This is a genomic window from Deefgea piscis (assembly GCF_019665785.1).
Classification (GTDB): domain Bacteria; phylum Pseudomonadota; class Gammaproteobacteria; order Burkholderiales; family Chitinibacteraceae; genus Deefgea.
In genome coordinates this window covers 2,361,939-2,419,609 of record NZ_CP081149.1, presented here as the reverse complement: position 1 = coordinate 2,419,609, position 57,671 = coordinate 2,361,939, and the positions used below count along the sequence as shown (strand labels likewise).

Here is a 57,671-nt window from a genome sequence, read left to right as displayed (position 1 = left end):
TGTGCAGTGTGAGGCACTGGCGCGTTGGCAGCATCCGCAGCGCGGTCTACTTGCTCCCGGCGCATTTATCGATCGGCTTGATCAAGAGGGTTATTTAACCTTGCTCACTAGGAGAGTGGTACAGGCCAGTTTTGATATGATGCAGCGCGCTAAGTTTTCGCCTGAGATGCGCTTGTCGATAAATTTATCGCGAACTCAACTAGAGGACGCCGAGTTGCTCGATTGGATTCATAGCCAACTATTGCTGCGGAGTTTGTCGCCGCAACAGGTGGTGCTTGAGATCACTGAAAATTCGGCGTTTGCCAATCTCGGGCAAACCATGACGACCTTGCTGCGTTTACGATTGCGCGGTTTTGGTTTAGCGATCGATGATTTTGGCGTTGGCCATACCACTATGGATATGATCAAAGATTTACCAATGACCGAGCTTAAATTTGATATGAGCTTGATTAAAAACATCCATCGCGAGCCGCGTTGCCAAAGTATTATTGATGGTATGGTGCGGATTGCCCAAGAGCTTAATTTACGCATGGTGGCCGAAGGCATTGATAATTTGGATGATTTAAATTATTTGCGCCAGCGCTACGCAGGAATTGATCTGCATTTGCAAGGCTTTTTATTTAGTAAACCCGTGCCATCTGAGCAGCTCGTTTTGCAAATGCACCAGGCCCCAGGTTTGCCAAGCTAAGTGGCGATATCGCGATGAATATAAAAAACGCAGCCATGGCTGCGTTTTTTATATGGCTAAGAATAAAACGCTACTGATTTAGTCTTTGTCTTGGCGCTGCAAGTCGCTCAGTGCGCCCGCTTGCCCGATTTTTGCGCTGAGCTCAGCGAGCTCTTGGTCAATATCGATGCCGTGTTGCTTTAGCCATTCTGGGTTGTAGTAAGAATGCGCGTAGCGATCACCGCTATCGCACAAGACGCTGACAATACTGCCTGCTTCGCCACGCGCTTGCATTTGGTGGGCCAGCGCTAACACGCCGATCCAGTTGCAACCCGTTGAGCCGCCAACACGGCGTCCCAGATAATTAGACAACCAATGCGTTGCCGCCAAGCTCATCCGGTCGGGCACTTTAAACATGGTGTCAATCACGTGCGGCATAAATGACGCTTCAACACGCGGGCGGCCAATGCCTTCGATTTTGGAGCCTTGCTGCAAGGTGTGGTCTTTGCGGCCACTGCAAAAAGCATCAAAAAACACTGAATTATCTGGGTCAACGCAGGCAATTTGCGTGGCATAACGGCGATAGCGCACAAAGCGGCCCAAGGTGGCGCTGGTGCCGCCAGTACCAGCGCTGGCCACGATCCAGCGTGGAATAGGGTGACGCTCTAAGCTCATCTGCGCAAAGATCGATTCGGCAATATTGTTATTGGCGCGCCAATCGGTGGCCCGCTCGGCATAAGTAAATTGGTCGAGAAAGTGGCCCTGCGTTTCATTAGCCAGGCGCTGCGATTCGGCAATCAATTGCGTTGGGTCGGCCACTAAATGGCAGCGGCCACCATAAAAAGTAATCGCCGCGATTTTTTCGGGGCTGGTGGTGGCCGGCATCACGGCAATAAACGGCAATTTTAACAAGCGAGCAAAATACGCTTCAGACACCGCAGTTGATCCGCTAGAGGCCTCGATCACCGTACTACCGGCGTGCAGCCAGCCATTGGTGAGCGCATACAAAAATAAAGAGCGCGCTAGGCGGTGTTTTAGGCTGCCGGTGGGATGGCTTGATTCGTCTTTGAGGTAGAAATCAATATCGGGGTAGGCGGCCAAATGAATCGGGATTAAATGGGTGTCGGCTGAGCGATTAAAATCAGCCTCAATGGTACGGATGGCTTGGTGTACCCAATCGCGATTGCTGGTCATGACGATCCTCAAAAAAACAAAAATAGTGCCGTCGATTGTATCGGCAGTTGTACATGCCAGCATCGGGGTATTTGCTTAGCGAGTTTGTTCTGGCGCAAGGATTGTGCGGCAAAGTTTGGGGTATTGAATCCTAGCCTTTATTTAACATAATCTTGGATTAAATACCCCTGTTTTGTGGCTGATATTTAGCTTACGTGCTAAGGGTTTGAAGTGCCTGCCGCACAATTGTTCACAGCAGAATTCATGAAGAATATGCTTTAGTCATAAATGCCCACCCTCAATAAGTATCGGTTAGCAATATTGACCAAGCCACAGCATGTAATCGAGAAAAAGTGACAATTGAGCGCTAAGCTGATGGATTAATTGCATAAGGAGCGACTCGTGAATGAGATATCTGCAATAGCAACAGTGGCGGCCATTTCTGCTGTGGGTATTTTAAGCCCGGGGCCGGATTTTATTGCGGTTTCCTATACGGCGGTGACTGGCAATCGAAAATTAGCGGCATTAGTGGCCGCTGGCGTCGTGCTAGGAAATGGCTTTTGGGCAGGTGCAGCGCTGCTTGGGGTGGGGCTATTATTTGAATTATTTCCGTCGATGTTCTTAGCAATCAAATTCGCTGGTGCTGTTTATCTGATGTGGCTGGGCTATAAGCTATTGAAAAATGCGCGCACGCCATTGCCAGAAGGGATTAGCACAGAGAACGTTCATTTGCTGGCCGCATTCACCAAAGGCCTATCCACCACGATGGCCAATCCTAAAGCGGCAATTTACTATGCGTCTGCATTATCTACGGCTGCTCCGTCTGGTGCTGGCTGGCCATTGTTATTTGGCATGCTACTTGCGGTTGTCGTTGTGGCGACCATTTGGTTTTCTATTGTCGTTTTTGTTCTTTCCAATAAAAGGTCGTCTTTGATTTTTAGAAAAACGAAGTTGTATTTCGAATCATTCTTTGGTGTGTTGTTGCTGTTTTTTGGTCTCAGGCAATTATTGAAATAGTGCTTAGATTGGGTTAAACGAAATACAGCCCAACGTTCACCGCGATTGTTGGGCTTCGTAAGCTCTGCACCAAGCTACAAACACCTTCCGCTGTGTTTCGGGGCGAGTCAGTCAAGCCCAATCGATATCAATCGATAAGAATCTACGCTTGCGCGCATTGTTCCTTGATGGTTTCACTTCACGCTCGGTGCGCTTGAGCGAGGTTTTAAGCCTCGTTCCGGCGGCGTGGTATCCGCGCCAAACCCAAAATTCCCGTTAAATTGGTAGCTCTTTTTGCTCAATCACGCCTTGGTTGACGTTGACGCTGATTTTTTCGTCGGCAAATTGCACGTTGAGCGTGTCACCGGCGCGTACTTCGCTGGCTTGGCGAATGAGGGTGCCATCGGTTCGGCTCACTAGCGCGTAGCCGCGTGCTAACACTGTTTGCGGATTCCACGGCTGGAGTTTGAGCGTGGCTTGCTCGATTTGCTGGCGCTGGGTTTGAATTTGCCCGTGCATGGCGCGCTGCAAGGCTTCGCGCAATTGCGCTAGGCGCAGTTGTTGGCGTTGCACGTTGGGTAATTGATGCTTAAGGCGCAGCGCCAAGCGGCTGAGCGCTTCTTGCCGCTCAATCAGTTGGCTGTGAAAGCGATGCGTAAATCGGCTGCGCAGTAATTGTAGTTGCGCTTGCTGGCGGGCGAGTTTTTGCCCCGGATGTTGTAGGCGGCGACCAAGCTGATCGACTTGCAGCATTTTATTGTGTAGCTCGCGCTCAAACGCTCTAACCAAGCGTTGCTGCTGGTGGTGTAATAAATTGAGGAGTTCTTGCCGGTTTCGGCTCACGAGTTCCGCCGCAGCAGTTGGGGTGGGGGCGCGTAAATCGGCTGCAAAATCGCTAATGGTAAAGTCGGTTTCATGGCCAACGCCGCTCACTACCGGCATATTGCACGCGGCGATGGCGCGCGCGACTACTTCTTCATTAAACGACCATAAGTCTTCTAAGCTGCCGCCGCCGCGACACACAATTAGTACGTCCACTTCGTCGCGCTGGCTGGCGGTGCGAATGGCATTGGCAATTTGCGGCGCAGCATCGAGCCCTTGCACTGGCGTTGGATATAAAATCACCGGCGTATTGGGTGTACGGCGCGCCAAGGTGCTCAGTACATCGCGTAGCGCTGCTGCCGACGGCGAGGTAACAATGCCGATGGCCTTGGGGTATTGCGGTAGTGGGCGTTTATTATCTTGATCAAACAAACCTTCGCTCGCGAGCTGCTTTTTAAGCGCTTCAAAGCGCTCAAACAATGCCCCCAAACCCGCCGGGCGCATCGCTTCGATGGTGAGCTGAAAATCACCGCGCGCTTCGTACAAAGTCACAATCGCCCGCGCTTCAACTTGCAAACCTTCGCGCGGCTGAAAATCGAGCAAACCCGCCCGATTACGAAACATCACGCAGCGCACCTGCGCGCCCGCATCTTTAAGGCTGAAATAGCAATGCCCTGAATCGTAACGCTTAAAATTAGAAATCTCGCCCACCACCCAAAGTTGCGGCAGACCAGTCTCTAAAAGCGTGCGTACTTTTCTATTCAGCTGCGTGACAGAAAATACAGCACTTTGTGCTATTGACAAATCAGTTTTCACGCGAATCCAGCCTTAATTAATCCACAAAATCGCCAATCTAAGCCATTTGGCATAATATTTTAAAGTTGTAGTTCATTTGTTGGTGCTAAGTTGTTGATTTGTATGTATTTATTGTTTTTGCCTAAAATCTAGGCAAACTAAACAAATCAAACCAAAACCACGCTTTTGGCCCCGTTTTTAGCACTTCCCCACAAAATTGTCCACAGAAACTGAGGATTAAAAATGGACTACATTCTGTCAATAAAGTGGGTTCTGAACCGAAACTTTCATCTGATCCTAACGGCGGTATCGGCATTTTTGCAACAGCAAGCAGGCGACATCATTCAATCTGGCGCAGCAGCCATGCTAAATTTTTAAGTCAAATAGACAGCTAACGCCTTGAGTCGTCAGGCATTGTATTTTGAGTTGGGGCTTGGTGTTTAGGGTTGGTGTCGATTTTGGCCACCCGCTGACGCGGGTTTGGCCAATTCATCGATTGAGTCGGGAGCAGTTAGCTGAAGTTGGGTTTGAATAATTTACTGTATACATGTTGTAAATGCGTGCGCATGGCTTGGCGGGCGGCGTTGGCATCGCGATTGACTAACGCTGCGGTGATGTTTTGATGGTCCAGTAGCATCACTTCCGAAACGTCATCCGCGCAAAGCGCTTCAAAGCGCGTAAATATTGCGCTGTAACGCTGATTCCATAAGTCTTTGAGGATTTTTTCTAAAATCGTATTGCCAGTGAGCTCGCCGATTAAGAAGTGAAACTTCATGTCTAAATCATGAAATTCACTGCTGTTTTTGGTGTTGTCTTGCATTTGCTGCATCACTTGCTGCAATGCGAGTAATTGCGCGTCACTGGCATTGATGGCGGCCAGCGCAGCGAGTTCACCTTCGATCAGCTCACGCGCTTTGAGTAATTCTTCAACACTGATTTCATCAATTTCATTCGGTTCGGCTTGGGCGGGTAGTAAATTTTTAACAAAAACGCCATTACCGGTTCGAATATCAACCCAGCCTAAGATCTCCAAAACGATTAAAGCTTCGCGTACTGATGAGCGACTCACGCCTAGTTGCTGAGATAAATCGCGCTCGGCGGGTAGCGCTTGCCCAGCGATGAACTTGCCTTCTTTTATTTGTTGAATCAATAGTTTAGAGATTTTTTGGTACAGTCGTTCTGCTTTAATAATAGGTAAAGGCATTTACTTCTCCGTCGCGCGAATGCTTTGGCTGCTCCTTGTGGAGTCGGCGCCACTGTATCGATAAAACAAGTGGGATCCACTAGAGGATATCCCTTACTTGCGGTGAATGTTCGAATCATTATAATCGATTTCATCAAGAATTGGTCTGACCACTAGGCCATCAGGCTATTTAAAGGAGTGCAGTAATGAAGATGACTTTTCGTTGGTACGGCGCAAGCGATCCGGTTTCTTTGGAATATATCCGTCAGATTCCTGGCATGGATGGCATTGTTTCTGCGGTGTACGACATTCCGGTCGGCGAAGTTTGGCCGGTGGAAAATATTCAAAAGCTAAAGCAAACCATCGAGTCGCACGGCCTTAAATTTGAAGTGATCGAAAGCGTGCCGGTGCACGAAGACATTAAATTGGGTAAGCCGAGTCGCGATCGTTTGATTGCCAATTACGCCCAAACATTACGCAATCTGGCGCAGTGCGGCTTAAAAGTTGTTTGCTACAACTTTATGCCGGTATTTGATTGGACTCGCACTACGCTCAGTATGCCTTTGCCCGATGGCTCAAATACGTTGGCGTTTAGCGTGGCCGAAGTCGCCCAGATCGATCCAGACCAAGGCATTTCTTTACCGGGTTGGGATAGCAGCTACACCCCAGCTGAGCTCAAAGCGCTGTTGGCTGAATACGCGCCGATTGATGAAGAAACTTTGTGGGCACATTTGAGCTACTTCTTGCACGGCATTATTCCTACCGCCAGCGAAGTGGGCATCAAAATGGCGATGCATCCGGATGATCCGCCGCGTCCGATTTTTGGCTTGCCGCGCATTATTAAAAACCGCGCTGACTTGCAACGTTTGTTGGCGATTATTGATACGCCAGCCAATGGTTTAACGCTGTGCTCAGGCTCTTTAGGTGCGGATTGCAATAACGATATTGTTGAATTAGTTCGCGAATTTGCCGGTCGTGGCCGAATTCATTTTGCGCATTTACGTAATGTTAAAGTCAATGCAGCAGGAGATTTTCACGAAACCAGTCACAAATCGAGCGATGGGTCTTTAGATATGGGGCAAATTGTTCGTGCTTATTATGAAGCGGGTTTTGAAAGTTATGTGCGTCCAGACCATGGCCGAATGATTTGGGGCGAAACCGGCAAACCGGGTTATGGCTTATATGATCGCGCCTTGGGTGCGGTGTATTTGAATGGTTTATGGGAAGGCATTGAGAAAGCCAAACAGGAGCAAGCACAATGAAATTGCCATTTGAAATTGACTTAAACAATAAAGTTGCGGTCGTGACCGGCGGCGCAGGGGTGTTATGCGCTGAATTGGCGGCGGCCTTGGCCAAAAATGGCGCAAAAATCGCCATTTTGGATTTGAACCTTGCCGCAGCAGAAGCCGCTGCGCAGCAAATGCGTGATTTGGGTGCGATGGCGATCGGCGTGGCGTGCAATGTGTTGCAGCGTGAATCGCTCGATGCTGCGGCAGCGCGGGTGTTGGCTGAGTTAGGCCCTTGTGACTTGTTGCTCAATGGCGCTGGTGGTAATCACCCGAAAGGCACCACCGGGCAAGAGTATTTGGATGTTGATCGTTTAGACGACCCAGAATTAACCAGCTTTTTTGATCTAGACCCCGCTGGCATTGAGTTCGTGTTTAACCTCAACTTTCTTGGTACTTTGCTGCCAACACAAGTGTTTGCGCGGCAAATGCTGGGCCGTACCGGCTGCAGCATTATCAATATTTCTTCGATGAGTGCATTTTGCCCATTGACCAAAATCCCAGCGTATAGCGCCGCCAAAGCCGCGGTGAGTAATTTTACGCAATGGCTAGCAGTGCATTTTAGCAAAGCCGGTATTCGGGTGAATGCTTTGGCGCCGGGCTTCTTTTTGACGCAGCAAAATCATAAATTATTGATTGATGAAAACAGCGGCGAATTCACCGCTCGCGCGCAAAAAATCATTCAGCAAACCCCGATGGGCCGTTTTGGTGAATCGCACGAATTGGTCGGCACTTTGCTCTGGCTCGCCAGCGAAGAAGCGTCTGGTTTTGTCAATGGCACGGTGATTGCCATTGATGGCGGCTTCTCGGCGTATTCAGGCGTTTAAATTTTTGCGATACATCATGGTGGTATTTAGATGCAGGCCAATTTAAATATGCCTCACATCTAAATACCCTGTGATTAAAGTTTGAAATTGTAAATATTATGGTTTTGTTGTGTGAGTAAGGTTTGAGATCATCGCTGTCAGTTTGGCGCAGAGCGCGCCTAGCACGATGTAGCAACGATTCGCGTTGCGCTTACTTGGCAATAAACCCATGCAAGGCATTGATCTGGAATACCGCGGGTCAGTGGCAAAAGGAAAGCATGATGAAATCATTTATGGATCAGGATTTTTTGCTCGACACTGGGGTTGCCCAGCAGCTTTATCACGACATCGCTGCCGATTTACCGATTATTGACTACCACTCGCACCTGCCACCCGATGAAATCGCCAACCGAAAGTCTTGGCGCAATATGACCGAACTTTGGCTCGGTGGTGATCATTATAAATGGCGCTTAATGCGTAGTGCTGGGATTGATGAATCGCTCATTACTGGTAACGCATCTGATGAAGCAAAATTCAACGCCTTTTGTTCCGCCTTGCCGCAAGCGATTGGCAATCCAATTTATCACTGGTCGCATTTAGAATTACGCCGAATTTTTGGTATTGATACCCTAATTAATGCCAAAAATGCCCCGCAACTCTGGACTGACATTAATCAAAAATTAGCCCAGATGGATAGCTGGTCGATGCTTAAACAAGCCAATGTTGAAATCGCTTGTACCACCGATGACCCCGCTGATGATTTGCTTGATCATCAACACATAGCCAATTCGTCGTTAAATACCCGCGTATTACCGGCATTTCGCCCTGATAAAGCCATGCGCATTAATGATGCTGGATTTATCGATTATTTGGCCAAATTGAGCCAATGCAGCGGTGTTGAGATTCAATCATTTAAGCAATTAATTTTGGCGCTAGCTAAGCGAATTGAGTTTTTCCATTTGCACGGCGCACGAATTAGCGATCATGCCGTCGATTTAGCTTTGCCGCATCAAATCATCAGTGATAGCGAATTAGAGGTGATTTTCCAGCAGCGTTTAGCTGGTCAGCTGCTATCACCCGCCGCGCAATCGCAATATCTATTTGCCATATTGGCGCAATTAGCCCCGCATTATGCCGCCCAGCAATGGACGATGTGTTTACACATTGGTGCGCAGCGCAATAATAACCAACGCCAGTTGATACGACTCGGTGCCGATACCGGTTATGACGCGATTTCTGGTATGGATGTTTCATTGGGTTTGGCGCATTTGCTCGATACGCTCGATGCGCAGCAATGCCTGCCTAAAACCATGCTGTTTTGTTTAAATCCCAATTTAAATGAAGTGCTATCGACTTTAATGGGCTGTTATCAAGATGGCTCGATTGCCGGCAAAGTGCAATTTGGCCCAGCTTGGTGGTTTAACGGCTTTGTTGCACAAATCAACTAGAGGGTAAGTCACCCCTAACCCCAGACGGATTTATCCCACTCTTACCGTCATTGGCGTACCCAGTTGCGTGAAGCGATTTAAGATCGCTGCACGCACTTGCAACTCAGCCACCTGACGATCAAAGTCCCGCGCCATCACTCGTTCACCCAATAGTTTGAAGCATTGCATTTTGGTTTCTACCAAGCTACGTCGATGATACCCAGACCATTTTTTCCAGATGGCCCTACCCAAGTATTTGGTCGCCCGTAAGATGTCATTCCGCGCTCTCGCTCCGGCCGTATTTTCTTTCCGAAATTGTGCATTTTTCCGTGTAGGAATAATCGCTGCCGCACCTCTTGCCGCAATGGCATTGTGGCATTCTTTGGTGTCGTAAGCGCCATCACCGTAAATCGCCGCAATCTGTTCAGACTCGGGAATCTGATTCATCAATTCCGGCAAAATGGGCGCATCACCTGTTTTGTTATCGGTGACCTCGATGGCACGAATTTCAAGGGTTTCGGCATCAATGCCGAGGTGAACTTTACGCCACTGCCTACGATATTCAGCGCCGTGTTTTTTGGTTTTCCATTCACCTTCACCGAGCATTTTGATGCCTGTGCTATCGACGAGTAAATGCAGTCCACCCTGACTTTGACGGGCCGGAATCGTGACTTTCAGCGTTTTTTGTCGACGAGAGATCGTGCTCGAATCAGGAACGTTCCAATCTAAGTTGGCGAGCCGAAGTAGGCTTTCAACCATGCCGGTTGCTTGGCGCAATGCGAGGCCAAACAGGCATTTGATGGTGAGGCAGAATTGAATGGCAGCATCGCTAAAAGTGGGGTTTCGTCCGCGCTTGCCAGTGGGCTCAGCAGCCCATTTCAGCGCTGGATCAAGCCAAATCATTAATGCGCCACGCGATTTCAAAGCTGCGTGATAGCTTGGCCAGTTGGTGGTTTTGTATTTGTGGGGTGCTGGTTTGCTCATATCGCTATTCTATATCGCTATTCTACCAGCAGCATTGCGCCGCTGATTTGTGCAACAAAGCCTGGTTTAACGATCATAAAGAAGGCAATTTGCAGCAATTTATTACCTTGGCTAATCACGGCGTATTTGGTGCATTTGTTGGCATGGTGACCGACTCGCGTAGTTTTGCTTCTTACCCACGACATGATTATTTCCGCCGCTTATTGTGCCGCCAAGTCGGCGCTTGGGTGGAATCTGGCGAATATCCACACGACGAAGAGGCATTAAGCCAAATTATTCGTGGTGTGTGTTATGACAATGCCAAAAAGTATTTCTCATTATAAAAAAAGCCAATCACCTGCGATAGATCACTAATAAAAATTAAATGCAGGGTTGATTGCTGGTTTAGGTTTTTAGTTATTTTGATAGTTGGAATGGTTTTCTTTAATTAAGGGTGTAATTCAATCATGAAAAAAACATTATTAAGTAAAATGATCGCCTCTGCTGTAATTTTGGGTTTTGTTTCTGCGCCAGCAATGTCGGCAGTGAGAATGAAATTAAGTCACAACCAAAGTGTGCAGCATCCAGTTCATGTCTCGATGAAGTATTTTGCCGATCGCGCCAAAGTCCTTTCTAACGGCGATGTGCAGATTCGGATTTATCCTGATGGCTCATTGGGCGATCAAAAAGATTCATTAGAGCAAGTACAAAATGGCGCGATTGCTTTAGCAAAATCCAATGCCTCTGAGCTAGAATCATTCCACAAACCATATAGTGTATTTAACTACCCCTATATTTTTAACGATAGCAACCACTTTTACAAAGTATTGTTTAGCCCGATTGGTAAAGATATTTTAGCGTCTTCAGCATCTAAAGGCTTTATCGGGATTGCTTATTACGATGGTGGCGCGCGTAGTTTTTATGCTAAAAAACCAATTAAATCACCCGCTGATTTAAAAGGCATGAAGATCCGCGTGCAGCCAAGTAAAACGGCGATTGAAATGCTGACCGTCATGGGCGCTAATCCAACGCCATTGTCATTTGGTGAGCTATATACCTCATTGCAACAAGGGGTGGTCGATGGTGCAGAAAATAACCCACCTTCATTTACCTTAAATCGCCATAGCGAAGTGGCTAAGTTTTTTAGTTTAGATGAACACACTATGGTGCCCGATGTCTTGGTGATGTCGACTAAAGTTTGGAATAAATTATCTAATTCAAATAAAAAAGCCATTTTGCAAGCGGCTGAAGAATCAACCAATAAAATGCGCACGCTATGGGCAGCCAGCGAAAAGCTTGAATTAGAAAAAGCCAAAAAAATGGGGGTGAGTATTGTTGCTGTGGATAAAAAACCATTCCAAGATGCAGTGAAACCGATTTTTGATAAGCTCAAAGTCAGTGACCCAACAACTTATGAGCAAGTTGAAAAAATTCGCGCCTTAGGTCGTTAATTTAATAGCGAAGTCAATAGGGGGTAAAGCACAAATACTTTAGAGCATTGATTAAGTATTTGTGCTTTTTTTTCGTCCATTGCTGAGTGTAATTAATTACATTTGGCGATCTAAAATTCTGATTATTTCTTTGTTTTATCGCAATTATTGCAATGCATAAATCGTTGATGATTGTGTGTCGAGAATTAATTATCTCTTGATAAATTTCTTTGTCATTAAGTCGTACAAAGGTTATCTAAAAACGTGCGCGTTACGATGAGCTCGATACAGAGACGGGTAATGCCAAGATAAGGTTGTACGACTGGTTGTAAATATATTTATAAGTGGTTAAGGATAATATTATGGAATTGATTAAACGCTGCTTGGATTTTGTTTTATCCAGATTGATTATTTTTCTGTTTTCAGTATTGCTCATTTGTATTGTTTGGCAAGTGTTGGCGCGTTGGATGGGGGTGAATAGTACTTTTACCGATGAAGGCGCCCGGTTTATTTTTATTTGGGTGGGTTTATTTGGTGCTTCTTTAGCGCATGGACAAAAACGACATTTAGCCATTGATTTATTAACCAGCCGTTTAACAGGGCGTCGCAAAATATGGTCTGATCGATTGATTCATTGTTTGGTGATTGTTTTTTCTGTGTCGGTGATGGTGATGGGCGGCTATATGGCCATGCTCAACACCCAAGGTCAGGTTTCTAGTGCAATGCATATCCCGATGTGGATTATCTATTTAGCGATTCCCCTCAATGGTTTAGCGATTACTTTTTATAGCTTGAATGATTTACTTCAAGCGATGAAAGCGCCACAGTTACAAGGAGCATAATCATGGATTGGTTTGCGCTGTCAGTTTTATTTGGTTTGTTTTTTGTTTTGATTTTCTTGGGTTTACCCGTTTCATTTGCAATTGGTTTATCGTCGATTGCCACTTTGGTGTTTGCAGCAGATATTCCGCTGACATCAAGTTTGATGACCATGGCGCAAAAAATGGCGTCGGGATTGGATAGCTTTGGTTTATTAGCGATTCCATTTTTTATTTTGGCGGGCAATATTATGAATCGTGGTGGTTTAGCGATTCGCTTGATTAATTTTGCCAAGGTGCTAGGTGGCCGTTTGCCTGGTCCTTTACTGCATTGCAATGTGTTGGCCAATATGATGTTTGGTGCATTGTCCGGTTCGGCCGTAGCGTCAGCCGCAGCAGTGGGTGGGGTGATGGCGCCACTACAAAAAAAAGAAGGTTATGATCCGGCGTTTTCAGCGGCGGTGAATATCGCTTCTGCGCCAGTGGGCTTGCTGATTCCGCCATCAAATACTTTTATTGTGTATTCCTTAGTCTCTGGTGGTACTTCGGTTGCGGCACTCTTTTTAGCGGGTTATTTGCCCGGCATGTTGTGGGGCGGCGCTTTGATGTTGATTGCCGGTTTGATCGCGAAAAAACGCGGTTATGTGGCAGAACAAAAACCAACTTTAAAAGACTTTGTTTTTTACGCTAAAGCTGCAATTCCTTCGTTAATGCTGATTATCATCATTATGGGTGGCATTTTGTCGGGTCTTTGTACGCCGACTGAAGCTTCAGCGATTGCCGTGGTGTATTGCTTGGCACTGACTTTTTTATACCGCGATTTAAGTCTTAAAGATTTGCCTAGCATTATTTTGGAATCAGCTTTAGTAACCTCGATCGTGATGCTATTGATTGGCGTATCAATGGGGATGAGCTATGCGATGGTATTTACTGATATTCCAGCGACGATTAGCGATGCTTTATTGGCGATCTCAGATAATCCAATCATCATTTTATTGATTATTAACTTGGTGTTTTTGGTAGTCGGCTTCTTTATGGATATGACGCCAGCGATTTTGATTTTCACGCCGATTTTTTATCCGATTGCCGTGGTTGAATTGGGCATGAATCCGATTCATTTCGGGGTAATGATGACCTTTAATCTGTGCTTAGGGATTTGCACGCCACCTGTGGGTAGTTCGCTATTTATTGGTTGTTCGGTGGCGAAAGTTTCGATTGAAAAAGTCATTAAGCCTTTATTGCCTTTATATGGCGCGATTGCGGTGGCGTTGTTATTGGTGGTTTTTGTGCCTGAAATTTCAATGTTTATTCCTAATTTGTTCGGTTACGAATAATTCAACGATAGGTCTACTTCGGTGTGCGGCTGGCCGCCGCCGGAGTGATTTAACATATAAAAGGCCTATAGATATACCCACCTTATTTTTATAGCAAGACACTGACGCTTGCTTGATTAACACAGCATGTTTGACGGCGATTGAAGTGCCGTTGATTTGAATGGAAGTGATCTCATCATGAATAAAACAGCACAAGGTATCGCTTTAATCGGCGAATGTATGATCGAACTTCGCCGCGAGCCCGCGCATTTAAACTATCGCTTTGGCGGTGATACGCTCAATACGGCGATTTATTTGGCGCGCCAGCTCGATGCGGCGTTTGAAGTGCGTTATGTAACGGCTTTAGGCGTGGATGGCTTTAGTCATGAAATGATTCAAGCTTGGCAAGGCGAGCAAATTTGTACCGATTGGGTGCTGCAAGATCAGTGCCGACTGCCCGGCATGTATTTGATTGAAACTGAAGACAATGGCGAGCGGCATTTTCATTACTGGCGCAGTGATTCGGCGGCTAAATATTGGTTGCAGCACCCGGCAGCGCCGATTGTGCTCGCTGATTTGGCGCAGTGCCGAATGATTTATTTATCAGGCATTAGTCTGGCGATTTTAAGCGTTGCTGATCGCGCTGTGTTGTTGGCTGAGCTGCAAAAAGCCAAGGCAGCGGGTAGCCAAATTGTATTTGATAATAACTATCGCCAGCGCTTGTGGGAAAGCCGTGAAGTGGCGCAAGCCAATTATCGCGCTATTTTGCAATTGGCCGATATTGCCTTGCTAACGCTAGACGATGAAGTAGCGCTGTATGGCGAAGAATCGGTAGCAGCGGTGATTGCGCGAGCTCAAGCGTGCGGCGTGACTGAGGTGGTGATTAAGCGCGGCGGTAGTGCGTGTATTGTCGCCACCGCAGATATGCAAATTGAAATCTCGGCTGAGCCCGTCACTAAAGTGGTGGATACCACGGCGGCGGGGGACTCATTTGCTGCTGGCTATTTGGCGGCACGTTTGCAAGGTATGGACTATCAAGCGGCAGCGATGCAGGCGCATCGTTTGGCAGGGATTGTGATTCAGCACCCGGGCGCGATTATTCCGCGTGAAAATATGCCGAGCGCGACGGTTGCGGCTTAAGGTTACGCCGCTTGCTGATGTCTTGTGTTCAGCAAGCCAACGATGTTGTAGATGATGTTGTAGGGTCGGCTTTAGCCGACGATTTAAGGTATGCGCTCGCTTGAACGCGGCCCCACAAAAATCGGCTAAAGCAAAGCCATAATCAAAAAAAGCCTTATCCCGATCAACTCGGGATAAGGCTTTGTTTTAAGCGTTTATCAGTGCTTAGCAGTGATTACAACGCTTTAGTGTGCGTCGACCCAGAAAAACTTAAGCGCAAATAAACCGGCCACAATCCACGAGCAAGGGTGGATTTCACGCCAGCGGCCAGTGCCGGTTTTCATCACGCAATAGGCAATAAAGCCCATTGCTACGCCCTCGGTAATCGAAAACGTAAACGGCATCATGACTGCCGCAATAAATGACGGCACGGCTTCGGTGAGGTCTTCCCAATTGACTTTGGCCAATTCAGAGCACATCAACACGCCGACAAAAATCATTGCGCCAGCGGCGGCATACGCAGGAACCATGGCTGCCAGTGGCGAGAAAAACACCGCCAGCAAAAATAACACCCCAACGACAATCGCCGTTAAACCGGTGCGGCCACCCACTGCCACGCCCGAAGTGCTCTCGATATACGCCGATGTGGCCGAAGTGCCGAGCACCGCGCCACTGATTGAGCTTAAGCTATCAACCACCATTGCCTGCTTCATGCGCGGGAAACGGCCTTGCTCATCAACCATATTGGCGCGGGTGGTTACGCCAATTAAAGTGCCCGATGAATCAAATAAATTAACCAGCAAGAATGAAAAAATCACCCCTGCCAAAGCAATGTCAAGCGAGCCCATTAAATCGAGCTGGCCCAGCACGGGCGACATACTTGGCGGCATTGCCACCACGCCTTTAAAGCTAACGTCGCCCAAAAAATAACCCAAGGCGGTCGTGACCGCAATCGAGATCAAAACGGCAGAATGAATGCCTTTTTGCGCAAAAATACAAATAATAAAAAAGCCCAGCGCGCCCAAGATACAAGGGATAGACGCTAAATTACCTACGGCGACCATCGTCGCTGGATTGGCGACCACGATGCCGGTGTTTTGTAAGCCAATCAAGGCAATCAACAAGCCAATCCCGGCGGTAATCCCGACGCGCAAGCTATGTGGAATGTTAACCACCAGCCAGTAACGAACGCGTAGCAGTGTTAGGATCAGCATACCCAGCGCGCCCCAAAAAATCGTGCCCATACCGATTTGCCACGAATAGCCCATGCCAGTGACGACCACAAAAGCAAAAAAGGCATTCAGCCCCATCGCTGGCGCAATGGCAATCGGTAGATTGGCAACGGCACCCATCAAAATACAGCTCAGACCGGTGACCACGCAGGTGGCTACAAAAACTGCCTGCGGATCCATGCCCGCGTTCGACAAGATTTGTGGGTTAACAAAAATGATGTACACCATCGTTAAAAAGGTGGTAACCCCAGCGATGAACTCGGTTTTGGCATCAGAGCCATGGCGCTGTAGTTTAAAAAAACGCTCGAGTAAACTCGTCGGCTCGGCGGTAGAGGGCGCTTGATTCATGGGGTTCTCAAAATAAAAACAAAAAATAAATAAGTCAGTTATCGACTATTTCTAGCGTCGTGCTCCATCCTACCGCACCGGCGATAAAGGTTTAAATTTGCGCGGAAACGATAGATTGCAGACGTGTTTAATGGACAATTTTAAAGCAATCTGGCACCAAAGGCTGTATTGAGCATTTACATCTTAGGGGCTTGCAATTTGTGAATGCATTTTTTTGGGCTTGTTTTGGGCCGATGCAACGTTGAATTACGCTGTTCTTTGTCTCGCGTCAGCCTGCTGCGTGGCAGCGAAAATCGCAAATATTGGACTTGGCCGCGCATTTCGTTGGCGCACAGTGTGAATCTTATTTAATTCTTCAGCGCTAACCCTTCCCCTTACACCGTATTCGGGCTAAAGTTACGCGGTTTTTGCCATTCGTCTAATCAAGGTTTTTATTATGCTCGCTATCATCGAGGCCGCAGGCTGGCCCATCTGGCTGATTATCGCTGCTTCTATTGCAACGGTGACCATTATTATTGAGCGTTTGCTGTCCTTACGTAAAACATTGGTGCTGCCGCAAGGTACTTTGGCCAAAGTGGTGCAAGAGTATCGTAGCCAAGGCGTTACGGCAGAAAGTTTGAATAAGTTGTCAGCGTCTAGCCCCTTGGGCAAGGTGTTGGCGGCGGGCTTGAAAAACGTCAAAAGCTCGCGCGAAATCATGAAAGAATCAATCGAAGAAACCGGTAGCGCCGTTGCCCATGACTTAAATCGCTATTTATCGACTTTAGGTACGCTGGCCGCGGTAACGCCGCTGTTGGGTTTGTTTGGTACCGTCATCGGGATGATCGAGATTTTTGGTTCGCAAGCCCCAAGTGGCGCCGGTAACCCAGCCGCTTTGGCGCACGGGATTTCGATTGCGCTGTATAACACCGCTTTCGGGATTATCGTTGCCGTGCCAGCGTTGATGTTTTATCGCTATTTTGCCAGTAAGGTCGATGACTTTATTGTTGAGATGGAGCAGCAGGCGATTAAGTTGGTTGAGATTGTCCACGGCGAACGCCACTAATAAAAAAACGGGCTGCGAAGCCCAAATACGGCGTTAAAAAGCGGCTCAAAATCCTCATTTACAAATGTAAACTCCGGTTTTTCGTCGCTTTTTGCCTTGTCTTTGGACTTCTCGCTCCGTTTTGAGCATTGCTAGCGTGAATCTGCATATTTATGTGCACCGGTTCCTGCGCTCTGGGCGCCCCACTTGAAACGGGCGCTCGCTACTTTAAAAAACGCTCTTTGCAGGCGGTATAAAACATGAAATTCAATAAAGGCCGTCGTGGCCGCATTGATCCGGAAATCAACTTTATTCCCTTGATCGACGTGTTGTTGGTGATTTTGATTTTCTTGATGGCAACAACCACGTATTCCAAGTTTGCCGAGCTGAAAATCAACCTGCCAACGGCCGACGCCGTGAAGCAAGAAGAACAACCGCAATCGATCCAAGTTGGCATTTCGGGTAATGGGCAATTAATGATTAATGGCCAACCCGCGCAATTTAATAGCCCCGACGATTTCGCGGTACAACTGCGCCGCGCCGCCGGCAGCAACGCCGAGCCGATGATCGTCATCAACGCCGACGCGCAAACCAGCCACCAAAACGTCGTCAACGTCATGGAAGCGGCAAGGGTCGCTGGCTACGGCAAGCTGACATTTGCCACGCAGACCAGCGGGCAGAAGTGATTGGATTGATCGTTAAAAACGGCGCTTAGGCGCCGTTTTTTGTGGGGAGATTAAATGCTTTAGCCCGTAGCGTGTGCAAATCTTGATTTGCGCACGCGGGATACAGCGTTTAAATCAGTGTTGAATTGGTGGCTTACACCTTTTTGGCTATCCATTCTTTATGGGTGATGTATTTGCTTGTGGGTACTTGACTGACAATGCTTGGCGGAAAATACATTGGTATTTTCTTGTGCTTGGAAATCAATCGACTCTGACCCCTTTGATTTCCCTTTGATTTCCAACCCAACAAAATGCAGTCTGACTGGAAAGAAGATAGGTGATCCGGCAAGCGTGATTTGCGTTTGAGTTATGAAAAAGTTACCGATGTCTTTACCAGCAATAAGCCACAAACGCTGATTCATCTGACGCTGGATAACGGCGAGCAAATCACTGCGACCGAAGGCCATCCGTTTAAAACCGTTGATGGCTGGCGCGATGCGGTGCTGCTGAAAAAAGGCGGCCAGTTATTACTGAAAGGCGGTGATGCCGACGCCGAGCGGTTAGCGACTATTGTTGAGATTAGCAGCGAACAAAAAACGCTGCCGGTGTTTAATTTGGAAGTAGCGAATGCGTATACCTTCTTCGTGGGTGAAGAGGGGGTACTGGTTCATAACTCCAAAGGCTGCAAGAAAAATTTCGGTTCTTATGAATTGCTCTTTGCCTCAGGAAAGAAGTATTTTGGTAAAGGCAGTTTTGAGCGAATGCAACAATCCGTTAAAGATAAATTAAAAAAATATGGTGATGAAGTTGTTGATTGGAGCCACAAACCGGCAAACTCTAATCGTCAGGCTCTTAAAGATGAGGCTAAAAATCTTCGAGATCATGGCGGCCCTGCTAATCCAAACAATTATAATAAAATAAACTCTCCGGGAGAGAAAATGGGTAAGCAAGATGGAGATTGGAAATGAAGGTAGAAAAAATAAATTTTTTTGATACACCATCCGGTAAATTTGCTAACTATAGCAGTGAGAATCATTGTGAAATTGTGAGACTTATTGAGGGCGGTGGTATTGTTGGTTTGTGCGTTAGATCTGAGAATAATTGGGTTTTTGACGGCTTGGATTTTTTGGCTGATTGTTCAAATTTGATGCATTTAATTATATATGCAACAGGAAAGTTGGTTGTAGATCCTATATATGAACTAAAAAATTTAAAGTCGTTGGTTTTTAATAATGTAAAGTGTAGTTTGGATTTCTCAAGGTTGGAAAAGTTAAGTGTTTTTTCAACCCATGATGGCTTGGTTAGTTGCGAAAATATCAAGCATCATCAGCTAGAAGAGCTGATCATATGGGGCTATCGGGGAAGATCGAATGATTTGAGTGATTTGCCACAATTTTCAAATATAAAAAAACTTACAATTATTCGTTCTAATGTATTTAATTTGAATGGATTGTCTAGTTTTGAATGGCTTATTTCAATTGAATTACATTTTATGAAAAATTTAGAAAGTATTTCACATTTAAACTTGCCTTTTTTACAATATCTAACCCTAGAGAACTGTAAAAAAATAGCTGACTATTCTCCTTTGTCAAATAATAAGGCTCTACTGGATTTGAAAATTCATGAGAGTGCCGCGATGGCTAATTTAGAGTTTGTCCGTGACTTGCCAAAATTACGTTCTTTTCGATTTATAAATACAAATGTCATCAATGGTGATTTATCCCCACTTATTGGGCTTGAGGATGTGTGCTTTACCCAGAAAAAACATTTTTCGTATAAATTATCTGATTTTTCTTGACGGCACACTGCTGGCCAACAATGTCGTGTGACATATGACTTTCACCGCACACGCCGCAATGGTTTCGTAGGGTCACAAAAACTGCTCGTATTGCAGAGTTTTGGTCGGAGCAAGGGTATTTCTTTGTGGCTTTTTAGATGTATGACTTGCAATGATATATCTTTTAATTTTTGGTTCTGAACTTGAAACTCAAGCAATTAGTGTAATGCGCATGGCTTTTGTCACTCTGCGATCATGGCACGAGTTGAGCCTGCGAAGCTCAATGCCATACACAGCATTAAGCCGAAAATATTTATTAGGTATTTCAATGTAGGCATTATTTAGTAATGTATACAAAGATATACCCTTGATGATTACGTTTGGACTTACTTTTTAAAAGACCTGAATCAACCACGGCACAATAAGTTAAAGCTTTAACAAAGGAAGCCACATGCAAACATGCCCCAAATGCCGCCATGTCCGGCTGGCGAACGAAACGGCGCCCGATTGGCAATGCCCTGCGTGCGGTGTGGCGTATGCCAAAGCCATGGTGTCAGCTCCGCGTGAAGTGGCGCGTCCGGTGTTGCGCTCTGAATCCGCGGCTTGGCCTTGGGCGCGGATGCTTGCGGTCTTGTTGCTTGCTGGTTTGGTGTGGGGTGGGGTGAATTGGTCAAAGGGCGCGGCTAGAGTCAAAACTGACTTGTCGAGCGAGCAGATCAGTCAGTTAGCGGCGAGCTTGAAGCCGAGCGATGTGGTGATGTACACGACGACCGAATGCACTTACTGCCATCAAGCTAAAGCGTGGCTAGATAGTCAGGGCTTTGCGTTTACCGAATGCAATATGAGTCTTGATGCGCGTTGCGAGCGTGAATTTACCAGCTACGGTGCGAGCGGAACGCCATTGCTCTTGGTGCGCGGCAAAATGATGAGCGATGGTTTTGATAGTGATGAGTTTCTGGCGCTGTTGCAGCGCGGTGCGGTTTAATCGGGATATGGTTTATGAATTTAGCGAATGGCTTGGCTGATGTGCGAGGGATTTCTATTTTGACTTTACAACGAGGTTCAACTCAACTTTGCGCTGCGGCATGGTGTGCTTTGCTGATTGCGCTCGCTCCAGTAAAGGCGCAATCAATCGAGTCTGACCCCTTTGGTTGCTGAATTGGCGGGTTACGCCTTCGGCTAACCCGCCCTACGTGGGTGATGTATTTGTTTGTGGCGCATGTTTGAAAAGGCTTGGCGGGCTATACGTCTGTTTTTTTTGTAATGTTCAGACTGTGTGTTGATGCTGGTTAAAGCATCGCGGCATTCCCTCTCCCTTGATGGGAGAGGGTTAGGGTGAGGGTGATACGATGGCGTGTAGCGCAACGTCCCCATCCCAGCTTTCCTCCGTCAAGGGGGCATCGCGTCACTCAAGGCGTGTAGCGTGGCTTGGGTTTTTAATCTGCGCTGATGCGTTGTTGTTTTTTCTGAATCCAATTGGCGGGTTACGTGGCTAACCCGCCCAACGATGATGTGTTTATGAAGATTGAATCTTTTCTCAACCGAATTTGGTATGGCCGCCTCACGATTTGGGCGGTTTTACTGTGGCCGCTCTCTGTGTTGTTTGCGCTACTCGCTAAGCTCAATGCGCTACTGTTTCAACTCAAGATCAAACCATCAACACGCTTACCGGTGCCGGTGGTGGTGGTGGGTAATATCACGGTTGGGGGTACAGGTAAAACGCCGTTGACGATTTATTTGGCGCAGCAGTTGACGCAACTAGGTTGGCAGGTCGGGATTATTTCTCGCGGCTATGCGCGCTCTGGCGATGATAAAAATACGCCGCTGGCGGTGACGGTTGATAGCGATCCGGCGGTGGTGGGCGATGAGCCGCTACTGTTGGCGCGGGCAAGCAAGGTGCCGGTGTTTGTGGCAAGGCAGCGCGCGAGCGCGGGGCTGGCGTTGTTGGCGGCGCATCCAGAGGTGAATGTATTGCTGTGTGATGATGGTTTGCAGCATTACGCTTTGGCGCGCGATATTGAGCTGTGTGTGATTGATGCTGCGCGCGGTTTAGGCAATGGTTTACGTTTGCCTGCTGGGCCGCTGCGCGAGCCGCGTGGGCGTTTGGGGCAAGTTTCGGTAGTGGTATTGAATGGTAGGCCAGATTTTGATTTGCTTAGCGAGCTATACCCACCGCAGTTTGTGATGCAATTGGCAGCGAGTGCTTGCTATCAATTACACCACCCCGAGATTAAGCGCCACGCGGCGGATTTTGACGGTGAATCGCTAACGGCGATGGTGGGAATGGGTAATCCAGCACGTTTTTTTGCGACGCTGCGCGGTTTGAACTACCAGTTTGTTGAACAAGCCATGCCCGATCATCATGCTTTTTGCGCGGCCGATTTGCCCGCTAGTGGCGCGATTATCGTTACGGAAAAGGACGCGGTGAAGCTCGCTGCCTTAAATTTAATGGCAGACGGTGATAGAATCTGGGTCTTGCCAGTGACCGCGCAGATTGAACCGAATCTGGCGCAATGGCTGCAAGCTACTTTATCTGCAATTACGGAGTATCAAAATGGACGCTAAGCTACTGGAAATTCTAGTGAGCCCAGTTTCAAAAGGCCCTTTGATTTACGATAAGGCCAAGCAAGAGTTGATCTCCAAAGCAGATCGTTTGGCATTCCCGATTAAAGACGGCATTCCGGTGATGCTGGTGAGCGAAGCGCGTGAACTTAGCCCAGAAGAGTTTGAATAATGAGCTTTGTGGCGATTATTCCGGCACGGCTCAATTCTACGCGCTTGCCCAATAAGCCTTTGGCCGATATTGGCGGCAAACCGATGGTGGTGCGGGTGGTTGAGCAAGCTTTGCGTTCCAATGCCTCTATGGTGGTGGTCGCTGCCGATGCAATGCCGATTCAAGACGCGGTGATGGCAGCGGGCTACGCCTCGTTGTTAACGCGCGATGATCATGCCTCAGGCACCGATCGCTTGGCCGAGGCGGTGGATCGTTTAGAATTGCCCGATGACGCCATTGTGGTCAATGTGCAAGGCGATGAGCCTTTGATTGATCCAGAGCTTATCAATGCCGTGGCCGCAGCGCTGATGGCTAATCCAAGCTGGGCGATGGCGACCGCCAGTCACCCGATTACCGATGCGGAAGAATTTTTTAATCCCAATGCGGTGAAAGTGGTTTGTGATGCACAGCAAAAAGCGCTGTATTTTAGCCGCGCGCCTATGCCATGGCATCGCGATGCTTTTGCTGCCGACAATGAATATGCCGATTGGGTATTGCCTGCTAATCTAGGCGCACAAAGACATATCGGCCTATACGCCTATAGAGCGGGCTTTTTGCGCCAGTACCGTGATTTAGCGGTGTCGCCACTAGAGCAAGTTGAGGCGCTAGAGCAATTGCGTGTGCTGTGGCATGGTTTTGCTATTGGGGTGCATATTGCCAGTAGCGCGCCAGCCGCGGGGGTCGATACGCCTGAAGATCTAGCGCGAGTGCGCGCAATTGTTGCCCAGCAGGGCTAATCAGCGAGGTTGATATGCAGATTGTGGCTATGTACGCGGCATTGTTGTGCCTGCTGTATCTGTATTTGACCTTTCGCGTGATTAAGCTGCGGCGAAAATTTGGCGCTGCGCTGGGGGATCAGCAGCAACCCGAGCTCAATCGGGCGATTCGGGCGCATGCTAATTTTGCCGAATACGTGCCGTTGTGTTTGCTGTTGTTGTTTTTACTCGAAATGCAAAATGCGGCGCATTTATTATTACAAGGCTTGGGTTTGGCTTTATTATTAGGCCGAATCTTGCATGCTTATGCGATTAGTCAGCTTAAAGAGCAGCTTAAATTTCGGGTTGCCGGAATGATGCTCACTTTGCTGACCATGCTGATAGCTGCGCTCGCTTTGTTATTTAATACCTTGTTTTAACTATAAGAAATATTCTATTTGCGTTGAGCATTACTGAGTATTCGTACTTTCAAACCACTAGGAAAACACCATGCGATTAATTCTTTTGGGCGCGCCAGGCGCTGGTAAAGGGACACAAGCGAACTTTATCCGCGAACAATTTGGCATTCCACAAATCTCGACTGGCGACATGCTGCGCGCTGCGGTTAAAGCAGGCACGCCCTTAGGGCTAGAAGCAAAAGCCATTATGGATGCCGGCGGTTTGGTGCGTGACGATATTATTATTGGTCTGGTTAAAGAGCGCATTGCGCAAGCCGATTGCGCCAATGGTTTCTTGTTTGATGGCTTTCCACGCACGATTCCACAAGCTGAAGCGATGATCGCTGCGGGTGTTGATATTGATTATGTGGTTGAAATCGACGTGCCAGACGCGAATATTGTTGACCGTATGGCTGGCCGCCGTGTGCACGTGGCATCTGGCCGCACTTTCCATATCAAATACAATCCACCGAAAGTGGAAGGTATTGATGATGAAACTGGTGAGCCTTTGGTGCAGCGTGATGACGATAAAGAAGACGTGGTCTTAAAGCGTTTGGGCGTTTATCACGAGCAAACTGAAGTTTTGGTTGATTTTTATGGCAAATTGGCTGCTTCTGGCCATGGCAATGCACCGAAATACATCAAAATCGATGGCACGCAAGCGGTTGATGTGGTGCGTGAGCAAACGCTCAAAGCATTGGGTGCATAAGCTGCGTTGATATTGCTGGCTTAAATGCAAAAAACCACTTCGTTATGAAGTGGTTTTTTATGCTTCGCAGGTTCAAATAGAAACTATCTTTGGATACTGCCCAATTTTTGGGTTGATGCCTGCAAGCGGGTCATACGCAATCAAAACGGGCGAGTAGCAGGGGGTTAATCGTACTGGCGTGGGGCAAACTGAACGGTGATATCTTTGCTGGCTTTGCGCGCCAAGCGACTATTTTTGCCCAGTAGTAATTTAAGTTGCCAGATTTTCTCGAGGCGCAATGCTTTGTTTGGCTTGAGGTGCATGGCGTTGAGTACTTGTTTACCTGCGTGCAAAGCGTCGGGCGACTGTCGGCATAAACGCTCGGCCATTTCAGTGGCAGCAATCAACGGAGTTTCATTGACTGCGCTAATTAAACCCAGCGCCTTGGCCTCGGTGCCACTCACAATGCGCCCAGTAAAGGTGAGTTCTTTGGCAACATCACTGGCGATTAATCCGCGCAGCGTTTGTGTAATGCCCATGTCGGGCACCAGCCCCCAGCGGCTCTCCATGATGGACAGCTGACAATCTGGTGCGGATATTCGAAAGTCAGCCGCTAAAGCCAGCTGCATGCCCGCGCCAAAACAATGGCCATGCAAAACGGCGATGACTGGAAATGGTAGCGTTTGCCAGATTAAGAAGGCTTTTTGAAAGATACTTTGTCCGGGTTTGATCAACTGCCAAAAAGCAAAGAGACGATTTTTAGATTGATTTAAATCGTTCAAATCGATACCAGCGCTAAAAGACTCCCCTTGCCCCATCAGGATAACGCAGCGAATTTGCTTGTTTTTCTTTAATTGTTTGGCTGTCTCGACTAAATCCATCAATAGCGAAAAAGACATTGCATTGCGTTTTTCTGGGCGATTGAGTGATACGTAGGCAATTGGGCCTTTGATCTCTAAGAGTAAATTAGGCATGCGATGACTCTTTGATAAGGGGCGCATTTGCGCCAGTTTGGCGGGTTGGTTTGGTCGGCGTGTTTGCGTATTTCTTTGCTCAAAGATTGTGCCAGACAATGCGAAGTAAGCAGTAAAAACAGTTGTTTGAAACGCATTGGCGTCATCATTTATGCGACGGTATGCTATTTAGGATGAAGTGGGCGCTCATTTTTCTATTGGCTGTAGGTGTTTTCATTTGCAGACTGAGTTAACGTTTTGCCCTGTGGCGTCGTATTTCGGGATTTAAAACTGAATTGATGCGGTTAAATGTGATGAATCAAATTCAGGAATGTTTGATTTAGGTCGTGAGTGCGGCTGAATGCAGGCCAAGGGAGAATCAGGAATTTATTCGGGATGAATCCAAAAAAATTGCATTGAATTTAATGCTTGCTTATTTGTTTGATATTGCCTGAGATTTTAAGCGAATAAATAATTTATTTATTCAGTAACTGGAAGGGCTTTGTAAACAACTGGCAGCGCCCAATAAAAAACGCCATTAATGGCGTTTTTTATTGGCTAGCAAGCATGGATGATTATTTGGTATGGCGTGATTTGCGATGCCGAGCGGCAAGTAGACCAACTAAACCTAGTCCCATTAGGGCATAGGTTTCTGGTTCAGGAACAGGCTGAGTGATACTTACTTCTGAGCCAAATCCTAGTTTATTCGTGCCGGTGTAGGTGCCATAGCGAGTTTGCCCATCAGAGAATGTTGCGCTCACCTTGGCCCCAACAAAACCTGCGCCATTAATCCCGTTGCAATCAATGCAGCTGAGTAAGTCGGTATCAACACCAAAAATAAATTTTTGTCCTGCAGCGAATGTATTGCCTAAAAAATTAAAAGTAACTTGTTGCTTGCCATCTAACGCTGCATCGGTGGGCTTGGTGGCTGAAACACCTCCGGTTGAAGTATTAATCACTAAGCCTGAATAGCTGTTTCCTGGGTTCGCTGCGGTGGTGTCAAAAAAGCCGCCAATCGGGGACAAGTCCCAAGTTAATGAAGTGATGTATTCGCCAGCGGTTGAAGTATTAAAAAATTGGAATGCATCAGTGGTACCAAATGTGGTACCGCTAATGATTTGCCCACTTGCGGAGATTTGCGCAAAAGACGATGTGCTTAGTAGGGCGGCAATAATTGCAAGTTTTTTAAGGTGTTTCATAACATGCTCCGTACGCAGTTTAAAGTGAGCAAAACTCAAATTAACCTTTGAGATAATGCATTAGCTCTAGTTTTAAATTGATGCGCGTTACAAAGCAAGAATGAGTGTTGATTTTATGGATAAGTGGTAATTAATTAATTCCTTATGTAAGGATTTTATTGTTTATTAATTAATTGTTGTTTGTTTACATGTTTTTATTTGTTTGTAATTTTTTCTCTATTAATTCAATTGATTTTATTGCTGCATCATTTCTAGCGCAGTCAATTAAGTCGCAATCATCCATGCTACGTAACCACGTGAGTTGACGTTTAGCCAGTTGGCGGGTGGCGGCAATGCCTTTTTCGCGGCAGGTGGCTAAATCGTATTCACCGTCTAAATGGCTCCAAGCTTGGCGGTAACCGACGCAGCGCATGGATGGCATATCGAGGCTAAGCGGGTATTTGGCGCGCAGCATTTGTACTTCGGCCAATAAACCGTCACTGAGCATTTGATCAAAACGCAGCGCAATCCGTTGATGAAGCACTGAGCGATCACTTGGCACGAGCGCAATTTTGAGTAAATCGTAAGGGAGTGTCTCTTTGGCTGGCTCAGCCAGTATGCTCGACATGGCTTTACCCGACAAAATGCAAACTTCTAAAGCGCGCTCGATTCTTTGCGTGTCATTGGGATCAAGCCGAGCTGCGGTGATGGGGTCCAGTGCGGCCAATCGTTGATGCATCGCTGCCCAACCTAGCGCTTGGGCGTCAAGATGGATTTGTGCGCGCAATTGGGCGTCTGCCGTGGGTAAATCATGAATGCCTTGTTGCAAGGTGTTGAAATACAGCATGGTGCCACCCACCAGTACCGGCACTTTGCCGCGCGCGGTAATGTCGTCCATCAAGGCGCGGGCGTCGAGCCTAAATTGCGCCGCTGAATAGACTTCGGTCGGGTCGATAATGTCAATTAAATGGTGTGGTGCTGCGGCGAGTTCAGCTTTGCTGGGTTTAGCGCTGCCAATATCCATGTCTTTAAACACTAAAGCCGAGTCGACCGAAATGAGTTCAACTGGCAGCCCGAGCTCGATAAGCCGCATGGCCGTCGCCGTTTTGCCGCTGGCCGTTGGCCCCATGATGAAAATAGCAGGAGGAAGTGGATTCATGATTGGGCCATGGCAAAAGTAGAAGGTTTAAGTTTGGAGTTGCTGCTTTGTGTCGTTGTTATGCAGCAGGCGGCACAAAATTCATTACTGCCCGCGCATAAACATCTTATCAAGATCGTTCATGGTGAGGCGAAACCAAGTTGGGCGGCCGTGATTGCATTGGCCAGATCGCTCGGTCACTTCCATTTCGCGCAGAAGCGCGTTCATTTCTGGCACAGTGAGCTGGCGATTGGCGCGCACGGCGCCGTGGCAGGCCATGGTGGCCAATAGCTCATTGCGACGGCCGGAGAGCACTTGCGAGACGCCCACTTGGCGAATATCGCGCAGCATGGCTTGGGCTAATTCAACGGGATTGCTGTTTTGCAATAACATCGGCACGGCGCGAACTGAGAGCTGCGTCGGCGAGGTAACGGAGATTTCTAGCCCTAAATCGGCCAGCTGTTCACCAAAATCTTCGACCGTGGCGATGTCAAATTTGTCGGCATTAAACACATGCGGAATGAGCAAAGGCTGCATCGGCATATTGGCTAAATCAAGCGCAGTTTTAAGTTTTTCATACACGACGCGTTCATGCGCGGCGTGCATATCAACGACGATCAGGCCTTCGTTGGTTTGACTTAAAATATAAACGCCATGCAATTGGCCGAGCGCAAAACCCAGTGGCGGCGCACCATTTTCCTCACTAGGCGGTAGATTGGTGCGGGGCGTTGCTAGCCATGGTGCAGGCTGATCAACGCTTGCGCCGCCGATCTTCGCGTGGCGCTCTGGCTCGGCTGTGCTGCTGATTATTGGCGCAACTGGCGCTGGATCAATCGGTGCGCGGTATGCGGGTGAAGCCTCAGCAACGGGGGCGCTAGGGCTATTTTGGCGCAAATCGGCAAACATCGTCTCGTAAACTTGCAGACCTTCACCGGCAGTTGGTGCGAGTGGAATCGACTGCTGGCGATACGCCATTTTGGCGTAATCTTGCGGTTTGTAGCTATTTTCTTGAGGTATTGCTACCGGGGCTTTTATTTCTCCAGTCTCGGTATCAATACCCTCGGGTAACTTGCCTGCTTTGGTTTGAGCGAGGGCTTTAGATAAGCTGGTCAGCAAAAAGCGATAGATCGCTTGGCTTTCGCGAAAGCGTACTTCGATTTTGGTGGGGTGGACGTTGACGTCCACGCCTTCTGGATCGAGCTCTAAAAACAGGCAAAATGACGCGTGTAAATTATGGTGTAGCACATCGCGATAGGCTTCTTTAAGTGCGTGCATCACCACTTTGTCGCGCACAAAGCGGCCATTCACAAAAAAGTATTGCGCTTCGCGGCTGGTTTTACCCAATGTGGGTGAACCGGTGATGCCATAGAGGCGCAAACTGCCAAAGCCTTCGTCAACCACAATCCCCGATTGCACAAATTCATCACCAATAATCGCAGCGGCACGTTTGGCTAAATCGCCAGCCAACCAGCGCTGCTGCGCTTTGCCGTTGTGCAGCAAGGTGATTTGAATTTGCGGGTTGGCCAGCGCCAAGCGTTCAACCATGCTTAGGCAGTGGGCGTATTCGGTGCTGTCCGATTTTAAGAATTTTTTCCGTGCCGGTACTTGCGTATATAGCTCATGTACTTCGATGGTGGTGCCGCAGGCTAAGGCTGCCGGTTCAGGTTCGAGTAAATGCCCATGATCGGCTTCAACCCGCCAAGCGTGGGCGGATAGTTGGTCGTTTTCAGTAAAGCGGCTGGTTAAACTCAGGCGTGATACCGAGGCAATCGAAGCCAAACCTTCACCGCGAAAACCTAAAGTGCCAACCTTGGCTAAGTCATCCATGCTGCTGATTTTGCTGGTGGCATGGCGATGCAAGGCAAGGGCGAGCTCGTCTTTGGCAATGCCGCAGCCATCGTCAATGACTTTAATCAGTTTGCTGCCGCCAGCTTGTAATTCAATTTGTAAGCTTTTGCTGCCGGCATCAATGCTGTTTTCTAATAATTCTTTCAATGCCGACGCAGGGCGCTCAACCACCTCACCAGCGGCGATTTGATTCACAAGATGATCGGAAAGTCTTTGGATGCGTGGCATGAATTTGAACTATGGTGGTAAAAGCGAAAGAGGCAGAAGTATACCAGCCAGCCTGACAAGGAATGTAGCTGATGCACAAAAAACCAAGCTGTGTGGTCATTGATGATGACGGAATTTTAAGAAATCTAATGGCCAGTTTAATGCGTAGCCTTGAATTTGAAGTCGTTGGTGAGGCGAGTCATGCGCAAGACGGATTTCGATTTTGCTTAGATCTACACCCTAAATTGGTATTGCTGGATATTAATCTACCCGAGTCAAACGGTATTGACTTGCTCGGGCAAATTTTAAAGCTCGAACCTGCGCCAAAAGTCATTATGGTGACCGCCGAGCCCACTGCGGAAAGAGTAAGAACATCACTCACCATGGGCGCGTCGGGTTTTTTGGTGAAGCCATTTACTGCCGCTAAATTGATCGCCGCTATCAATCATGCATTAGACATGCAATTGTGAATAGGCCTTTATGATTGTGCGATACGAGTTTTAGCTAGAGGTGGATTTTTAGCAAAATAGCGTTTAATGCCTTTGTGCAAAGCTTGGGCCATTTTGTCTTGATACGCATTAGAAATGAGTTTTTGTTCTTCTTCTGGGTTGGAAATAAATGCGGTTTCAACCAAAATCGATGGAATATCCGGCGCTTTAAGCACCGCAAAATTGGCTTGTTCAACGCTCGGCTTATGTAAGCGATTGATCGTGCCAATCTCACCAAGCATGGCTTTTCCCAGTTTCATACTGTCGTTAATCGTTGCGGTGGTGGTTAAATCCATTAAGGTGCGCGCCAAATACGGATTTTCAGTTTTGATTTTAATTCCACCAATTAAATCGGCATCATTTTGCGTTTGCGCCAACCAGCGTGCTTGACTGCTAGTCGCGCCACCTTCGGATAGCGCAAAAACCGATGAGCCATTGGCACCAGGGCGTACAAACGCATCGGCGTGAATCGAGACGAATAAATCGGCATTGACCGCACGCGCCTTTTTAACGCGAACACCTAGCGGAACAAAATAATCACCATCCCTTGTGAGAACAACGCGCACATTGGCTTCGTCTTCGAGGAGCGCTTTGAGTTTTTTGGCAATTTGCAATACGACGACTTTTTCATGCGTGCCAGACGGACCAACGGCACCCGGATCTTCTCCGCCGTGGCCTGGATCGAGCACCACTGTAATTAAACGATCCACTTTTAGCTTATTGCGATCGACCGTATTGTCATTGGCTTTGCTGGGCTCAACCGGTTTGGCGGCTTCGGCCACTTTGGGTTCAGCAGGCTTGGCCTGCATCGCGCTGGCCGCCGCGGCGCTTGGATTGTCGTTCAGTAAGGCCAGTAATGGATCGTTTTGCTCGGTCGGATAAAGATCAATTACCAAACGATGCTTGTATTCAGAGAACGGCGCGAGGGTAAACACTTGTGGGCTGACTTGGGTTTTTAAGTCTAAAACCAAGCGCACCGTGCCGGGTTTATTGCGCGCTGCGCGCAGCAATTTAATATACGGATCATCGCCGCCGACTTTGCCAGCCAAACTTTGCAGCTCATTATTTAAATCAATGCCGTGCAGGTCCACCACTAAGCGATCTGGGTCTTTAACCATAAATTGATTAAACGGCAGTGGCTCAGATGATTCAATCGTGACGCGGGTATACGCGGCCGAGGGCCAAACGCGAACCGCGACGACGCTGGCGTTGCCAGCAAGGCTGACTGGGCTCACCGATAAAATTAAGGTCGCGGCCGCGGCACGTAATACGTCGCGGCGATTTAAATTTAATTCGCAATTCATTGCGCTGATTGGACTGCTAAGGTCAAAGCGTTCTGGCATGTTTGGCCTAACTCACTGGTAGCGGACAATAAAATTTTTCGGCCTTCGCCTTCGGGTATTAATTGAATAATCCAATCGGGTGTTGGTAACTGCCCACTGGCTTTATCGGCCCATTCAATTAAACACACTGATTCGGCATTAAAGTAATCTCTAAAACCGGCGTCTTCCCATTCGCTTGGATCATTAAATCGATATAAATCAAAGTGATAAAAGTATAATTTAGAATCGGCTTTAAGTCCAAGCAAAGGGTAAGGCTCAACTAAGGTGTAAGTTGGGCTTTTAACTCGCCCCGTAAAGCCTGCGCCGCGTAAAATGCCGCGCGTTAATGTGGTTTTTCCTGCGCCCAAATTGCCTTCTAAAAACACCACCATGCCGGCGCGTAGCACCTGCGCAATTTGGCGGCCAAAATCCAGCGTAGCGGCTTCATCGTTTAAAAAAGCGCTGAACGCGGTATCATTTGCAATATGACTGAATTTATACATTTACCACTCAATGATCAGGTTATTGCGCAATCCATTAAAGATTGGGCGCACAAGCTTGGCTTTGCCGCTGCCGCTATTGCCAATATCGATTTAAGCCATGCCGAAGCGGGGTTAAACCAATGGTTAGCCGCAGGCTATCACGGCGAAATGGATTATATGGCAAGGCATGGCTTAAAGCGCGCCCGAGCCGCCGAATTAGTGCCGGGAACTTTATCGGTTATTACCGTTTTTATGCCGTATCTGTCTGGCGGCATTGACCCAAAAGACGTCTTGGCCGATACCAATAGGGCGTATATCTCACGTTATGCCCTAGGTCGTGATTATCACAAAGTTTTGCGTCATCGTCTGCAAGAATTGGCCGAAAAAATTACCGATTTAGTCGGCCCTTTGGGCTATCGGGTGTTTGTTGATTCAGCGCCCGTGCTTGAAGTGGAGTTAGCCAAACAAGCGGGCAATGGTTGGCGCGGCAAACATAGCTTATTAATCAATCGGCAATACGGTTCTTTCTTTTTTATTGGTGAAATATTTTTAGATGTGGCCTTGCCTGTCGATCCACCGCTGCCTAAAGAGCATTGTGGTCAATGCACCGCATGCATCGACGCCTGTCCAACGCAGGCCATTGTGGCGCCGTATATCGTTGATGCCCGGCGCTGTATTTCGTATTTAACCATCGAATTAAAAGGGGCGATTCCAATCGAGTTTCGCTCACAAATTGGTAATCGAGTGTATGGCTGCGATGATTGTCAATTGGTGTGTCCGTGGAATCGTTTTGCCAAAACCAGCCCTGAAACTGATTTTGTGATTCGTCATGGTTTAGATGATGTCAGTTTATTAACGTTGTTTTCATGGTCTGAAACCGACTTTCAACAAAAAATGGCCGGTAGCCCAATTTATCGAATTGGCTATTGGGCGTGGCTGAGAAACTTGGCGGTGGGTTTAGGTAATGCGAGCACCACGCCTGAGGTGATCACTGCTTTACAAGCTCGGCGTGATATTGATAATGAAATGGTGCGTGAGCATATCGAGTGGGCTTTACAGCAGCATGGGGTATTTGATTGAAATTTAATCAATATGCTGGATAGAGCTATATACCCTGATGAATATAGCCAAGTGCATTGTCAATAATTGGCAGTGCTTTGGCAATATCCAGTGGTTTGGTCAAATAGGCGTCAAATCCAAGCTGGATGGCTTGATGAATATCTTCGGCCAAAGCGTCGCCCGATAGAGCAATCACCGGAATATGCCGTGTGGTTTCATCCATTTTTAATTGCACCAGTAAACTAGCGCCCGTGGCATCGGGCAGGTGGCGATCGAGTAAGATTAAATCGGGAATTTGCTGCTGCGCCAGCAATAAACCTTCGGCGGCGGTGCTCGCTAGCACTAATACATAATGAGCACGCTGTTGCTCGAATATGCGGCTCATTAGTTTTTGTGACAATTGATCGTCTTCAATATATAAAATTTGCCGCTGCTTAGCCTCGGTAGAGCCGCTGTTGATGCTGCTCGGGGCGGCCACTGGGGTGACGGCAGGAAAGTCCACCCAAAATTCACTGCCCACATTGAGCGTGCTCTTGACGCCGACGGCGCCCTGCATGAGCTGAGCCAGTTTACGGGTAAAGGCAAGCCCAATGCCGGTGCCTTCAATTTCTTCTTGTTGCTCACCGACCCGAGAAAAAGCCATAAAGAGCTGAGCTTGATCACTCTCGCTAATGCCATAGCCGGTATCAGAAACCATTAAGCGCCAATTGGCCGATTGAGTTTGGCTGATACTGAGCGTGACCGAGCCCGCCGGTCGATTGTATTTGATGGCGTTAGAAGTGAAGTTTAATAAAATCTGCTTAATTCGCCGCGCATCGCCTTCCACCCAGCAGCCACTGAGGGGGAGATCAATAAAAAGGTGGATGTTTTTTTCTGAGGCTAAATTTTGCATTAATTCACAGCAATCGCGCACGATGGGCGCGAGGTCGACGGTTTCATGGCGTAAGGTGAGTTTTCCGGCTTCGATACTGGCTAAATCGAGTACTTCATTAATCATGTCGAGTAAATGTCGACCAGCATTAATAATGTAATTACCCAAGAGGCGTTGTGGGTTATCGGTGTCGATATAAATGAGTTGGGCAAAGCCCAAAATGGCGTTGAGCGGTGTTCTCAGCTCATGGCTCATATGTGATAAAAACTCTGATTTAGCATGACTGGCTGCCTGCGCTTTTTGGTGTGCAATACGTAGTGCCGCTTCGCTGGTTTTTATTGCGGTGCTGTCATGAACACTAAAAATTCGGCCTTCTGGTGCCTCCCCTAAGCGCTGGGCTTGGCTATTGAAGTCATAAAATCGACCATCGTGTAAGTGAGCCGCAAATTGCGACTCCAGATAGGGGTCGCTATAGAGTAGATCTAACCAATTTTGAAATTCTTCGGCATTTTTGAGTTGCGGTTTAATCCATTCAAATAAAGCTTCAGAATGGTGCGTATCAGACCATTGCCAGATTTGCATCATTGCCGCGTTGCAATGGCGTATGTGTCCGTCCAAATCGGTGACGACAATGCCATCGGCGGTGGATTCTAATGTGGCAAATAATAAAGAGGCCGTCAGTGCGCTTTCTCGTTCAAGCCGTTTACTTTGGCTGATGTCATAAAAAGAAATCACGCACAGCGTTTGATCTTCCCAAGTGGTACTGCGTACGCTTTTGCATACCGATAAAAAATAACCTTGTGCATGGCGATAGTCGGTTTCCAGTTGGCTGATGTGGGCATTACCGCCATTTTGAACGTCGGCCCAAAAAAAATGTTCTTGTAATCCGGTTTCAATCTCTAGGATCGAGCGACCGATTAAATCGTGTTGGGCATAACCTAGCAGCAAAGCGCTGGCTTGATTGGCTGAGACAATGCGTAAATCATTCGGCGTGACAGCTAAAATCGCTGTGGTGCAGGCATCGAGTAGATTTTGTGCAAGTAAGGTCATACTGATTCGCTGGCACTAAAAAAATAGTTCATGCGTTTACTTGGACTTAAGGCGCGAGCCGCATCAGCGCTCAGTTGATTGGCCTTGATGGATTTACTGATGTTGATGCCGTTTTCTTGCTCCAAATCTAAAATAATGGCGTTTTCGTTGCCCGACTCGTTGCCACAGACTAAAACCTGCGGCCGCAAAGGGCGCGAAGCATTGACTGAGACGACTAAGCCATAACACTCATTAGATAAAATAACTAAAGTGCCCGGTGGATAGACACCAAGGCACTTAATAAAGTGATTGAGTGGGCCGGGGTCAAATTTGGCTTTGTGCTGCGTAAACATCAAGGCCAGTCCTTCATGCGGCGTTAAAGACAGCGCGGGATTATTGCGATTGCAGTGATTGTCATAGGCATTGACCAAGGCCAGAATGCGCGCCAGTGGGTCAATTTGTGCTATTTGCAGGCGCTGTGGATAGCCCGAGCCATCACAGTATTCATGATGTTGGACAATCAGTTTTAATACGCCGGCGCTTAAACCAGCTCGATGCGCCATCTCCGCCCCCCATTTTGAGTGTTGCTCCATCAAGGCTTGCTCGGCACGGTTTAGGGCTTCGGTTTTCAGTAAGATACGATCAGGGATTTCGCTTTTTCCGATGTCATGAAATAAGGCCGCCAATCCCAAAGTGCGGATATCATCACGTGATAACTGCATGGCTCGGCCCAGCATCAGGGCTAAAACGGCCACATTTAAAGTATGAAAATAAGTTTCATCGCCCTGTGTATTGCCATTCATTAGGTGAATCGCAATATCATCATCTATCAGCAGTGAATCGAGCATTTGATTGACGAGTTGATCGGCGGCGGCAACGGTTTTTTGGCATCAATATGGATTTGACTATTAATACTTCTGACGGTCTTTGCCGCTTTGCCGAATGCTTTTTCGCAGGCATCTAGTTGCGCCTGTCGGTGTTCGTGTTGGGATTGGCGTTGGCGTTTTGCTGCCAATAGCGCCAGTACGGTCGGGTCGCTGACTTCGCTGTGGCTGGCGGTGGGTGTGGGCTCGGCAGTCGGTGTAATGGCTGGCGAGGTTGGCGCCAAGGGTTGAATATCACTTTTATTGGGAATGTAGCGAATTTTAGTTAAGCCGAGCTTTTTTAACGTCTCGATTTGATCAATCGATTTGATTTTAAAACTGCCAAAGCTAAATGGATGCGCCATCCAGTGCAAATCGAGTTGGATATAGACGCCCACCTGTAGCTGATCAGGGTGAACAAAATAATTGGACTCATTGGTCATGGCATACGCATCGGTTTCAAGCATGAACTTAATTATGGCTAATTTGCTGATAAAATCTGCCTTCTCTAGCAACTATATTCAGAATTTTGAAATTTTTAATAATTATTAAATTGTTTTTTGTAAATTTATCGTCAGTAATGGTTGCTGTGTTGTTGTCTCCCTGTATCGCTGAGCACCGGCTGAGCTGGTTTGCTTTGTTTTTTTGATCTGCCACTGGCAACAAAGCGTTAAAGCGCGGCTTAGCCGCAAAGGAAATTGTTGTGATTGAGCAGGGCGTGTTTCTTGGGTTAAACGCTGATTTTGGTCGCGATCAGGATTTGGATTCGCAATGGATGCCACTGGTGTCTATGGCCAATATTGCTTGCGGCGGACACGCCGGGAGTGTGGATTCAATACGGGCGGCAGTGCGTTTGGCGCAAGAGTACGGGGTTTGTATTGGCGCCGCGCCGAGCTACCCCGATCGCTTGCATTTAGGGCAGCGATCGCTATCGATGAATCCATCGCAATTGGTGTTTAGTATCACCGCCCAATTATGGGCCATGAAAGCGGTATGTATTGAGGTCGGGGTCGCGGTGACTTACGTTAAATTGCATGGCGCTTTATATCGCGACGCCGCTAAAACCCCAGTATTGGCCGATCAAATCGCGCAATTAATTTTTGAAATTGATCCTGATTTATCGGTGATGGCGCCGCTGGGGAGTGATTTATTACACGCCGCCGCAGCGCGTGGTTTGACGACAATTTCGGAAGGGTCGCTAGGGCATTGCGATGCAGGGCATGAGGCATCAGGTGTGGGACTCGATACCTCGCAAGCGCCAGACTGGACTGAGTCACAACAGCAAGCTTTGGCGCTGGCAGGGCAGGTTCAATCTTTGTCGGTGTTGGGTGATAATTACCTTGCATTGGCGCAAACGCTTGCGATTCGTCAGGTTTTATTGAATTCAGGCGTCCGTCTGTGTGCTGAGTCTGGTCAAAAGGGCGACTGATGCGTTAAGGTAAACGCAAATCAATCATTGATAGCGTGCTTCTATGTCTGTAACACAAGCTCATCCTAAAGGACTGTATCTGCTTTTCGCCACCGAAATGTGGGAACGGTTTTCGTATTATGGCAATCGTGCTTTATTGGCTTTATTCATGATTTCCGCACTGTCGTTTGATAAACATTTCACTTCTGCTTTGTACGGGCAATACACCGGTTTGGTGTTTTTAACTCCGTTGATTGGGGGTTATATTGCCGATCGTTACTGGGGTAATCAGCGATCCATCTTAGTCGGCGGCTTATTGATGGCCGCAGGGCAGTTCTCCTTGTTTTTTGCCAGCACGTTTTACACCAATTTAACCTTAGCGCTGCCGTTCTTTTATTCTGGTTTGGGTTTGATTTGTTTGGGTAATGGCTTTTTTAAACCCAATATTTCAACCATGGTCGGGCAGCTGTATGCGCCCAACGATGCGCGCAAAGACGCGGCGTACACCATTTTTTATATGGGGATTAACTTAGGCTCATTTTGTGCGCCATTAATTTGTGGCACTTTGGGTGATACGGGTAATCCGGCTGATTTTCGCTGGGGCTTTTTAGCAGCTGGTGTTGGGATGCTGCTGTCGTTGGTGATTTTCCAAGCATTTAAAAATAAATATTTATTGTCGCCCGAAGGGCAAATCTTGGGTTTACCGCCTAAGCAACTGTCAGCACTTGAGAAAAGCAAGGTTGATACCTCGTTAACCACGATTGATATTCAAAGAATGATCGTCATCGGTGTGTTGGCCTTTTTTGTGGTGTTTTTCTGGTCGGCATTTGAGCAAGCAGGCGTATCGCTCACCTTTTTTGCCCGTGAATCGACTGACCGGATGATTTATGGCTTTGAAGTGCCCGCATCGTGGTTTCAATCGTTAAATCCGGTGTTTGTGTTGATCTTTGCGCCGATTATGGCGCGCTTGTGGATGACACTCTCGGCCAAAGGCAAAGAGCCGTCGTCGCCGACCAAAATGGCGTGGGGCTTGATTTTATTGGGCTTGGGCTATGTAGTGATTGCCTTTGGTGTTGATGGTATTGATGCGGGCATGAAGGTATCGATCTTGTGGTTGGTGTCGATGTATTGGCTGCATACCATGGGTGAATTGTGTTTGTCGCCGATTGGCCTGTCTTTGGTGAATAAACTCGCGCCTGCACGATTTGCGTCTTTATTGATGGCGGTATGGTTTTTAGCCAATGCCGCCGCCAATTGGTTTGCCGGTATTTTGGCTGGGTTTTATCCCGAATCAGGCAAACCTTTTCCGTCTTTCTTGGGCTGGCAAGTGACTAATTTGCATGACTTCTTTATGCTATTTGTCGCTATGTCGTTCTTGGCGGGCGGTTTATTGCTATTGGCCAGCAAGCCATTGCAAAAAATGATGCACGGCATTCGTTAATTGCCGCGTGAGTCGATAAAAAGCCCAGTCATTGAGTGAGTATGCGCTAAAAAACTTTGACGCAGAGGCGCAGAGACGCTGAGAAAAGCTATCAGAGCTCAAGTTGCTCGTTAATAGGACGATTTAAATGATGCACGGCATTCGTTAGTGCGATTAAGCAGGGTGTGAGTTGGCAAAGAGTTCGGCAATAGCGGTGATGGCATGGGCTTAAAAAACTTTGGCGCAGAGACGCGGAGAAAAGCCAATCAGAGCTCAAATCGCTCGTTAATAGGACAATTTAAATTGCGATTTGCTGATGTTTTGCACTGGTTTACTCTGTGCCTCTGCGTCTCTGCGTTGGCTTTTCGATGCGGTACGCTGAAGTGAACCGCACACCGCCGCGGCGATATTTTTTGGTTTAACCGGCCGGCTCGATATGGCGATTGGCGGGTTCCAGACCGTCGGGGTGGCGTAGCGCACGCTCGATTCGGCGCGCTAAGGCCGGTAGATCAACACTGTGCGCGTTGGCCAGCGCTTGCGCGCGCTGCATGATGGCGCGTGAATTAGGTGGGAACTTGCCGCCGTTCATGGCTAAAACAATTCGGTTGGCACAACCATCGGCACCAATGGCAATGGCCGCACCGTCAAACACCGTGCGAATCCGTTGATAGTAGCTATCAAAGCGCGCGTCGCTGCCCCATAGATTCACCACCAAAACCCCTTGATCGGCCAAAGCTGTGCGGCAATCGTCAAAAAATTGCGCGGTAGCCAGGCTTTCTGGCATGCCGCTTTGGCTATAAGCGTCAACCAACAGCGCATCAAACGCCGATTGGCGTTTTAACCACGCCGCGCCGTCAACGCATTCAATCTTGAGGCGAGCACTGTCGTTGGGAATAGCAAAACGCTCGCGCAAGGCGATGACATCGGCGTCGATTTCAGCGACTTTAATCGTGCAATGCGGCAGGTAATGATGGCAGTATTTGGCGAGTGAGCCGCCGCCGAGACCAATCATGCCTATATGCTGGGTATGGGTTTGCAGAAGACTAAATGCAATCATTGAACGTGTATACCCCAGTATAAGGTCTTGCGGGGTTTGGCGTTTCATTCGGCTTTGCACGGTGGTGAGGTCAAACATCAATGAGACTTCATCACCTTCTTCATACACAAACGGTTTTCCGCTTAAGGTTTCGGCAAATAAATCGGCAAAAGATGGGCTGGGCTGCTTAGTCACTCTGGCTGGCACTATTGAAAATGAATTAGCCCGTCATCATCGCATGTTCAACAAATAAAGTAAGTAGTGATCTAGCGCATGAAAATATTACCGATGTAAGGCTACAATAAGAAATCGATTGATCTTCATAGGCCATACATCGTGATTGCTTTGATTGCCGCGCAAAAAGCGGGGTTGCTGGCACCCAAAAATTGGTTGAGCAATATCGTTGCTGGGGCGATTGTCGGGGTGGTGGCTTTGCCGCTGGGGATGGCGTTTGCCATAGCGTCTGGCGTCAAGCCCGAACAAGGGATTTATACCGCGATTGTTGCCGGTATTATTGTGGCCATTTGCGGCGGCAGCCGCGTGCAAATCGCTGGGCCAACGGGTGCGTTTATTGTTATTTTGTCCGGCATTACCGCGCAATACGGTGTGGCGGGCTTGCAAGTGGCCACCATGATGGCCGGCGTTATTTTGCTATTAATGGGTTTGGCCAAGCTCGGTGGCGTGATTAAATTTATTCCTGCACCGGTGATTGTGGGCTTTACCGCTGGGATCGGGGTGATTATTTGGGTCGGGCAGTGGGGCGCATTTTTTGGCCTACCTGCGGTGCAAGGCGAGCATTTTCATCAAAAATTCTGGCTCACTGTGCAGGCTTTGCCGCATTTGCATTGGGCGACCACCGGTTTGGCGGCGCTGAGTTTATTGGTATTAATTGCTGCGCCTAAATGGCGTTGGACACAAAAAATCCCCGGCCCATTGCTGGCGATGGTGCTGGCGACGGGCTTGCAGTCGCAATTTCATTTTGCGGGTGTGGCGACCATCGGCTCGGCGTTTGGCGGTATTCCGCAAGGTTTGCCTGAGTTTTCGCTGCCGCAAGTGAGTACTGGTCAATTGATCAATTTGATTGGCCCGGCGTTTACCATTGCGATGTTGGGGGCGATTGAATCTTTGCTGTCTGCGGTGGTCGCTGATGGCATGACGGGCACGCGGCATGATTCAAATCAAGAGTTGGTCGGCCAAGGTCTGGCTAATTTAGTCACGCCGCTGTTGGGTGGTTTTGCCGCCACTGGTGCGATTGCGCGTACGGCAACTAACATTCGCAATGGCGGCAATAGCCCCTTAGCAGGCATTGTGCATGGCATCACCTTGTTGGTGATTATTTTGTTTTTAGCGCCGCTCGCCGCATCGATTCCCTTGGCCGCTTTGGCGGCGATTTTGTTTGTGGTGGCGTGGAATATGAGCGAAGTGAAGCATTTTCGCTATATGTTGACGCATGCCCCGCGTGCCGATGTGGCGATTTTATTGATTACCTTTGTGTTAACGGTGTTTGCCGACTTGGTAGTGGCGGTGAATATCGGCGTGATTTTAGCTACGTTGCATTTTTTACGCCGGATGTCGATGTCGGTTGAGGTGGTAACGCAAAATGAGCAGCAAATCGGCGTTGAATTAATCCAGCAAGGTTTAATTCAATTACCCGCTGGGGTGTTGGTGTATTCGATTGAGGGGCCGTTTTTCTTTGGTGCGGTAGAAAATTTCGAGCGTGCGCTGGCCGCAACGCATACCGACCCCAAAGTGCTGGTGATTCGCTTATTGCGCGTGCCGTTTATTGATATTACCGGCTTGCAGGTCTTGGACGAGGCCATTGCGCAGTTGCAGCGCCGTGGCGTGGTGGTCTTGCTGTGCGAAGCCAATGTGCGCGTTTTGGCCAAGTTAGAGCGTGCTGGGGTGATGGCCACTTTGGGTGCGACGTATTACTGTGCTGATTTGGCCAGTGCGATTGCTAGAGCGGATGTTTTATCTGCTGATTGATATGTTGATTGATATGTTGAGTGGGCTGACTTTTTGTGTGTTTACGGTGTTTTCTCTTGGGCTTCAGAGTAGAATCCCGCCTTTGAGTGTTTTGTTGCTAGGCCGAATATGACTTCATTACCGTCGCACCCAATTGGCGTTTTTGATTCTGGAGTGGGTGGACTCACTGTAGTGCGGGCCTTGATGGACCGTTTGCCTTTTGAAAATATCATTTATTTTGGCGATACGGCGCGGGTGCCGTATGGCGTGAAGTCAGTAGCGACCATTGAGCACTATACGCAGCAAATTGCGCAGTTCTTGCAACAGCAAGAAGTCAAAATGCTGATTATTGCGTGCAATACCATGGCGGCCGTGGCGGCCGATAAGGTGCGCGCGTCGGCCAATGTGCCAGTGCTAGACGTGATTGAAGCGGGTGCAAAAAACGCGGTGGCGCACACCAAAACTGGTGGTATTGGCGTGATTGGTACACCAACGACGATTAATTCCAATGCCTATGCGCGGGCCATTCACCAGCTCAACCCTGATTGCCGAGTGTATTCACAAGCCTGCCCTTTGTTTGTACCGTTGGTGGAAGAGGGCTGGCTCGATCACGCGGTGACACGCTTAACCGCGCAAGAATATCTCAAGCCAGTGTTTGTTGAGTCGATTGATACGCTGGTGCTGGGCTGTACGCATTACCCGTTAATTAAGCCGCTGTTAATGGATATTTGTGGCGATCGAATGCAGTTGGTCGATTCGGCGCTGTCGATCGCAGCGCAAACTGCTGAGATTTTGCAGTCGCGTGGCTTGGCTAATCCAGCGCATCAAATTCCAGATTATCGTTTTGTGGTTACCGATTTGCCGGTGAAGTTTCAAACTATTGGCGAGCGATTTTTGGGGCGCAGCTTAGGCAAAATTGAGCTGACCCAGCTGTAATTGAGCTGTCGTTATTGAGCACCAAAACAAACTGCCTCGATTTTTATCGAGGCAGTTTGTTTTGGTGCTGCTGCGTTGCTAAGCTCTCGCCAAGCCGGTGACTTCGCTGCGTGTTCCTTGCCTTGCATTGAAGCATGAACAGATCCTAGTGAGTGAGATTTTGATTGAGCTTAATCCAGGCAAATGGCGTGCTACCACGCATTCGATCAGCAAAAGTTTGTTTAGGTTTAGGCATGTGCGTATGACCGAATTCGGTGACGCGTGCGGTGCTGGCTGCTGGCTTGTTGTGCATGATCTTGGCCTCTTTAGGGGGTGAAAGAGATTTGAATTGCAATGGATTACTCATCACTATGATAATCTGATTTCACTTTGTGACCATTGTCACAATTTGATTTTGCGCAAGATTGGCGTTAAATTTGAAGCGATAGTTTTGACGTTGATTGCTAACTGGAAACAATGCGGCGCAGTGTTTTGCTGACGCCGCATGTATTAGAATGTTGACGGTTTTAGCTTAAAACCTGCCATAGTCGGCTGCCGTAGTTGTTGGCGTGGGGATGGGTCAATAGTAAATACAGTGCGCCAGCGCTGGCTAATGCACTGACTGGCGTGCCAAAAGTAAACCAACGATGCGGTGCACTCAGCTTAAATAAGCGCCACAACATCCACCCTGCGGTCAGTATCAATGCCAGCGTCACCATCAGTAGCGTCGGGAAATGCATCGCATTACTTGCGCCTAGTCCTAGTGCCGCACCGGCTAAAATCCCGGGTAAAAAATACAGCGGCGACCAAAATACACAGGCCAGTATACACGCCGGCATAAAGCGCTTCGGGGGCATGGAGAGCATACCTGCCACCATGGGCAGTACTGGTCGAGTTGGCCCTAAAAATCGGCCAACAAAAATCCCCACTGGCCCGTGATGCCGTAAAACCAGCCGAGCTTGAATCAATAAGCGGCGATGTTGGCGAATCAGTTTGAGTTGTTGTAATTGGCGGCGATAGCGATAGCCCAGTGAGTAGGAAATCAGATCACCCAAGAACGCAGCGACAAAACCAACACTACACGCCAGCCAAAAATCCATTTTGCCGCTGCCGATCAAGGTGCCCATGGTGACCATTAAAATGGTGCCGGGAATAATCAGCCCAATTAAGGCGGTGGATTCGGCTAATACAATAATAAATAACAGCGCGAGGGCCAATTCATTGGAATGGTTGATGGCGGTTTGAAGCAAGTCTTGCATGGTCTAAGGGCTTGGAGTGAACGTGCTCATTAGGGGGCGTTCGGTGGATTTAGTTCCTGGGCTTAAAACCAGGCGCCGAAATTAAGCTGCCAGCTTTCTAGGTTTTCGCCTTTGCTAAAGCTCACGCCACCACGATAATCGACATTGCTATTGGGCGCGGCGCGTTGCTGACCAAAGCTCACGCCGATTTCATTTTGGTGGTTGCTAAATAATTTGGTGCCAGTGTATTGCGTATTAATTAGATAGATTTCCCAAGAGAGTGGGTTGCCGCTAACTTCTCATTGGCTGTCTAGAGAATAAAATAAACCATTTCTAAATACGGTATTGGCAATGTCGGGATTAAATGTATGGTCATCAACATGCATACTAAAAGCATTGTAGTAACCGAGCATATTGCCCAGCGTGAGATGCCAGCCATCCCCCTCCCAAACATAGCTCGAGCCAATGGCTGCCGAGCCAATCCAAGCCGACGTGCCCAAATCGTTTGACCCAGTAAAGCGGGCCGATCCGGTGGCGCTAAGTGTCCAGTTGCTGTTGACTGGGTAGCGATAGCTTAATCCGAGGTTGGCGTCGTAGGATTTGCTGCCCTCGGCGTCGGTGTAGCCCAGCGGTGCGCTAACAATTAATTCGTGATTGGCTGCGCCTAAATTGTAGGCGTACGCCAACGGCAAGGTGATGCCGTCACTATTCATGGCTCTGACTTGTGCCGTGGCGCTCGACTGCATGTGTGTGTAATTGATGCCGACTGAAAATCGCTGCTCGTCGGGATTGGTGTTGCCGCCAAACCACAATGTTTGTGCGTCATGGCTGACGCCTCGGCTCATTAAGCTATTACTATTGCCGGCAATTAAATCAATCGGCGATAGTTCGAGCAAATGCGTGCTGGGTTCGCTGAGTAAGTTTGGCGTGCTATTGAGATATTTTAAAAATAGTGCCTGGCTTTGTTCTCTAGTGCGACCTTGAAAGGTTTTATTGAGTCCGGTGCTTGGAATGCTAAAAACCAGCTTACTGCCGCCATCGGGGTAAGCAATGGTGATGGGTAATCCGCGAAGGTTAAGCGTGCTGCTTACGGCTTCTTTGCCAGTGTAATTGCTAAATATGCTGCCAGGTTTGAGAGCTTGTTTATAAAACAAATTCACGCTTTGTTCGGCATCAGTATGGCGGCTAGATTGAGTCTGTCTGCCCATTGTAGCGCTAAGTTCAAAAGGAGCAGCATGCCCGTATGTGCTGAATGCGAGGGCAATTAAAGACAAAAATGGCTTGAAATTAGGCATGGTGCTTTCCGTTTGTCGCAGTCTCTTTTTTTGTAGATGTTGCGATTCGGAAAGCAAGAATTAAAAACAACAGTAAGCGTAAGAAAGCTTGACGTTAGTAACTATTCGTGGATGAACGGTAGGTCGCGTGATAAAGACAGTAGATTATTTTCAATTAATTCATCTAGCAGAAAGCTAAAGTCAGTTGCAGCGTCCGACGTTGGGGCGAAATCAAAGATATTGCTGCCACAACCCACTGCTGCAGCCAGTGCTTCTTGCTCGCGGATTCTGGTTTTAAGCACTTCACCGGGAAAGTGTTTGGTGAGTTGACCTGCAACGGTTTCAGCGGTGATTTGATTGGGAATATAGCGATTGAGTAGGTAGCGCCGAGGTGTTCTAGACTGAAATTTTTCCAAGCCATACAGCGTTTGCGAAAGTTGCATCGCGCCGTTCAGCGCCAAATATTCAGAGGCCACCGGAACAAGGATGATGTCAGCGGCAAATAGTGCCGAAAAAGCAACAACCCCCAACATTGGGGTGCAATCGATGATGATGGGTAAGCCACTGCCTGACAGCATTTCGGCGTGTAAGCCGAGCTTGAGCCGCCAAATGTTGTCGCGATGGCGGGCTACTTGCGCGTCGATTTTACCCAGTTCAAGGTGTGAGGAAATAAATTGAATGCCGCTAGGTAGCGGTGTGGCAAGATCAGATAGCGAACTTAATCCTTGGTAAAAACGATAAATGCTTTTACTGCTGGGGGTCTTGATGCCGTACATCGAAGTTAAATGCGCTTGGGGGTCAAGATCGATCAGTAAGGGTTCGACGCCGTTTTTGGCGATCGCAGCGGCTAAATTGGCGGCGATGGTGGTTTTACCCACGCCTCCTTTCATATTAAAGACGGCGATTACGGTCATTGAACGCATTCCTCATTGCAATGTCTCGGCGATGTTGTTGGGCTGACATGGGTGTTTTGTCAGCCTGTCATTCGTTGTCCACTTCGGAAATCGCATTCTACCTGAAGCGGCTTTCTGGCTGGTGATCGATTTGTCGGTGCAGTTGGGTAAAGCCATGCTTTACAATGTGGCACTTGATCCATTGCTTATGAATTAGGTTTTCTTGATGACATCAATATTTCAGCGTTTAGCGCAAGAATTGGCCTGCCGTGAGCCACAAGTTTTGGCAGCGGTCACTTTATTGGATGACGGCGCCACCGTGCCGTTTATTTCGCGCTATCGCAAAGAGCTCACTGGCGGCTTGGATGACACCCAGTTGCGCCGCTTAGAAGAGCGATTACGCTATTTGCGCGAACTGGAAGACCGTCGGGTGAGCGTCATCAATACCATTCGCGAGCAAGGACAACTTACGGCTGATTTAGAGCGGGTATTGCTCGCAGCCGATAATAAACAAACGCTTGAAGACTTATACCTGCCATTTAAACAAAAGCGTCGCACCAAGGCGCAAATCGCGCGCGAAGCGGGTTTAGCCCCGCTGGGCGAGGCATTGCGACTTAATCCTGCCTTGGTGCCTGAAACGGCGGCGCTGGATTTTGTGAATGCTGAGCAGGGCGTCAATGATGTGAAAGCCGCGCTCGATGGCGCGCGGGCAATTTTGCTCGAAACATGGAGCGAAAATGCCACACTGCTGGGCGCATTACGCCAGCATTTGCAGCAAGAAGGGCAACTCAAAACCAGCGTGATCGCTGGGCAAGAAAGCAACGGCGCAAAATTTAGCGATTATTTTGATTTTTCTGAGCGATTGATGGCGATGCCGTCGCATCGACTGTTGGCGATTTTGCGCGCGCGCAACGAAGGTATTTTGGCGATTCATTTATTACTGCCCGAAGAAATCGCCGCCGGTGGCCGCATGAGCGAAGCCAATCGCTGCGAAATGTTGATTGCGCAGCATGCTGGGATTGCAGCGCAAAATCGCGCAGCGGATAAATGGCTTAACGACTCAGTGCGTTTGGCGTGGCGGGCGAAAATCGCTTTGTCATTAGAAAACGAATTACTTAGCGCCGCTCGCGAACGGGCTGATTTGGAAGCAATTCGGGTGTTTGCTTTGAATTTAAAAGACCTGTTGCTGGCCGCACCCGCTGGTCCGCGCGCCACCTTGGGTTTGGATCCGGGTTTGCGCACTGGCGTTAAAGTGGCGGTGGTGGATGCCACTGGTAAATTTGTCGCGCACGAAACAATCTATCCGCATGAGCCCCGCCGGGATTGGGGCGGCTCGCTCGCCGTGCTGGAGCGCTTGTGTATTACCCATCAGATTGAATTGATTGCCATTGGTAACGGCACAGCCAGCCGTGAAACCGATAAATTGGCCACTGAGTTGATTGCTCGATTAGATGGGCGAAAGCCGGCGAAAATCGTCGTTTCAGAAGCGGGCGCTTCGGTGTATTCAGCGTCGGAATTGGCGGCGAAAGAGTTTCCAGATTTGGATGTGTCGATTCGTGGCGCGGTGTCCATTGCGCGGCGCTTGCAAGACCCATTGGCTGAATTGGTTAAAATTGATCCCAAAGCGATTGGCGTTGGCCAGTATCAGCATGATGTGAATCAGCATGAATTGGCGCGGATGCTCGACGCCGTGGTGGAGGATTGTGTGAATGCCGTTGGCGTAGATGTCAATATTGCCTCCGCGGCGCTACTGGCAAGGGTATCTGGCTTGAGCGCAACCATTGCCAATAACATCGTCATATACCGTGATAGTCATGGCGTATTTGCCAATCGCAAAGCTTTGCTTAAAGTGCCGCGTTTGGGTGACAAAGCGTTTGAATTGTCGGCTGGCTTTTTGCGGATTATGCAAGGTGATCAGCCTTTGGATGCTTCTGCGGTTCACCCCGAAGCGTATCCATTGGTTGAGAAAATCTTGGCGCGGGTGAGTAAAAATATTCGCCAGCTGATTGGCGATCGCAGCGTGTTGCAGCAGTTAGAGCCTGCGAGTTTAGTCGATGCGCATTTTGGTCTGCCAACGGTGAAAGACGTATTGCTTGAACTAGAAAAACCCGGGCGTGATCCGCGTCCTGAGTTTAAAACCGCAACGTTTGCCGATGGGGTTGAGCGCATCCAAGATTTAAAAGTCGATATGGTGCTCGAAGGTGTCATCAGCAATGTGACTAATTTTGGCGCTTTTGTCGATATTGGCGTGCATCAAGATGGTTTGGTGCATATCTCTTGTTTGGCTGGGCGGTTTGTGAAAGACCCGCGTGAGGTGGTCAAAGCGGGTGACGTGGTGAAGGTCAAAGTCACCGAAGTGGACGTACCGCGCAAACGGATTGCGCTGACGATGCGCTTAAATGACGCACCGCGCGAATCAGCCGCTACGCAAAGTGCGCCAGCGATGACTGCGCAGCAAAGAAAGGCCGCTCAAGCGCCTGCGCCGCAATTGGGGGCGATGGCCGATCAATTGGCAGCGTTAAAACTCAAGCATTCTCGCTAAGTTGGCTCGTTGCTCTGCGGCCGACTGATCGCCGCGCAGTAGCGACAACCAGCTGGGTTGTAATGGACTTACTTATTTCGATTCGACGCTGGCTCTGTCGTTCGCTGCGTAGCAGCGGTTTAGGAGTTGTTTTTGGTGTAGGCCGCACAGGACCGCAACGAGGCCTAGTTTGCTCTTGTCGGCATTCGGTGTGGTGCTCACAGGGGTGGGTGTTGCTGCGTAGGCGTGGGTAAGCATAAGCGTGTATGTATTAGGAAGACTTGTTACCTCTATCGACGCTTTTACCCACGGCTTGAGTGTGAATTGCGTAGAGGCTTGAAATATCGGTTTATTTTAGGGGTTTGATTCAGATGGCTTGTATGTGGTGTTTTTATTGCCAGCAAGGCCGGCTACCTAAGCCCACCCATTCGGGATAATCGGTGATGATGCCTTCTATGGCCAATTTACGACACCATTCATGCTCAATCTCATTGGCGGCGCCATAGACAAAGTGCGCAAATCCCAGTCGTCTGGCTTCGTCAATAAAACTCGGGTCCAAGATTTCAAAATCCCAGATCAAAGTTTTGATTTTGGGTGAGGCATTGCTAATCTCCAAGAGGGTATTCAGTGATAATGGGCGACTAGCAAAGAGCAGACCTAAATACGTATTGAGGGTATTTGCGGCTTCTTGAATCAGTGGGTGGTAAAATGAAGAAACGAGTATCGGGGTTTTATCTTGGACTTTGTTCAAAGTGCTCAAAATCGACGGTAAGCCTGCCGGTGTTTTAAGTTCAATATTCCAAAATGCATCGGGAAATGCGTCCAATGCTTCGCTTAAGCTTGGGACGATAAAGCCGGCTTGGTGCGATAATTCTTTTCGAGTCAGTGCGGCGACAGCTTGGCCGTGCGGGCTGAGCCGGTCGTGATACAAAATAGCCTCACCATCTAAAGACCAGCGCACATCGGTTTCAATGCCGGTAAAGCCCAGTGCGAGTGCACTAGCAAAAGCGGCGAGGGTGTTTTCTGGGTGCTGCCAGGTGCAACCACGATGTGCGAGTAAATGCATGATGCAGGCTTAGTGTGGGTGGAATGAATTTAAATTATAGGACAAAAATGACACGAAAATTGCGCTACCCCAGCCTCAAACAGGCGCTACTTTGCTGGTCTTTATTGATGTTGACCTCGCCAGTTTGGGCGGAACGACCACGGATAGGCTTGGTGCTAGGGGGCGGTGGTGCGCGGGGCTTTGCCCACGTGGGTGTGATTAAAGTCTTAGAGCAAAACCGCATTCCGGTTGATTGCGTGATTGGCACCAGTATTGGCTCATTGGTTGGTGCGGCATATGCAGCAGGGCGTAATCCTAACGAAATGCAAACGCGCATTGTGCGCGCCAATTGGGATGATTTGATTAGCTCAACCTTGCCGCGTCAGCTCAATACCTTTCGCCGCAAACAAGACGATTTATATTCATTGATCAATGTTGAATTTGGTTTGAGCGATGGCGGCGATATCAAGTTGCCTAGTGCGGCGATTAGCACCCAAAAAATTGAATTCTTCCTACGAGATTTAACCTTTGCTGGCACGGTCAAAGATTTTGATCAGCTGGCTATTCCTTATCGTGCCATTGCCACTGATATGGAAGACGGCAGTATGGTGGTGCAAGACAGTGGCGATTTGGTTACGGCTATGCGTGCCAGTATGGCGGTGCCAGGGATATTTCCTGCGGTGAATACCGAAAACCGTATGCTGGTCGATGGCGGTTTGGTGCGTAATTTGCCCGTCGATGTGGCGCGTGATACGTGTGCTGACGTGGTGATTGCGGTCGATGTTGGCTCACCGCCCTTAAAGCGCGATCAAATTAAAGACGTGTTTAGCGTGGCCGACCAATATACCCGCTTGATGATGATTCAAAACGTTGCGCCACAATTAAAAAGCTTAAGCGATAAAGACGTGCTGATTACGCCAGAGTTTGGCGATATTTCGGCCAGTGATTTTAAAAAAGGCGTTGAACTCATTGACGCCGGTGAAGTGGCGGCCAATCGAGTATTAACGCAATTGCAGCGGTATTCGGTAAAGCCTGAAGAATATGCCGCATGGCAGGCGCAAAGAACTGAATTGCGTTTGCAGCCCAAACCCGTGCAAAAAATTGAGGTAGCACCGACTAATGTGGTCAATCCCGAGGTGCTTAAAAATGCACTTAATATTGATATCAACCAGCCCTTGGCATCCAATGAATTTCATGATCATTTAATGCAAGTGTATGCCAAGGGTGATCATAGCCAATTAGACTATGAATTACGCCAAACCGGTGATGGTGAAGCGGTGTCTATTTTGCCAATTGAGAAAAGCTGGGGGCCTAATTATCTGAAGTTTGGTTTAAGTTTTGCTACTGATTTTAGCGGCTCGCAGCCATGGAATATTAGCGCGCAATATCGCCGTACCTGGCTTAATGATTTGGGCGCTGAATGGAAAACCACCGCGCAAATTGGTAGTTCGAGCATGATTAATACCGAGTTTTATCAACCCTTGCTACTCAATGAAGCGATGTTTTTATCAACGTATTACCGCTATTTTACTGGGCCACTCTCGATTTGGCAGGGAGACCAGCAATTAGCCGAATATGAATACAATAAATCATCGGTGGGTTTTGATTTTGGTTCAGTATTATCAACGCATACTGAATTAAGAATCGGCCCAGTATTTAATGAATATAGTGGCAAACGCTCGGTGGGGTCGTTTGTATTTCCCGAATCGTCCAATTATGACTACGGCATTCGATTTAATGCTTTTTATGATAATTTAGATCATTATTTCTTCCCCAAAAATGGCAGCTACTTTAATGCCTATGGCTATTATGCTTTGGGGGTTGGGAAGCAGCAGGAAAACTATGCGCGCTATGGTTTTGTTTATCGCAAAGCCGTGCCGGTTGATAATGATGCGATTCATTTTACCCTCAAAGCACAAAGCACTTATGGTGATCAACCACCATTTGCCGATGTGAAATGGCTAGGTGGGTTTTTGAATTTATCCAGTTACAACTACCAAGAATTAGTCGGTGAGCGCTTTGTCTACGGCTCATTGCAATACCTACATGCCACGTCATTTTTGTCCGGTAGCTATATCGGCAGTGCTTTAGAAGTGGGCGGGGTGTTTGATACGTTTGATCAGCGCGTTGACGATGTGCTGCATTATTCCGCTTCGGTTTATCTGGCATACGATAGCTTTTTAGGGCCATTGTATTTTGGTGCGGCGTATGGCGATAATCGTCAGGCGCGGTTTTATATGATGCTCGGCAAGCAATTTTAATCGCTAGGGTCTGTTGGCGATTGGCAAACCAAACGTCAACCGACCCTAGTCTGTGCACATGATGGCTTGAAAAACGGCAGTTAAACCACATCTTTGATGGGCCATCGGCCGTTTGCCCTTGGTCTTATCTTGAGATCTAAAATGACATTGTTTGATCGATTGCTCGGCCGCACGGCCGCAGCGCCTAGCCAAGGAAATCCTGTTGTGAGTGAAGCAAATCTTGAAGTTTTACGCCAAACGCTGGCCACACTAATCGATCCGGATACCGGCAAAGATTATATCGCCAGTAAATGCGTTAAAAACTTGCAATGGCAGGCGGGTGTCGTCAGCTTGGACTTGGTATTGGGTTATCCAGCGCAAAGTCAGTTTGCGGCGCGGCAAGCGCAAATTAGCGCCGCATTATTGCAATTGGACGGCGTTGACTCGGTGACTGTGAACGTGAGTAGCGTCATTACCGCGCATGCGGTGGCGCGCGGCGTGCCCTTGCAGCAAGGGATTAAAAACATTATTGCCGTGGCTTCTGGTAAAGGCGGCGTGGGTAAATCGACTACGGCAGTCAATTTAGCGCTGGCGCTGGCGGCCGAAGGCGCGCGAGTGGGCGTGTTGGACGCCGACATTTATGGCCCAAGCTTGCCAACGATGATGGGCGTAGCTGATCAACATCCAGAAACCATCGACAATAAATACATTCAGCCGATTTTGCATTACGGCGTACAAACGATGTCGATTGGCTTTTTGATTGACCCAGAGCAGCCCATGGTGTGGCGCGGCCCGATGGTGACACAAGCGTTAACGCAGTTACTTAATGATACCCGATGGGATGCTTTGGATTATTTGGTCATCGATTTGCCGCCAGGCACCGGCGACATTCAACTCACGCTGTCGCAAAAAGTGCCGGTAACCGGTGCGGTGATTGTGACTACGCCGCAAGACATTGCTTTGCTCGATGCGCGCAAAGGCTTAAAAATGTTTGAGAAAGTCGGTGTGCCAATTTTGGGCGTAGTGGAAAATATGAGTATGCATATTTGCAGCCAGTGCGGCCATATGGAGGCGATTTTTGGCGAAGGCGGCGGCCAAAAAATGGGTGCTGAATACGGCATCGATTTATTGGGTCAATTGCCTTTGGATTTGTCGATTCGTTTGAATGCCGATGCCGGTCGCCCTAGCGTGGTGGCTGATCCAGAGGGCGAAGTGGCCGGTTTGTATAAGGCGATCGCGCGTAAAGTAGCGGTCAAAATCGCGGCGAAATCGCAGGATTTTTCCAGTAAGTTTCCGAAGATTGTGATTCAAAATACCTAAATCATAGCGCAGTGTTTGGTGTACAAACCTAGGCTAGTCCTTAATGCCGTTCACTTAAGCCAAGTGAGCGGCATTTTTTTCTCGATTTCATTACGGGTGTCGTTTTTGACGCAAAGGTGCAGAGAAAATCAATCGAAAACCCCTGAATTTCCTCCGCGCCTCTGCGCCTCTGCGTCAGGTTTTCAGGGTATTTCAGGCAAGTCCTGGGTTTTTTATTCTGCTGCTAGCGTAGTGGCTTGGATCTGTAAAGTGGACGTTTTACGACTAGGCGAGCTCTAGCAATTATGACAATGTAGCGCGGATAATTAAATGGAGCGGGCAATGGCAAGAAGTGAATGGGGTTCAAAAATCGGTTTTATTCTTGCTGCATCAGGTTCAGCGGTCGGTTTGGGCGCGATTTGGAAGTTTCCTTACGTGGCTGGGCAAAATGGCGGCGGGGCATTTTTATTGGTGTATTTGGCGATTACTTTTTCGATCGGCATTGCGATGCTATTGGCTGAAATGGTCATCGGCCGCGCCGCAGGGCTGTCAGCAGTGGGTGCGTTTCGGACTTTAGCTGGACCCGCTTGGGCTTGGGTTGGTCGGATGGGCTTGTTGTGTATTTTTACGATTTTTTCTTTTTATAGTGTGATCGGTGGCTGGACCTTGATGTATATCGGCGAAGCCCTTTCTGGTGCTGCGCTGGCGAAAGATACTGCTTTTCTGGGCCAGCACTTTACGGCTTTGATATCCGATCCAGTGAATTCAATCGCGTATTTAATCGCCTTTGTCGGCCTTACCGCAGCGATTGTGGTCGGTGGCGTGCAAAAAGGCATTGAATCGGTCAGTAAGGTGTTGATGCCTTTATTGTTTGTGTTAATGCTGGTGCTGATTGCTCGAGCGCTGACTTTACCCGGTGCAATGGAAGGCGTGATGTGGTTTGTTACGCCCGATTGGAGCAAGGTCAATGACAGTATGTTTATTGATGCTTTGGGATTGGCGTGTTTTTCTTTGTCGGTTGGCTGCGGAACGATGATTGCCTACGGTTCGTATTTGGGGCGCGATATTCAGCTCGGCAATGCAGCAGTCTGGGTGGCCGCACTTGCAGTGGTGGCGTGTTTATTGGCCGGTTTGATGGTGTTGCCGGCGGTATTTGCTTTTGGCATGGACCCTGCTGCGGGGCCTGGTTTGACGTTTATTACCATGCCAGCGGTGTTTGCCAGCATGCCGGGCGGGCAGTTTTTTGCCGTGGCTTTTTTCTGCTTATTACTGGTTGCGGCACTGACGTCGTCGATTTCAATGCTTGAGCCGATTGTGAGTTTTTTGATTGATGAATTTCATTGGTCACGCAAAACGGCAGTGATTGTCAGCCTGTGTGCGGTGATTTTGGCGGCGATTCCGGCGGCTTTGTCATTCGGGGTTTGGTCTGATGCTAAATTATTTAATCGCACCACGTTTGAATTGATGGATTATCTGGCATCCAATTTATTGTTGCCTTTGGGCGGTATGGCCAGTGCGATTTGTGTCGGTTGGGTGATTTGGCAGCGCAGTAGTGCCGAGATTACGCAGCAGGGCGCACGTGCAGCGTGGTTGCCGGTATTTCGCTTAACCAGCGCCGTGGTGGCACCTGCTTTGATTGCTTGGGTGTTTGTAAAGGGTTTGTAAACGCGAAGATTACTGGATGTGTGGTTTTTCATTTCGCCCCAACCTGTGTTGGGGCGTTTTGTTATGGGGAGCTTGGGCGGTTTTGTGATTTGTTTTGATGGATTGGATCTTTTACCTCAGCCATGGGATGGCTGAGGTAAAATGCGCCCATTCTGTTGTTTGAAGCTATCGTGCGCCTGACTCATATTAAATTATCTGGTTTTAAGTCCTTCGTTGATCCAACGGCAATCCCTGTTCCGGGGCAGTTGGTGGCGGTGTGTGGGCCCAATGGGTGCGGCAAATCCAATGTGATTGATGCCGTGCGCTGGGTGTTGGGCGAATCGTCCGCCAAGCAATTGCGCGGCGAATCGATGCAAGACGTGATTTTTAATGGCTCGACCACGCGTAAGGCAGTCAGTCGGGCGGCGGTGGAGTTGGTGTTTGATAATAGTGCCGGCCTGCTTACGGGGGCTTGGCAAGCGTATGCCGAAATCAGCATTAAGCGGGTACTGACTCGGCAAGGCGATTCATCGTATTTTATTAATCAGCAAGCGGTGCGCCGCCGCGATATTACCGAGCTTTTTATGGGCACCGGTGTGGGGAAGTCCGGTTACGCCATTATTGAGCAAGGAATGATTAACCGCATTATCGAGGCCAAGCCCGATGAATTGCGGCAATATCTAGAAGAAGCAGCCGGCGTTTCTAAATACAAAGAACGGCGCCGCGAGACCGAAAGTCGCATCGCCGACACGCGAGACAATTTAGCGCGGGTGGCCGATATTCAACTCGAGTTGCAACGGCAAATCGACACCTTGAGCCGCCAAGCTGGCGTTGCTCAGCAATATCAAACTTTAAGTCAACAAATATCGCAAGCGGAGCAACTGCAAGCTTTGCAAAGAAAAATCGACGCAGCGGTGGCAGCTGACGCCGCGCACTTGGCTTTGCTACAAGCGCAAACGCAATTAGAAGCCGCATTGGCGCAGGTGACTGCCGCTGAGGCGCAACTTGAATGCTTGCGTGAAAGTCATTTTATTGCCAGCGATGTATTGCAAGCGGCGCAGGCGGACCTATATGCCGCCAATGCCGAAGTGGCGCGAATCGAGCAAACCTTGCTGCATTTAAAGCAAAGTCGCGAGCGCTTGGCGCAGCAAATTGCGCAGTGCGAGCGTGATGAGCAAGCGCAGCAGCAATCGGCCAGCGATATTCAATCGGCTTTATTGCAATGCACTGATCAGCAAGAGGATTTGCAACTGGCATCTGAAGCTGCAGCTATGGCCTTGGCCGAGGCTAGTTTAAGCTTGCCAGATCAAGAGCAAGAGCGGCATTACGCCGAGCAAACGTGGCAAGCGCTTAAAGAGCAACTATCGGCGGAGCACAGCGCCCAGCAATTGCAGCTGCAAGAGCGGCAATTTGTACAGCGCCAGATTGGCCAGCTCAATACCCAACAGCAGCAGCTGCAAGCTGAATTAAATCAGTTGGCGCCGGTAGCGGTGACTGAAGATTTGCCCGAGCAAATTGACGAATATCGCTACCAGCTGGCCGAATTAGAATTAACCTTGGCCGAACAAGCCCAGTCGCGCTTGGCATTGGATGCAGAGTTGGCGCAGCAGCACAGTACGGCACAGCAGTTGCAAGACGATGTCACGCAACTGGCCGCCCGCGAGCAGGCTTTGCGTGAAGTGTTAACCGTCGCCACTAGCGCGGCGTTGTCGCCGTGGTTGGCGCAAAGTCAGTTGCAAGACGCGCCGCAGTTAAGTGAATTATTGCGAGTGGCTGCCGGTTGGGAGCTGGCCGTTGAAGCGGTATTGGGGCAAAAAATGCAAGGGATCTTAGGTGACGTTGATTGCGCGCCGCCAAGTGCCTTGTTTGTATTGAGCCCAGCGCCAGTGACGGGGCCAGTTCATCCGCAGAGTCTGTGGCAACATGTGGCAAACAGTGACGCGCGTTTGCATGCGGGCTTGCAAGCGCTGCTAGGTACGGTGCTGTGCGTTGAGCATACGGCGCAACTTTGGACGCAGCAATCAGACATTCCAGAAGGGTATAGCTGGGTGTCGATTGATGGCCATATCGCCACCCGATATACCCTTGATTTTTTTGCTGGTCAGTCGGCGGACGCAGGACGTTTGGCGCGGCAAGCTGAATTACGCAAAGTGTCCGCAGCGCTCGATACGGCGCAGCAAGCACAGCAAAACCATGCGCCGATATTGGCGCAAACGCAGCTTGAACATGCCGCCTTATTGCAAGCTCAACAGCAAAGCCAAGCGCAATACGCGCAACGCGCCCAAACCTTACCCGCATTAGAAAGTGAATGGCGTCGTCAGCAAGAACAGCAGGCGCAGCGGCAATTACGCCTTGATCACGTGCAACAAACTTTGGCGCAAATCAGCCAACAATTAAGCGAAGAAAATGTCCAGTCGGTAGCGCTAGATGCTGAGCTCGAACGCCTTGCCGCGTCTTTATTGCAATTGCAAACGCAAGAGCAGCAAGCCCGTGCGAGTAAGGAAGGATTTCAGGCGTCACAAAGCCAGCATAGTTTGCAGCTGCGTGAGCTAGAGCGCTCGGCACAAAGTGCGCAATTTGCCGTGGTGAATATGGCGCAGCAGATCCGTGGTTTGCAGCAGCGCCAAATCGACCTTGATCGACAGCGTGAGCAGCAAAATCAGCGTAAACAGGCACTAGAGCAAGAGGCGCAAACCCTTCAGGTTGATGAGATTGACGCACAATTTCAAGTCTTGCTCGCGCGGCGCGCAGCGCAAGAACAGGTATTAACACAGGCCAAAGAAGCACTCAATCAGCATGCGACGACCTTGCGTGAGCAAGAATCAATCAAGCAAATTGCCGAAAAAGCTGCCGCCACGCAGCGCGATGCCTTGGAGC

At 48.6% G+C, this 57,671-nt stretch carries 51 protein-coding genes (2 of these 51 cut by a window edge); 32 read left to right on the top strand and 19 right to left on the bottom strand.

Going from position 1 to position 57,671, the window contains the following annotated elements; all coding sequences use genetic code 11:
• Nucleotides 1–688, top strand: the 3' portion of a protein-coding gene (locus tag K4H25_RS11110; RefSeq protein WP_221020570.1) for an EAL domain-containing response regulator. It extends 524 nt beyond the left edge of the window; the window shows 688 of its 1,212 coding nt (coding positions 525–1,212); its start codon lies beyond the left edge, outside the window; its stop codon occupies nt 686–688.
• A 78-nt stretch (nt 689–766) separates the two neighbouring features.
• Here K4H25_RS11110 and K4H25_RS11105 read toward each other — a convergent pair whose 3' ends face one another.
• Complete coding sequence (locus K4H25_RS11105; protein WP_221020569.1) at nt 767–1,861, bottom strand: PLP-dependent cysteine synthase family protein; 1,095 nt, start codon at nt 1,859–1,861, stop codon at nt 767–769.
• A gap of 381 nt (nt 1,862–2,242) precedes the next feature.
• On the opposite strand from K4H25_RS11105, the gene K4H25_RS11100 reads away from it, so the two are divergent.
• Nucleotides 2,243–2,857 carry a LysE family transporter gene (locus K4H25_RS11100; RefSeq protein WP_221020568.1) on the top strand — a complete coding sequence of 205 codons (615 nt, stop codon included), beginning with the start codon at nt 2,243–2,245 and terminating at the stop codon, nt 2,855–2,857.
• Nucleotides 2,858–3,112: 255 nt separating this feature from the next.
• On the opposite strand, the gene xseA is transcribed toward K4H25_RS11100, so the two are convergent.
• A complete protein-coding gene (gene xseA / locus K4H25_RS11095) occupies nt 3,113–4,474 on the bottom strand; it encodes an exodeoxyribonuclease VII large subunit (protein ID WP_221020567.1) in 1,362 nt (453 codons plus the stop codon).
• Between the two features lie 490 nt (nt 4,475–4,964).
• On the bottom strand, nt 4,965–5,657 hold the full coding sequence (locus K4H25_RS11090) for a FadR/GntR family transcriptional regulator (RefSeq protein ID WP_221020566.1): 693 nt from the start codon (nt 5,655–5,657) through the stop codon (nt 4,965–4,967).
• 185 nt (nt 5,658–5,842) lie between these two features.
• Between K4H25_RS11090 and uxuA the strand changes: the two genes are divergently transcribed.
• The 3 genes from uxuA (at nt 5,843) to uxaC (ending at nt 9,176) form a co-directional block, all read left to right on the top strand.
• Nucleotides 5,843–6,898: a mannonate dehydratase gene (uxuA, locus tag K4H25_RS11085; RefSeq protein WP_221020565.1), complete on the top strand. Its 1,056-nt coding sequence runs from the start codon at nt 5,843–5,845 to the stop codon at nt 6,896–6,898.
• Nucleotides 6,895–7,749 (top strand): SDR family oxidoreductase, encoded by an 855-nt coding sequence (locus tag K4H25_RS11080; protein WP_255587554.1) that lies wholly within the window; start codon nt 6,895–6,897, stop codon nt 7,747–7,749. The genes uxuA and K4H25_RS11080 overlap by 4 nt, the downstream gene beginning before the upstream one ends.
• Nucleotides 7,750–8,006: 257 nt before the next feature.
• On the top strand, nt 8,007–9,176 hold the full coding sequence (gene uxaC, locus K4H25_RS11075) for a glucuronate isomerase (protein ID WP_221020564.1): 1,170 nt from the start codon (nt 8,007–8,009) through the stop codon (nt 9,174–9,176).
• A gap of 30 nt (nt 9,177–9,206) precedes the next feature.
• On the opposite strand, the gene K4H25_RS11070 is transcribed toward uxaC, so the two are convergent.
• Nucleotides 9,207–10,139, bottom strand: a complete 933-nt coding sequence (locus tag K4H25_RS11070; protein WP_221020333.1) for an IS5 family transposase — start codon at nt 10,137–10,139, stop codon at nt 9,207–9,209.
• 47 nt (nt 10,140–10,186) lie between these two features.
• Here K4H25_RS11070 and K4H25_RS11065 point away from each other — a divergent pair, with 47 nt between their 5' ends.
• The 5 genes from K4H25_RS11065 (at nt 10,187) to kdgK (ending at nt 14,819) form a co-directional block, all read left to right on the top strand.
• On the top strand, nt 10,187–10,462 hold the full coding sequence (locus K4H25_RS11065) for a glucuronate isomerase (protein WP_221020563.1): 276 nt from the start codon (nt 10,187–10,189) through the stop codon (nt 10,460–10,462).
• 123 nt (nt 10,463–10,585) lie between these two features.
• Nucleotides 10,586–11,569, top strand: coding sequence for a TRAP transporter substrate-binding protein (locus tag K4H25_RS11060; protein WP_221020562.1), 984 nt, complete (start codon nt 10,586–10,588; stop codon nt 11,567–11,569).
• A 341-nt stretch (nt 11,570–11,910) separates the two neighbouring features.
• On the top strand, nt 11,911–12,390 hold the full coding sequence (locus K4H25_RS11055; protein WP_221020561.1) for a TRAP transporter small permease: 480 nt from the start codon (nt 11,911–11,913) through the stop codon (nt 12,388–12,390).
• 2 nt (nt 12,391–12,392) lie between these two features.
• Nucleotides 12,393–13,700, top strand: coding sequence for a TRAP transporter large permease (locus K4H25_RS11050; RefSeq protein WP_221020560.1), 1,308 nt, complete (start codon nt 12,393–12,395; stop codon nt 13,698–13,700).
• Nucleotides 13,701–13,877: 177 nt separating this feature from the next.
• Complete coding sequence (gene kdgK, locus K4H25_RS11045) at nt 13,878–14,819, top strand: 2-dehydro-3-deoxygluconokinase (RefSeq protein WP_221020559.1); 942 nt, start codon at nt 13,878–13,880, stop codon at nt 14,817–14,819.
• Nucleotides 14,820–15,043: 224 nt separating this feature from the next.
• Here the strand turns inward: kdgK and K4H25_RS11040 are convergent, their stop codons facing one another.
• Nucleotides 15,044–16,378, bottom strand: coding sequence for an NCS2 family permease (locus K4H25_RS11040; RefSeq protein WP_221020558.1), 1,335 nt, complete (start codon nt 16,376–16,378; stop codon nt 15,044–15,046).
• A gap of 436 nt (nt 16,379–16,814) precedes the next feature.
• Between K4H25_RS11040 and K4H25_RS11035 the strand changes: the two genes are divergently transcribed.
• The 11 genes from K4H25_RS11035 to adk all read left to right on the top strand — a co-directional run bounded on the left by K4H25_RS11035 (nt 16,815) and on the right by adk (nt 24,479).
• Nucleotides 16,815–17,423 carry a MotA/TolQ/ExbB proton channel family protein gene (locus tag K4H25_RS11035; RefSeq protein ID WP_221020557.1) on the top strand — a complete coding sequence of 203 codons (609 nt, stop codon included), beginning with the start codon at nt 16,815–16,817 and terminating at the stop codon, nt 17,421–17,423.
• Between the two features lie 239 nt (nt 17,424–17,662).
• Nucleotides 17,663–18,088 carry an ExbD/TolR family protein gene (locus K4H25_RS11030; RefSeq protein WP_173534436.1) on the top strand — a complete coding sequence of 142 codons (426 nt, stop codon included), beginning with the start codon at nt 17,663–17,665 and terminating at the stop codon, nt 18,086–18,088.
• 341 nt (nt 18,089–18,429) lie between these two features.
• Nucleotides 18,430–19,035 carry a Hint domain-containing protein gene (locus K4H25_RS11025; RefSeq protein ID WP_221020556.1) on the top strand — a complete coding sequence of 202 codons (606 nt, stop codon included), beginning with the start codon at nt 18,430–18,432 and terminating at the stop codon, nt 19,033–19,035.
• Entirely contained in the window at nt 19,032–19,865 is an 834-nt protein-coding gene (locus K4H25_RS11020) for a hypothetical protein (RefSeq protein WP_221020555.1), read from the top strand. The genes K4H25_RS11025 and K4H25_RS11020 overlap by 4 nt, the downstream gene beginning before the upstream one ends.
• 430 nt (nt 19,866–20,295) lie before the next feature.
• On the top strand, nt 20,296–20,829 hold the full coding sequence (locus tag K4H25_RS11015; RefSeq protein ID WP_221020554.1) for a glutaredoxin family protein: 534 nt from the start codon (nt 20,296–20,298) through the stop codon (nt 20,827–20,829).
• 14 nt (nt 20,830–20,843) lie between these two features.
• Nucleotides 20,844–21,002: a hypothetical protein gene (locus tag K4H25_RS11010; RefSeq protein WP_221020553.1), complete on the top strand. Its 159-nt coding sequence runs from the start codon at nt 20,844–20,846 to the stop codon at nt 21,000–21,002.
• A 360-nt stretch (nt 21,003–21,362) separates the two neighbouring features.
• On the top strand, nt 21,363–22,409 hold the full coding sequence (gene lpxK, locus K4H25_RS11005) for a tetraacyldisaccharide 4'-kinase (protein WP_221020552.1): 1,047 nt from the start codon (nt 21,363–21,365) through the stop codon (nt 22,407–22,409).
• On the top strand, nt 22,399–22,578 hold the full coding sequence (locus K4H25_RS11000; RefSeq protein ID WP_173534433.1) for a Trm112 family protein: 180 nt from the start codon (nt 22,399–22,401) through the stop codon (nt 22,576–22,578). Before lpxK ends, K4H25_RS11000 begins: the two co-directional genes overlap by 11 nt.
• Nucleotides 22,575–23,354, top strand: a complete 780-nt coding sequence (gene kdsB / locus K4H25_RS10995; protein WP_221022931.1) for a 3-deoxy-manno-octulosonate cytidylyltransferase — start codon at nt 22,575–22,577, stop codon at nt 23,352–23,354. The genes K4H25_RS11000 and kdsB overlap by 4 nt, the downstream gene beginning before the upstream one ends.
• Before the next feature lie 14 nt (nt 23,355–23,368).
• The gene (locus K4H25_RS10990) at nt 23,369–23,752 is read left to right on the top strand and encodes an MAPEG family protein (RefSeq protein ID WP_221020551.1); all 384 of its coding nucleotides are present in this window, start codon (nt 23,369–23,371) and stop codon (nt 23,750–23,752) included.
• Nucleotides 23,753–23,822: 70 nt separating this feature from the next.
• Complete coding sequence (adk, locus tag K4H25_RS10985; RefSeq protein ID WP_173534430.1) at nt 23,823–24,479, top strand: adenylate kinase; 657 nt, start codon at nt 23,823–23,825, stop codon at nt 24,477–24,479.
• Between the two features lie 164 nt (nt 24,480–24,643).
• Here adk and K4H25_RS10980 read toward each other — a convergent pair whose 3' ends face one another.
• The 4 genes from K4H25_RS10980 to mutL all read right to left on the bottom strand — a co-directional run bounded on the left by K4H25_RS10980 (nt 24,644) and on the right by mutL (nt 29,803).
• Nucleotides 24,644–25,432: a crotonase/enoyl-CoA hydratase family protein gene (locus K4H25_RS10980; RefSeq protein ID WP_221020550.1), complete on the bottom strand. Its 789-nt coding sequence runs from the start codon at nt 25,430–25,432 to the stop codon at nt 24,644–24,646.
• Between the two features lie 554 nt (nt 25,433–25,986).
• A complete protein-coding gene (locus K4H25_RS10975) occupies nt 25,987–26,610 on the bottom strand; it encodes a PEP-CTERM sorting domain-containing protein (protein WP_221020549.1) in 624 nt (207 codons plus the stop codon).
• A 184-nt stretch (nt 26,611–26,794) separates the two neighbouring features.
• Nucleotides 26,795–27,748, bottom strand: coding sequence for a tRNA (adenosine(37)-N6)-dimethylallyltransferase MiaA (gene miaA, locus K4H25_RS10970; protein ID WP_221020548.1), 954 nt, complete (start codon nt 27,746–27,748; stop codon nt 26,795–26,797).
• Nucleotides 27,749–27,832: 84 nt separating this feature from the next.
• Nucleotides 27,833–29,803, bottom strand: coding sequence for a DNA mismatch repair endonuclease MutL (gene mutL, locus K4H25_RS10965; RefSeq protein WP_221020547.1), 1,971 nt, complete (start codon nt 29,801–29,803; stop codon nt 27,833–27,835).
• Nucleotides 29,804–29,874: 71 nt separating this feature from the next.
• On the opposite strand from mutL, the gene K4H25_RS10960 reads away from it, so the two are divergent.
• Nucleotides 29,875–30,252, top strand: a complete 378-nt coding sequence (locus K4H25_RS10960) for a response regulator (protein WP_221020546.1) — start codon at nt 29,875–29,877, stop codon at nt 30,250–30,252.
• 8 nt (nt 30,253–30,260) lie between these two features.
• On the opposite strand, the gene K4H25_RS10955 is transcribed toward K4H25_RS10960, so the two are convergent.
• Nucleotides 30,261–31,574, bottom strand: a complete 1,314-nt coding sequence (locus K4H25_RS10955) for an N-acetylmuramoyl-L-alanine amidase (protein WP_221020545.1) — start codon at nt 31,572–31,574, stop codon at nt 30,261–30,263.
• Entirely contained in the window at nt 31,571–32,077 is a 507-nt protein-coding gene (tsaE, locus tag K4H25_RS10950) for a tRNA (adenosine(37)-N6)-threonylcarbamoyltransferase complex ATPase subunit type 1 TsaE (protein WP_221022930.1), read from the bottom strand. Before tsaE ends, K4H25_RS10955 begins: the two co-directional genes overlap by 4 nt.
• Between tsaE and queG the strand changes: the two genes are divergently transcribed.
• Complete coding sequence (queG, locus tag K4H25_RS10945; protein WP_221020544.1) at nt 32,078–33,154, top strand: tRNA epoxyqueuosine(34) reductase QueG; 1,077 nt, start codon at nt 32,078–32,080, stop codon at nt 33,152–33,154.
• A gap of 25 nt (nt 33,155–33,179) precedes the next feature.
• On the opposite strand, the gene K4H25_RS10940 is transcribed toward queG, so the two are convergent.
• Genes K4H25_RS10940 through K4H25_RS10930 form a run of 3 tightly spaced genes read right to left on the bottom strand, consistent with a single transcriptional unit; the run spans nt 33,180 to nt 36,363 of the window.
• The gene (locus K4H25_RS10940) at nt 33,180–35,054 is read right to left on the bottom strand and encodes a PAS domain-containing hybrid sensor histidine kinase/response regulator (protein WP_221020543.1); all 1,875 of its coding nucleotides are present in this window, start codon (nt 35,052–35,054) and stop codon (nt 33,180–33,182) included.
• Nucleotides 35,051–35,881, bottom strand: coding sequence for an HD-GYP domain-containing protein (locus K4H25_RS10935; RefSeq protein WP_221020542.1), 831 nt, complete (start codon nt 35,879–35,881; stop codon nt 35,051–35,053). Before K4H25_RS10935 ends, K4H25_RS10940 begins: the two co-directional genes overlap by 4 nt.
• Nucleotides 35,863–36,363 carry a DUF3391 domain-containing protein gene (locus K4H25_RS10930; RefSeq protein ID WP_221020541.1) on the bottom strand — a complete coding sequence of 167 codons (501 nt, stop codon included), beginning with the start codon at nt 36,361–36,363 and terminating at the stop codon, nt 35,863–35,865. The genes K4H25_RS10935 and K4H25_RS10930 overlap by 19 nt, the downstream gene beginning before the upstream one ends.
• Nucleotides 36,364–36,599: 236 nt before the next feature.
• On the opposite strand from K4H25_RS10930, the gene K4H25_RS10925 reads away from it, so the two are divergent.
• Both K4H25_RS10925 and K4H25_RS10920 read left to right on the top strand, forming a co-directional pair.
• Nucleotides 36,600–37,325 (top strand): LamB/YcsF family protein, encoded by a 726-nt coding sequence (locus tag K4H25_RS10925; protein ID WP_255587551.1) that lies wholly within the window; start codon nt 36,600–36,602, stop codon nt 37,323–37,325.
• A 43-nt stretch (nt 37,326–37,368) separates the two neighbouring features.
• On the top strand, nt 37,369–38,745 hold the full coding sequence (locus K4H25_RS10920) for a peptide MFS transporter (RefSeq protein WP_221020540.1): 1,377 nt from the start codon (nt 37,369–37,371) through the stop codon (nt 38,743–38,745).
• Between the two features lie 397 nt (nt 38,746–39,142).
• Here K4H25_RS10920 and K4H25_RS10915 read toward each other — a convergent pair whose 3' ends face one another.
• Nucleotides 39,143–39,955 (bottom strand): fused MFS/spermidine synthase, encoded by an 813-nt coding sequence (locus K4H25_RS10915; RefSeq protein ID WP_221020539.1) that lies wholly within the window; start codon nt 39,953–39,955, stop codon nt 39,143–39,145.
• Between the two features lie 141 nt (nt 39,956–40,096).
• Here K4H25_RS10915 and K4H25_RS10910 point away from each other — a divergent pair, with 141 nt between their 5' ends.
• Both K4H25_RS10910 and murI read left to right on the top strand, forming a co-directional pair.
• The gene (locus K4H25_RS10910; protein WP_221020538.1) at nt 40,097–41,746 is read left to right on the top strand and encodes a SulP family inorganic anion transporter; all 1,650 of its coding nucleotides are present in this window, start codon (nt 40,097–40,099) and stop codon (nt 41,744–41,746) included.
• A gap of 108 nt (nt 41,747–41,854) precedes the next feature.
• Nucleotides 41,855–42,661: a glutamate racemase gene (gene murI / locus K4H25_RS10905; protein WP_221020537.1), complete on the top strand. Its 807-nt coding sequence runs from the start codon at nt 41,855–41,857 to the stop codon at nt 42,659–42,661.
• A gap of 506 nt (nt 42,662–43,167) precedes the next feature.
• Here murI and K4H25_RS10900 read toward each other — a convergent pair.
• From K4H25_RS10900 to K4H25_RS10890, 3 genes are all read right to left on the bottom strand, one after another.
• A complete protein-coding gene (locus tag K4H25_RS10900; RefSeq protein WP_221020536.1) occupies nt 43,168–43,899 on the bottom strand; it encodes a DedA family protein in 732 nt (243 codons plus the stop codon).
• Between the two features lie 278 nt (nt 43,900–44,177).
• A complete protein-coding gene (locus K4H25_RS10895) occupies nt 44,178–45,086 on the bottom strand; it encodes a hypothetical protein (RefSeq protein WP_221020535.1) in 909 nt (302 codons plus the stop codon).
• A 188-nt stretch (nt 45,087–45,274) separates the two neighbouring features.
• The gene (locus K4H25_RS10890; protein WP_221020534.1) at nt 45,275–46,066 is read right to left on the bottom strand and encodes a ParA family protein; all 792 of its coding nucleotides are present in this window, start codon (nt 46,064–46,066) and stop codon (nt 45,275–45,277) included.
• 205 nt (nt 46,067–46,271) lie between these two features.
• Between K4H25_RS10890 and K4H25_RS10885 the strand changes: the two genes are divergently transcribed.
• Nucleotides 46,272–48,587 carry a Tex family protein gene (locus K4H25_RS10885; RefSeq protein WP_221020533.1) on the top strand — a complete coding sequence of 772 codons (2,316 nt, stop codon included), beginning with the start codon at nt 46,272–46,274 and terminating at the stop codon, nt 48,585–48,587.
• 370 nt (nt 48,588–48,957) lie between these two features.
• Here the strand turns inward: K4H25_RS10885 and K4H25_RS10880 are convergent, their stop codons facing one another.
• The gene (locus tag K4H25_RS10880; protein WP_221020532.1) at nt 48,958–49,632 is read right to left on the bottom strand and encodes a glycerophosphodiester phosphodiesterase; all 675 of its coding nucleotides are present in this window, start codon (nt 49,630–49,632) and stop codon (nt 48,958–48,960) included.
• Nucleotides 49,633–49,679: 47 nt separating this feature from the next.
• Between K4H25_RS10880 and K4H25_RS10875 the strand changes: the two genes are divergently transcribed.
• From K4H25_RS10875 to smc, 4 genes are all read left to right on the top strand, one after another.
• Entirely contained in the window at nt 49,680–51,872 is a 2,193-nt protein-coding gene (locus tag K4H25_RS10875) for a patatin-like phospholipase family protein (protein ID WP_221020531.1), read from the top strand.
• A gap of 141 nt (nt 51,873–52,013) precedes the next feature.
• Complete coding sequence (apbC, locus tag K4H25_RS10870; RefSeq protein WP_221020530.1) at nt 52,014–53,171, top strand: iron-sulfur cluster carrier protein ApbC; 1,158 nt, start codon at nt 52,014–52,016, stop codon at nt 53,169–53,171.
• Between the two features lie 321 nt (nt 53,172–53,492).
• The gene (locus K4H25_RS10865; RefSeq protein ID WP_221020529.1) at nt 53,493–54,815 is read left to right on the top strand and encodes a sodium-dependent transporter; all 1,323 of its coding nucleotides are present in this window, start codon (nt 53,493–53,495) and stop codon (nt 54,813–54,815) included.
• Nucleotides 54,816–54,985: 170 nt separating this feature from the next.
• On the top strand, nt 54,986–57,671 hold the 5' portion of the coding sequence (gene smc / locus K4H25_RS10860) for a chromosome segregation protein SMC (RefSeq protein ID WP_221020528.1). 785 nt of this gene lie beyond the right edge of the window; the window shows 2,686 of its 3,471 coding nt (coding positions 1–2,686); the start codon lies at nt 54,986–54,988; its stop codon lies beyond the right edge, outside the window.

Bases quoted from the DNA above. Each gene is read 5' to 3' on its own strand.
- K4H25_RS11010 (WP_221020553.1), top strand. From the start codon at position 20,844: ATGAATTTAGCGAATGGCTTGGCTGATGTGCGAGGGATTTCTATTTTG.
- adk (WP_173534430.1), top strand. From the start codon at position 23,823: ATGCGATTAATTCTTTTGGGCGCGCCAGGCGCTGGTAAAGGGACACAA.
- K4H25_RS10890 (WP_221020534.1), bottom strand. From the start codon at position 46,066: ATGACCGTAATCGCCGTCTTTAATATGAAAGGAGGCGTGGGTAAAACC.
- K4H25_RS10880 (WP_221020532.1), bottom strand. From the start codon at position 49,632: ATGCATTTACTCGCACATCGTGGTTGCACCTGGCAGCACCCAGAAAAC.
- K4H25_RS10935 (WP_221020542.1), bottom strand. From the start codon at position 35,881: ATGCTCGATTCACTGCTGATAGATGATGATATTGCGATTCACCTAATG.
- murI (WP_221020537.1), top strand. From the start codon at position 41,855: ATGACTTCATTACCGTCGCACCCAATTGGCGTTTTTGATTCTGGAGTG.
- K4H25_RS10940 (WP_221020543.1), bottom strand. From the start codon at position 35,054: ATGACCTTACTTGCACAAAATCTACTCGATGCCTGCACCACAGCGATT.
- K4H25_RS10955 (WP_221020545.1), bottom strand. From the start codon at position 31,574: ATGAATTGCGAATTAAATTTAAATCGCCGCGACGTATTACGTGCCGCG.
- K4H25_RS11050 (WP_221020560.1), top strand. From the start codon at position 12,393: ATGGATTGGTTTGCGCTGTCAGTTTTATTTGGTTTGTTTTTTGTTTTG.
- K4H25_RS11055 (WP_221020561.1), top strand. From the start codon at position 11,911: ATGGAATTGATTAAACGCTGCTTGGATTTTGTTTTATCCAGATTGATT.
- K4H25_RS10930 (WP_221020541.1), bottom strand. From the start codon at position 36,363: ATGCTTGAAACCGATGCGTATGCCATGACCAATGAGTCCAATTATTTT.
- queG (WP_221020544.1), top strand. From the start codon at position 32,078: ATGACTGAATTTATACATTTACCACTCAATGATCAGGTTATTGCGCAA.
- K4H25_RS11020 (WP_221020555.1), top strand. From the start codon at position 19,032: ATGAAGGTAGAAAAAATAAATTTTTTTGATACACCATCCGGTAAATTT.
- apbC (WP_221020530.1), top strand. From the start codon at position 52,014: ATGACATTGTTTGATCGATTGCTCGGCCGCACGGCCGCAGCGCCTAGC.
- K4H25_RS10900 (WP_221020536.1), bottom strand. From the start codon at position 43,899: ATGCAAGACTTGCTTCAAACCGCCATCAACCATTCCAATGAATTGGCC.
- K4H25_RS10980 (WP_221020550.1), bottom strand. From the start codon at position 25,432: ATGCCTAATTTACTCTTAGAGATCAAAGGCCCAATTGCCTACGTATCA.
- K4H25_RS10865 (WP_221020529.1), top strand. From the start codon at position 53,493: ATGGCAAGAAGTGAATGGGGTTCAAAAATCGGTTTTATTCTTGCTGCA.
- K4H25_RS10975 (WP_221020549.1), bottom strand. From the start codon at position 26,610: ATGAAACACCTTAAAAAACTTGCAATTATTGCCGCCCTACTAAGCACA.
- K4H25_RS10875 (WP_221020531.1), top strand. From the start codon at position 49,680: ATGACACGAAAATTGCGCTACCCCAGCCTCAAACAGGCGCTACTTTGC.
- K4H25_RS11070 (WP_221020333.1), bottom strand. From the start codon at position 10,139: ATGAGCAAACCAGCACCCCACAAATACAAAACCACCAACTGGCCAAGC.
- K4H25_RS11035 (WP_221020557.1), top strand. From the start codon at position 16,815: ATGCTCGCTATCATCGAGGCCGCAGGCTGGCCCATCTGGCTGATTATC.
- K4H25_RS10920 (WP_221020540.1), top strand. From the start codon at position 37,369: ATGTCTGTAACACAAGCTCATCCTAAAGGACTGTATCTGCTTTTCGCC.
- uxuA (WP_221020565.1), top strand. From the start codon at position 5,843: ATGAAGATGACTTTTCGTTGGTACGGCGCAAGCGATCCGGTTTCTTTG.
- K4H25_RS11030 (WP_173534436.1), top strand. From the start codon at position 17,663: ATGAAATTCAATAAAGGCCGTCGTGGCCGCATTGATCCGGAAATCAAC.
- K4H25_RS11000 (WP_173534433.1), top strand. From the start codon at position 22,399: ATGGACGCTAAGCTACTGGAAATTCTAGTGAGCCCAGTTTCAAAAGGC.
- K4H25_RS11060 (WP_221020562.1), top strand. From the start codon at position 10,586: ATGAAAAAAACATTATTAAGTAAAATGATCGCCTCTGCTGTAATTTTG.
- lpxK (WP_221020552.1), top strand. From the start codon at position 21,363: ATGAAGATTGAATCTTTTCTCAACCGAATTTGGTATGGCCGCCTCACG.
- K4H25_RS11080 (WP_255587554.1), top strand. From the start codon at position 6,895: ATGAAATTGCCATTTGAAATTGACTTAAACAATAAAGTTGCGGTCGTG.
- kdgK (WP_221020559.1), top strand. From the start codon at position 13,878: ATGAATAAAACAGCACAAGGTATCGCTTTAATCGGCGAATGTATGATC.
- uxaC (WP_221020564.1), top strand. From the start codon at position 8,007: ATGATGAAATCATTTATGGATCAGGATTTTTTGCTCGACACTGGGGTT.
- K4H25_RS11090 (WP_221020566.1), bottom strand. From the start codon at position 5,657: ATGCCTTTACCTATTATTAAAGCAGAACGACTGTACCAAAAAATCTCT.
- K4H25_RS10990 (WP_221020551.1), top strand. From the start codon at position 23,369: ATGCAGATTGTGGCTATGTACGCGGCATTGTTGTGCCTGCTGTATCTG.
- K4H25_RS11105 (WP_221020569.1), bottom strand. From the start codon at position 1,861: ATGACCAGCAATCGCGATTGGGTACACCAAGCCATCCGTACCATTGAG.
- K4H25_RS10895 (WP_221020535.1), bottom strand. From the start codon at position 45,086: ATGGGCAGACAGACTCAATCTAGCCGCCATACTGATGCCGAACAAAGC.
- K4H25_RS10960 (WP_221020546.1), top strand. From the start codon at position 29,875: ATGCACAAAAAACCAAGCTGTGTGGTCATTGATGATGACGGAATTTTA.
- K4H25_RS11040 (WP_221020558.1), bottom strand. From the start codon at position 16,378: ATGAATCAAGCGCCCTCTACCGCCGAGCCGACGAGTTTACTCGAGCGT.
- K4H25_RS11015 (WP_221020554.1), top strand. From the start codon at position 20,296: ATGCAAACATGCCCCAAATGCCGCCATGTCCGGCTGGCGAACGAAACG.
- miaA (WP_221020548.1), bottom strand. From the start codon at position 27,748: ATGAATCCACTTCCTCCTGCTATTTTCATCATGGGGCCAACGGCCAGC.
- mutL (WP_221020547.1), bottom strand. From the start codon at position 29,803: ATGCCACGCATCCAAAGACTTTCCGATCATCTTGTGAATCAAATCGCC.
- K4H25_RS10885 (WP_221020533.1), top strand. From the start codon at position 46,272: ATGACATCAATATTTCAGCGTTTAGCGCAAGAATTGGCCTGCCGTGAG.